This window comes from Actinotalea ferrariae CF5-4 (genome assembly GCF_000603945.1).
In the GTDB taxonomy this organism is placed as follows: Bacteria; Actinomycetota; Actinomycetes; order Actinomycetales; family Cellulomonadaceae; genus Actinotalea; species Actinotalea ferrariae.
In genome coordinates, this window is sequence record NZ_AXCW01000018.1 from 1 (window position 1) to 40,536 (window position 40,536).

The following is a 40,536-nucleotide window of genomic DNA, read 5'->3' on the forward strand; positions in this document are numbered from 1 at the left end:
ACGCCGTCGACGCGCGCGACGCCCACGCCGCGCGCCACGCCGAGGACGACCCAGGGCAGCAGGACGTGGGCCAGCACCGCTCCCCAGCGCCCGGTGCCGACGCCCAGCGTGAGGGCGGGCGCGACGGTCCAGGCGAGCGCGGCCCAGGCGCGCAGGGCGACGGACCGGGTGGCTGCGCCGGCGGCGTACCAGGCGCCGACGGCGGCGAGGACGGGGGCGAGCAGCAGCACGAGCGCGGCTGCGCTCCCCACGGAGCCCGTGAGGGCGGTGAGCGGCAGGAGGGTCACCAGCGCGGGGTCGGTCGGGGCGGCGTGACCGAGCCCGGCGGGCACCCGCCCGGCCAGGACGAGCTCCCACACCTGCACGGCCGACGCGTCGCCGGGCAGCACGGCGCCGCCGCTGAGCCGCTCCCCCGCCACGACCCGGGTGACCAGGCGGCCCACGGTCGCGATGGTGAGCGCGGCGGCGACCAGGACGACCAGGGCCAGTCCGCCGCGACGACGGCGCCGCAGGACGGCCAGCTCGCGCAGCTCGAGCTCGCTCGGGGCCTCCTGCCGGCGGCGCATCTCGGCGGCCGTCAGGCGGCGGTCACGGGCCTGCCGGGCCACGTCGCGCCAGCCGACCTGCAGCGGCCGCAGGGAGCGCCGGGGCAGGCGCGCGGTGCGCGCGGCGGCCCGGCGGGCCCGGACCACCCGGGCGGGATGGAGCAGGACGGTCCACGGCGCGAGCAGCTCGGCGCCCACGAGGTGCGGCTCCTTGACGACCAGCCGGCCGAGCGCCCGCACCAGGCTGCTGACCACCGCCAGGACCGCGACGACGGGCACCAGGGGCAGGGGGACGCCGGTGAGCTGGGCGTGCAGGTAGGCCTCGCGCCGGGCGCGGACGGACCGCCGCAGGTCCCAGCCCGGCCGGTGCAGGACCGCCCCGGAGTGGGCCTCGGAGAGGGAGGCCTGGGCGTGCCGGACGACGGCGTCCGGGACCGCGACCACGCGGTGGCCGGCCAGGCGGGCACGGCGGCACAGGTCGAGGCCGTCGCCGTAGGGGCCGAGCGCCGGGTCCGGGCCGCCCAGGCCGTCCCAGACGTCCCGGCGGACGAGGGCACCGGCGAGGCCGACGGCGAGCACGTCCTCGCGGGCGTCGTGCTGGCCCTGGTCCAGCTCGGGGCCGTCCAGGCCCGTCATGCGTCGGCCGAACCGGGACGTCCACACGCCGACCTCGAGGACGCAGGGCGACCCTGCCCAGGTCCGCTGCTTGCAGCCGGCCACCGCGACGGACGGCGCCAGCTCGACCGCGTGCAGGAGCGCCGCGAGGGCGCCGGGCTCGGGGGCGCTGTCGTCGTGCAGGAGCCACAGCCACGGCTCGCCGGTGCCGGTGCGCTCGGAGGGTGCGTCCGGGGGGTCGCCGGGCGCCGCGTCGACCACGTGCGCCCCGGCGGTCAGCGCCGCGCGGACGGCCGCGCCGAACGACCGGGCCCGCGGGACGTGCAGGTGCACGACCACCGTCGGTGGTGCTCCGGTGGTGGGGTCGAGGAGGGCCGGGGGCCGGAGGTCCCGGACGAGGCCGCGGACCACCGGCGCCGGCTCGGGGCCCGCGTCGACCACGAGCAGCCGGTCGGGGGGGCGCGTCTGGCCGAGGACGGCGGCGAGGGTCTGCTCGACGTACTCGGTGTCCCCGCGCGTGACGAGGACCGCGGTGACGTGGGGTCCGCGGGGTCGCCGAGCAGCGGGGCCGGGAGGTCGCCCTGCGTCGGTCATGTGTCCCGTCGGCCGCGCGAGGCGGTCAGACGACGCGCTTCTTCAGCTTGCGACGCTCGCGCTCGGACAGGCCGCCCCAGATCCCGAACCGCTCGTCGTTCGCGAGGGCGTACTCGAGGCACTCCGAGCGCACGTCGCACCCGGTGCAGACGCGCTTCGCCTCGCGCGTCGAGCCGCCCTTCTCGGGGAAGAACGCCTCAGGGTCGGTCTGGGCGCACAGCGCCCGCTCCTGCCACCCCATGGCGCCCTCGTCGGAGGCCGTCCCGAAGAGCGGCAGGACGGTCGCGCCGTCCTGCTCGGCCCCCGGTCGGTCGAGGAACGATGCGTCGTCGTCGAGCAAGTTCCACATGTCAGAGCCTTCCGTGCCGCCTGGTCCCCGCAGGGCGTGCGTCCTGCCGTCCGCCTGCCGCCCCGCTGTCGTCCCTACGTCGACGGCGAATCGAACCGCATGAGGAGAATTACACGCGCGTCATGCCCGCCGGTCAAGCGGAAGCTGTGCTAGATCACCCGCCCTGTTCCCCATCAGGGGGTGAAAAGGAGACCCTACGCTGGTGGACGTGACCGACCTGACCCGCGCCGCCTTCGCACCGCGCCCCCCCGCGCCGCTCCTCCCGGCCCTGCTCGGGGCGCTGACGCGCGACCCGGGACGGCCCCGGCTGACCTGGTACGGCCCCGAGGGGGAACGGGTCGAGCTGTCCGGGCACGTGCTGGACAACTGGGTGACCAAGAGCACGAACCTGCTCGTGGAGGAGTTCGAGGTCGGTCCGCGGTCCGCCGTCGTGCTGGACCTCCCGCCGCACTGGCGCGCGGTCGTGTGGGCCTTCGCGATCTGGCGCTCCGGCGCGTGCGTGATCCCCGTGACCCGGGCGGCCGACGACGCCGCGCCGGAGCGGCCCGGCGCCGGGGGCGGCCTCGCAGCGGACCGGGCCGTCGTCGTCACCGACCGCCCGCAGGAGTGGTCCGGGGCGCGGGACGTCGTCGCCGTCGCCCTCCCGGCCCTCGCGCGGCGCTACGACGGCGACCTGCCGGTCGGTGCCATGGACGCGTCGTCCGCCGTCATGACGTACGGCGACGTGCTGACGTTCCTCCAGGAGCACGACCGGGGCGCGGACGCGATCGAGGTCGAGGGCGCCGTCGTCGTCCACGACGGCCTGCGGGCGTGGGCGGCCGAGGCGGCCGGCGCGCTGGTGCCCCCGGACGCCGGCGGCGGCGAGGAGGGCCCGCGGCGCGTCCTGGTGGAGCCCGGCCCGGGCGACGGGACCGCCGTGCTGGCGGCGGCCCTCACCGTGCTCGCGGCCGACGGGTCGATCGTCCTGTGCCACCCCGACGTCGTCGTCGAGCTGGCCGCGGACCCCGCGCGCCGCGCCCGGCTGGTGGAGACCGAACGGGTCACGGGGGCACAGCCCTCCTGAGCCAGGACGCGGGGGTCAGGGCAGGTCCGTGGTCACCCTCGCCCACGCGGGTCAGGCACGGCAGGGCAGCTCGCGTGAGGGTGCCTCGACGTCAGGGCACGTCGGCCTGGACGACCGTGCCGCTCCCGCGCGCCACGAGCGCGCCGTCGCTCGCCGGCACGAACACCGACTCCCCTCGCCGCAGCGTGACCGCGCCGTCGCCCGTGGAGGAGACGCGCAGCTCGCCGTCGAGGCACAGCAGGATGCGCGGTCCGCGGCCCGGCAGGGGGTGCTCGTCGTCGTCGGCGACGGTCGTGACGGACAGCTCGAAGTCGTCCACGGGTGCGTAGAAGACCTTCGTCGACCCGTGGAACTCCTCCGGCGCGATGCGGATGGGCGGCGCGGCCACGTAGTCGACGTTGGCGAGCAGCTCGGGGATGTCGACGTGCTTGGTGGTCAGGCCGGCGCGCAGCACGTTGTCGGAGTTCGCCATGAGCTCGACGGCGACGCCGGAGAGGTAGGCGTGCACGCCGCCCGCGGGGACGAACATCGCCTCGCCCGGCTGGAGCGTGACGGGGTTGAGCAGGAGCGACGTCACGACGCCCGGGTCGCCCGGGTACTGGTCGCCGAGCAGGACGACGGTGCGGTCCGCGCGCGGCGAGGGCGAGCCGGCGGACAGCCGCGCCCGGCAGGCCTCGACCACCCCGTGCACGGCGTCCGGTCCCGGCCGGGTCGCCGGGTCCAGGAGCCGGGTGAAGGCGGCGCGGACGCCCCGGAAGGACGTGTCCGCGGCCAGGTCCGTGTGGAGCGTCCGGGCCAGGTCCGCGTCGAGGTCCACGAGCAGCTCGGCGGCGCGGCGCGGTGCCCGGAAGCCGCACATCGCCCGGAACGGGGTGAGGGCGTAGACGAGCTCCGGCTTGTGGTTGCGGTCCTTGTAGATGCGCCGCGGGTCGTCGAGCGGCACCCCGCGGGCGTCCTCGCCCTCGTAACCCTCCCGGGCGCGCTCCTGGCTCGGGTGCACCTGCAGCGACAGCGGCCGCTCGGCAGCGATCACCTTGAGCAGGTACGGCAGGGACTGCCCGAAGCGCGCGACGACGTCCTCGCCGAGCATCCCGTGCGGGTCCGCCTGCACGAGGCGGTCGAGGCGGCGTGCGGCCGCCGTGCTCACGGCGTCTCCGCACGGCACGGCGGAGGAGGGGGCCGTCGGGTGGGCCCCGAGCCAGAGCTCGGCGGCCGGCGAGCCGTCCGGCACCGTCCCGAGGAGCTCGGGGATGGCGGTGGGTGATCCCCACGCGTAGTCACGGATCGGGTTGCTGAGTCGGAACACGAGGTCCTCGGGGTACGGGGCCGGGTCGCGTCGATGCTACTGGGACGGCCCCGCCGCCGGGCGCGATGCGGCACACTGATGCACCATGCGCGGAATCATCCTGGCCGGCGGCTCCGGTACCCGACTGCACCCGATCACCCTCGGCGTGAGCAAGCAGCTCGTCCCGGTCTACGACAAGCCGATGATCTACTACCCGCTCTCGACCCTGATCCTCGCGGGCATCCGCGACGTGCTGGTCATCACCACCCCGCACGACGCCGAGCAGTTCCGTCGCCTGCTGGGCGACGGGTCGCAGTTCGGCATCTCCATCAAGTACACCGTCCAGGCCGAGCCGAACGGCCTGGCGCAGGCGTTCGTCCTCGGCGCGGACTTCATCGGCGCCGAGTCCAGCGCCCTGGTCCTCGGCGACAACATCTTCTACGGCCCCGGCCTGGGCTCGCAGCTCTCGCGGTTCTCGGACATCGACGGCGGCGCCGTGTTCGCGTACCGGGTGGCCGATCCCACGTCCTACGGCGTCGTCGAGTTCGACGAGAACGGCACGGCGCTCTCCCTGGAGGAGAAGCCGAAGGAGCCGAAGAGCAACTACGCCGTGCCGGGCCTGTACTTCTACGACAACGACGTCGTCGCGATCGCCCGGGACCTCGAGCCCTCCGCGCGCGGCGAGTACGAGATCACGGACGTCAACCGCACGTACCTGGAGCAGGGCCGGCTGCAGGTGGAGGTCCTGCCCCGTGGGACCGCCTGGCTCGACACCGGGACGTTCGACTCCCTCCTCGAGGCCGGGGACTACGTCCGGACGGTCGAGCACCGGCAGGGGCTGAAGATCGGCTCGCCGGAGGAGGTCGCCTGGCGCAAGGGCTTCCTGTCCGACGACGACCTCCGCGAGCGGGCCGAGGCCCTCGTGAAGTCGGGGTACGGCTCGTACCTCCTGGGCCTGCTGAACGACGGCCGCGCCGCCGGCTGACCGACTGCGCGTCGACCCCCAGCTGCCGCCCCTCCCGCACGGCGACGGCGGCGGCGGCGTCACGCCTCTCGCATCAGCCGAGAGAGGCATCCCACCCCTACGCCGCGCACGCCGGTCGGCCGTCGAGGGCGGTCAGGACGCCGGGTGGGCCCCCGTCAGCCCGTGGAGAACGTCCGCGGCCGCCGCGGCCCAACGATGCCGCCAGTCCGCGATCGGCTCGAGCCCGATGCGCTCCAGCGCCTCGTGCCCGAGCACGGAGTAGGCGGGACGCGGAGCCGGCCGCACGTACACGTCGCTGGTCGTCGGCGACACAAGATCCGGTGACATCCCGGCGGCCGCCACCACGGCGCGGGCGAAGGCGAACCAGGTCGTCTCCCCGGAGGCGGTGCCGTGGTAGGTCCCGCTGGGCGCGTCGTGGTCGACGAGGCCCACGACGAGCGCCGCGAGGTCACGGGTCCATGTCGGCTGACCGCGCTGGTCGTCGATCACCTGGAGAGATCCCCGCTCCGCCGCAGCGCGCGCGATGGTGCGCGGGAAGCACGCGCCGCCGGCGCCGTACAGCCAGGCCGTCCGCACCACGAGGTGGTCCGGCGTCTCCGCCCGGACCGCCCACTCCCCGGCCGCCTTCGTCCGGCCGTAGGCGGAGGACGGTGCGGCGGCAGCACCCTCGGGGTACGGGGTGCTGCCACGGCCGTCGAAGACGTAGTCCGTGGAGATGTGGACCATGCGTGCCCCACCGGCCCGCGCCGCCCGCGCCAGCAGCTGCGGCCCGACCGCGTTGACCGCGAAGGCCGCGGCCTCGTCCGACTCGGCGTCGTCCACGGCGGTCCAGGCGGCGCAGTTCACCACCACGTCATGGCCGGGGACCGCCGCACGGACGGCCGTCTCGTCGGTGATGTCCAGGTGCTCACGGTCCACGGCGGTGACACCCTCGCCGCGGTCCTGCAGGTGCCGCACCAGGTCCTGACCGAGCATCCCGCGGGCACCCGTGACCATCCAGCGCACGTGGCGCTCCCTCCGTCGCATTCGTCCGGACCCAGGCTATCGGCGCCGCGCCGGTACCCTGACCGCCGGACGCCCGTCGAAGGAGGAACCCGTGCAGATCCGTGAGCTGACCGTCCCCGGCGCCTGGGAGTTCACCCCGCGGCAGTTCGGGGACCCGCGTGGGGTCTTCCTGGAGTGGTTCAAGGACGAGACGTTCACCGAGGCGGTCGGGCACCGGCTGGACCTCCGTCAGGCGAACTGCTCGGTCTCCGCCGCCGGCGTGCTGCGCGGTATCCACTTCGCGGACGTCCCGCCGGGCCAGGCCAAGTACGTCACCTGCGCCAAGGGCGCGGTCCTCGACGTCGCCGTCGACATCCGCGTCGGCTCCCCGACCTTCGGCGCCTGGGACGCGGTCCTCCTCGACGACGTGGACCGGCGTGCGATCTACCTCTCCGAGGGTCTGGGGCACGCCTTCCTGTCGCTCGAGGACGACTCGACGGTCCTCTACCTCTGCTCGACCGGCTACTCCCCCGGTCGGGAGCACGGCATCCACCCGCTGGACCCCGAGATCGGCATCGAGTGGCCGACGGTCGCCCGCGACGGCAGCCCGCTGCAGCCGCTGCTGTCCGAGAAGGACAGCGCGGCGCCCACACTCGCTGCGGCCAGGGCGGAGGGAGTTCTCCCTTCGTGGGAGGCGGTCTCCGCGCACCTGGCTGCGTTGCGAGGCTGACAGCGGAGGGGGTGGCGTGCGGAGACCGCTCGCCACCCCCTCACGTCGACCTACAGGCGGACGGACTCACCGGACGACGCGGAGCGCAGGACCGCCTCCGCGACGCGGACCGTCGCGAGGCCCTGCTCCAACGTCACGATGTCTCCGCCACGCCCGAGGACCGCGTCGCGCATCGCCTCGTGCTCGACGAGGAGAGGCTCCCTCTTGACGAGGGCGAAGCGCGTGGACGCCCCTTCCGCGACGCCGCGGAACCCTGCCAGGGACTCCCACGTCGTCTCACCCGTGCCGTTGGCGTAGAACGTGAGGTCCGCGGTGAGCGTGTCGGCCACGAACGCGCCCTTCTCGCCGGTCACCACCGTCGTCCGCTCCTTGAACGGGGACAGCCAGTTCACGAGGTGGTTCGTGACCACACCGCCCTCCAGGAGACCGGAGGCGGCGACCAGGTCCTCGTACTCGCGGCCGCTCTTGAGCGCCACGTGCGCCGACACGGTGACGTAGGGCGCCTGCGTGACCCACGCTGTCAGGTCGATGTCGTGGGTGGCCAGGTCCTTGACCACGCCGACGTCGGCGATCCGGCCCGGGAACGGTCCCTGCCGGCGGGTCGAGACCTGGTAGATGTCCCCGAGATCCCCCTGCTCCAGTCGTCGCCGCAGGTCGCGCAGCGCCGGGTTGAACCGCTCGATGTGACCGACGGCACCGACAAGACCTCGCTCGGCGAAGGCTGCCGCGAGGCGGGACGCCTCGTCCGACGTCGAGGCGAGGGGCTTCTCCAGGAGGGCGTGGACGCCGGCCTCGGCGAGCGTCAGCCCGATGGCCTCGTGGTGCTGCGTCGGCGCCGCCACCACGACGTAGTCGGGGCGAGCGGCGAGGACGTCCTCGACCGTCCTGCCGACCTCGAGGTGCCGGGCGACGCCGTGGACGTCACCGCCCGGGTCGGCCACCGCGACCAGCTCGACACCCTCGAGCGACCCGAGCACGCGAGCATGGTGACGGCCCATCATCCCCAGGCCGATCAGCCCGGCACGCAGTGCAGCCATCACGCACCTGCCTTCGCGAGGGCGTTGACACCCTCGACGACCCGGTGGAGCTCGCGCTCGCTGAGTGCCGGGTGGACAGGCAGCGAGAGCACCTCGGCGCACGCACGCTCCGTCTCCGGGAGGCCCAGGGTCAGGCCGAAGGACGGGAGTGCGTGGTTGGGGATCGGGTAGTACACGCCGGAGCCGACGCCGTGCTCCTGAGCGAGCGCCGCGGCGAACCCGTCGCGGTCGGACGGCACGCGGACCGTGTACTGGTGCCAGACGTGCTCGGCTCCGGCCACGACGGTCGGCACGACGACGCCGTCAAGACCCGCGGACAGGAAGGCTGCGTTCGCTCTGCGCTGCTCCGTCCAGGCGTGGAGCTTGCCGAGCTGGACCCGTCCGATCGCCGCGTGGACGTCCGTCATCCGCTGGTTGAGCCCGACGACCTCGTTCTCGTACCGCCGTTCCATGCCCTGGTTGCGCAGCAGCTGGACCGACCGGACCATCTCGGGCGTCGCACAGGCGACCATGCCGCCCTCTCCCGAGGTCATGTTCTTGGTGGGGTAGAGGCTGAACATCGCGAAGGTCCCGAAGGCACCGACCGGCCGCCCCTGCCAGGTCGCACCGTGCGCCTGCGCCGCGTCCTCGAACAGCTGGATCCCGTGCCGCTGGGCGACCTCGGCCAGGCTCGTCATGTCCGCGGGGTGGCCGTACAGGTGCACCGGCATGACGGCGGCCGTGCGCTCCGTGATCGCAGCCTCCACCGCGCTCGGCTCCAGGCAGAACGTCACCGGGTCGATGTCGGCGAACACCGGGGTGGCGCCGGTGAGGGCCACCGAGTTCGCCGTCGCGGCGAACGTGAACGAGGGCACGATCACCTCGTCACCGGGGCCGATCCCCGCGGCCAGGAGACCCAGGTGCAGGCCGGCCGTGCCGGAGCTCACGGCCACGCAGGAGCGGCCACCGACGAGCTGGTCCGCGAACTCCTGCTCGAACGCCGCGACCTCGGGACCCTGAGCGATCATGCCGCTGCGGAGGACCCGGTCGACCGCCTCACGCTCCTCGTCACCGATGAGCGGCTTCGCCGCCGGGACCATCTGAGCACTCATGTCTTTCCTCTCTCGCCCGCCGCACCTCAGGCGTCGGGACCTCTCATGGATCACTCCGGGGGCGCGTGCCCCGTCACATCAGGCGCCGAGCGCCTCCAGCACGTCCACGACGGTGCGGCTGGGGTGGACGGCCTCGGCGGCGACGTCGACCCGATAGCGATCGGGCGCCTCCAGGAACCGACGCAGGACGTCGTCCCGGAAGCGAGTGAACACCATGACGGTGCCCTCGCCGTCCGGGCGCTCCGTCCTCGCCCGGTGCACCGCGCACGGGATCCCCAGGTGTGCACACTCCTCCTGCAGACCGCCGCTGTCCGTCACGACGAACTCTGCTCGCGCCAGGACCGGCAGGAAGCGCACGTAGCTCTGCTTCTCCTCCAGCCGGAAGGTCTCGGAGTCGAAGAGGGAGAGCAGCCCGAACTGCTCCAGGCGCGCACGCTCCGACGCACCGCAGAAGTAGATGATGGGCCGATCCGGCGTCGCATGAGCACGCAACGCCTCCAGGGCCCGCCGGTACAGCTCCTGGTCCCGTACGAGCTCGAACCGGTGCAGGGTGGCGACGGCGTACCTCTCCGGGAGGTGGATCTCCGTGCTCTCGCCCCGTTCGAGGGCGTAACGGACCGCGTCGAGAACCGTGTTGGCCCCCGTGCAGACGACCGCTCCCCGCCGGCGACGAAGGTTGTGCACCTGCTGCGACGTGGGCGCGAAGTGCAGGTCCGCGAGGTGGGCCACCACCCTGCGGTTGAGCTCCTCCGGGAACGGGTGCACCAGGCTGCCGCTACGCATGCCGGCCTCCACATGGCCGACGCGGGCGCCGAGCAACCGGCCCACGAGTGCGCCCAACGGGGCGGTGAAGGTGTCGCCGTGGACCAGCACGACCGGCGAGCGGCCGTCCGCGTGGAGTCGCGCGCGCAGGCGGGACCGCTCGCGCAGCACGGTCCGCGCGAGACGGGCTACCCACGCGGGGACCTCGGCCGGACGTGCGAGGTTCCGCGCCGAGCCGCGGGGCACGAGCCACACCTCCGGTGCCGGCAGGTCGAGGTCACGAAGCGTGGCTTCGAGCTCGGTCACGTGCTGCCCCGTGTACCAGATCTCGACCGCGCGACCGCGGGACCGGAGCTCGTGGTGGACGGGGGCCATCTTAATCAGTTCTGCTGTCGTGCCGACAAGGATCGCGATCAAGGGCCTCTCCAGTTCACGGGATCGACGGACTCTGACGTCGCGGCACGCGCGGCCGCTCGAAGGTGCACGATGAACAGGGCGAGGGCGATGACGGTGCCCAGGACCCCGCTGAAGACGATGAACCCCATCAGGTCGGGGAGGATCATCCTCGCCCCCGTCCACTGGACCAGCGCCGCCGTCAGGAGGACCGCGAGGCCCGTACGCGACCGGGTCGCCGTCACCCTGATGAGCAGCGCCTGGATCGCGGCCCACGGCACCCAGGCGAGGGCCAGGGGGACGAGCACCTCACCCACCGTCTCGTAGCCGCCGCCGAAGACCGAGACCACGAGGTCGCCGAGCAGGGCGACGACGGCGACCATGGCCAGCCCTCCCGCCAGAGCGATCATCACAGTCACGTTGGTCCCGGTCCGACTCATCGCCGCGTCGCCCCGGCGCGCGACGAATCGGGGCAGCAGGTAGAGCGAGAGGGTGGCCGGCACGATCAGCGTGGACTTCACCACGACGACCGCCGCGGCGTACCCGCCGGCGACGACGGGCTCGGCCCCGGCGCGAACGAGGACGACGTCCATGCTGATCAACCACGCGAACACGATGGTCAGTGCCATCACCACCGTGGTGTCGCGTCCGAACGGCCGTGCCGACGTCGTGAGGCGCTCGCGCGCTGCCTGCACCGACGACCCCACCGCACCCGCCACGGCGACGAACGCCAGCGCCGCGAGCACGACGGTGGCTCCTCCCCCGAGCAGCAGCACCACGGCCGCGAGGACGAGCTGGGCCACCTGCGCACCGCTGGACCACAGGACCACCGCCTTGGCGCGCCCACCGCCCTGGAGCAGCCCCTGCGCCCGGGAGAACAGGAAGTAGGGCGCGACCGCGAGCGCGACGAGCGCCAGCACCCACACGTCGAGCCCACCGGACGCCAGCGGCGCCGCCACCGCGAGCCCCACGGTGCAGACCGCTCCCAGCACCCACGCTTCCGTGATGGACCCGTCACGACGTCGGGGACGCGCAGACGTCGCGCTCGCGGCCCCGGCGTCGGCGACGGCGACGGCGACGGAGTTCCGGAGTGCGCTGCTACCGATGGACGCCACGTTGAGCAGTGCCAGGGCCGACGCCAGCACGGCGTACTCCGCCGGTCCGAGGCCACGGATCGCCACGAACTGGAAGGCAGCCGTCGCCGCCACACCGACGCCGCTGACCAGTCCCACCCCGAGCAGCGCGCGCCCGTGCCTGACCAGGTGCGGCGATCGGCTCAGCCGTGCCAGGAGCCCGGCCGGGGCCGTGCCCGGATCGGCCATCAGGAGTCCGCTCTCGAGCGCCGCCGACCGAACGAGGCGCGGTGGACGACAAGACCTCGTGCCAGGCCGCGCCAGAACACCGCGCCGAAAGGAACGACGTAGACGAGGTAGGAGAGGACCGCCCGCCTGGGCGTTCGGGACGCCAGCGCGATGACCGCCGGCGCGGCGACGGCAGCTCCCGCCGCGGCGCCCACGGCTGCCAGGAGCCGCCACGCCCGGCTCGCCGCAGCGCCGACAGCGACTGCGAGCGCGACCGGGGGCAGTCCCACGAGGGCGATCAGCACGACGTCCCGGAGTGGACTCGTGCCCGCATAGCTGTCCACGAACAGCGTGCCCCTGTTGCCCGCGTGCTGGAGGAACTTGCGAACCGTCGTGCGGGGGCGGTACGTCGCCGAGAAACCGGGGTCCAGACGGATGGGCACGGCAGCGGCGACGTGACGCAGGAGCTTCGTGTCGTCGGACGTGAACCGCGCGTCCGCGGCCGGCCACGAGTGCTCGTACGCCTCGATCATCAGCTGGCGACGAACGAGCAGGCACCCCGTGCCCTTCGGCACCGCGTCGAAGTTCCTCGGCGTGATGAGCATCGGCCTGGGGTCGCTCAGGTACGTCCGCCAGAACACGCCCGTCGGGACCTCCCAGAAGCGACCGACGAGAGGGGTGTCCGGGTCGGTGACGACGTGCCCGTTCCACGGGTGCTGCGCCGAGAGGGCGTCCGCCGCCTCGAGGTGTGCCACGGCGCCCGTGTGCAGCAGGAGCCGGGAGTTGAGGATGAGCACCCACTCTGCGCGCGCCTCCTGCAGCCCTGTCCAGACCGCCATGAAGACACCCTGGTTCGGCTGCGTGACGACGCGGAGGTCGTACTCGTACGACGCCGCCAGTGACCGCATCTCGGCCACGGTCGCATCGGTGGACCCGTCGTCGACGACGAGCACCTCCGCCCGCCACGACGTCCTGCGGAGGGCCACCGCGAGCGCCTCGAGCGTCGTCGGGAGCCACGGAGCCGAGTTGTACGCCGGGATCACCACCGAGACGTCGAACTGGTCCGTGCCGGAGCGAGTCATGAGCGGGTCGCCCTCCCTTCGGTCTGTCCGGGCCGCCGGTCAGGCTACCGGAGTCGCTTCCGCGTGCTCTGGGCAGAGGGACCCACCGCCTGTGGCCGTGCGTCAGCGGCGCCAGGCCGCCTCGAACGCCTGGAGGTGGAGCGCGGCCGACGCGTCCCAGGTGAAGAGCGCCGACCGCTCGAGCGCCGCCGTGCTCAGCCTCGCTCGGCGCGGCCCATCTGCCAGCAGCTCCCCCAACGCGGTAGCGATGGAGCTGTCGTCCGTGCCGCAGTACGCGACAGCATCACCTCCTACCTCCGGCAAGGAGAGCTCTCGTGTGGTGAGCACGGGAGCGCCGCAGGCCATCGCCTCGAGGACCGGTAGGCCGAAGCCCTCACCGAGGCTGGGGTAGGCGACGACCTCTGCCCCGGCCAGGAAGCCTGCGAGGTCCTCCAGAGGCAGGTATCCCGGACGGATCACCCGCAGGGGTGGTCGCACGGCCGCGACCGCGGGGGGGACGTCGAGGTCCCACCCGGCCCCGCCCGCGAGGACCAGCACAGGCGGCGCGGTGGCATCGGCCGCGATCCGGGACCAGGCCCGGATCAACGCCGGCACGTTCTTCCGCGGCTCGAGCGTGCCGAGGAAGGCGACGTACGGCTGGTCGCCGAGACCGAGCGACTCCCGGACCCGGGCGCGCTCGGCCTCGTCCACGGGGTGGAACAACGCGCGGTCGACACCGTGATGGGCGACATGGAACGCGGCCCCGTGCCCGCCGACGTGCCGGAGGACCTCGTCCCGGGTGGCCGCCGACGGCACGACGAGCGCCGCGGCGTGCCGGACCGCCCGCCTCGTCGCCTGGCGGAAGAACCGTCCCTTCACACGTGTGTGCACCTCGGGATGGCTGAAGAACGTGGCGTCGTGGAGGGTCACGACCACCGGGACCGGTGACAGGCGCGGGAACGTGTAGTGGGGGCTGTGCAGCACGTCGGCCCGGACGCGCCGCACGAGCGAGGGCAGGCCGACCTGCTCCCAGGCGAGACGGAACGCCCGGCCGGACACCCGCCCAGGTGCCTCGACCACCTCGGCACCAGGTGCGAGGCCCGCGAACAGGACTGCGTCCCGCGGCTGGGCCACGACGACGAGGTCGGCACCCGCTCGCGCGAGGGCGGGCACGAGCTCGTCGAGGTAGCGACCGACGCCGCCCCGGTCCCCTGGCACCGCAGTGGCGTCCAGCAGCACCCGGGGACCCGACGTGGCGGTCACCGTTCGTGCGCCACGGAGCGCCACCAGTCGAAGGACTCGGCGAGTGCGTCGGGCACGTCGGCGGGCGCTGGGGGCAGCGCACGCTCCGCGTCGCGGTAGGAGCGGTCGATGGTCGCGGCGTCCTCGGCCGCCGTGCCGACCCGCTCCATCCCCACGACGTTCCCGCCGCGCACCCGCGCCGGGTTGCCGTAGGCCTTGGCCCACGGCGGGACGTCCCGGGTCACCACGGCGCCCATGCCGACCATCGCCCCCGGCCCCACCAGCCTGCGTTGGTGAACGACTGCGCTCATGCCCAGGTTGGCGCGCGCTCCGATCACGACGTGCCCCCCGAGCGTCACGGACGACGCCAGGGTCGCACCGTCGTGGACCCGGCAGTCGTGAGCGACGTACACCTTGTTCATGATGAAGCAGTCGTCCCCGATGACGGTGTCGTCCTGCCAGCCCGCGTGGACGGTCGCGTACTCCCGGATGACGTTGCGGCTCCCGATACGGACACCCGGGCCGTCGGAAGGACGCGCCCACTGTGCCGTGTGCTCGACGCCCCGGACCTCCGGGGGGGTACCGAGCACGACCCCTGGCCCGATCCAGTTCTCGTCACCGAGCGTCAGCGGCCCGAAGAGGACCGCGTTCGGACCGATGACGTTTCCTCGTCCCATCCGGACGTCCTGGGCGACAACCGCGCTGGGGTGGATCTCGTTGAGCGACCCGTTCATGATCCTCTGCCCTCCGGTGCGAAGCGGCCGTGCGTGTCACACGGCATCGGGTCCTGCGAGGGTGCCGACGCGGGGCGCAGCTCGCTCACCGGCCCGGAGAGCGTTCGGCCGAGGGGTGAGCGCCGGATCCGGCACGGCCAGGGGCGTCACCGGCCGGGAGCGACCGGTCGGGTCCTGGTGGAGGTCGCAGCGTCTCCGAAGCACCGTCGCCACCGGTCGGGGCATCGCCGCCCTGCGGCGGTGCCGCCTGGGAGGCGCCCGTGACGGGGCCCGACGTACCGATGGGCGCTCGAGGGTCGGGACTCGTCAGCTCCGCCGAGAGCAGCGCGAGGGCCCCCGCGAAGGCGACCGTCCCGGCGACCCAGACGACCATCGGCGAGACCGGCAGGGCCCACCACCACTCGACGCCCGCGTCCAGGTCGATGTCGACGACGTCAAGACCGGTCACGTAGCGCCGGATGTTGTGGTGGAGCGCGACGGCGTTCACGAACGCCAGGACGACCACGATCAGCCATCGCTGCGCTCCGGAGAGGACGAGGGAGCGGCCGTCGGACCGGATCATCGCGGCCACCGCGAGCAGGACGAGGAGCGGCAGGATGTATCGAGGCTGGACGTACGACCCCACAGGATGGCCGGTCAGGAACTGCAGGTAGCCGGGGACCACGGCCAGGGCGGCCACGATCGCGCCCACGGCAAGGCCCTGACGCCAGGTCACGCGCGCCAGTCCCTGGAACACCACCGCGACCAGGACGCCCCACGACAGGGCCCACACGGCAGGAGGCATCGCGGTGTCGAGCCAGCCCAGCCCCCACCGACCCAGGGCACCGACCCAGAGGTCGGGGACGTCGAGCAGGATGTCGCCGAAGGCCCCGAGCGTGAACGGCTGCGGGCGGGGGGCCTCGAGAGCGCTCGACTGGCCGGCGGACAGGTAGGCGAAGGTGGCGACGACAGCCAGGAGGACCGGGTAGAGCGCCCGGACCAGGAAGGCGCGGTCCCACGTGAGCGTGAGCACGAGCGCGGCGCCGACCGCGACCACGGCGTAGATCGACGCGTCGGCTCGAGCCCCTGCGCCCACGAGCAGCGCGACCGCGGCCAGCGCACCCGTCGTCAGCATGCGGCGACCGCTCTCGGCGGTCATGTACCCGACCACCGACACGAGGAAGGTGACCGCCGAGATGACGGCCCAGCCGCTCGGGTTCACCGACGGGATCAGGAACATCCCGAGCGGCACGGCGGTGATCATGAAGCCCGCGAGCATGGCCCGGCGCAGGGCCGTCGGCACCGCTGCCGCCACAGCGGCTCCGAGCAGGACGAAGAGCAGCGCGGAGGCGCCGCGCATGGCCATGACGGAGGTCACGATGTCCGGTCCGGCGAGGACACCCGTCGCCGCGAAGAACACCGGCGGGTAGTCCCCCGTGAAGTTGCCCCGTCCGGTCGCGGTCAGATCGGTGCCCGCCTCCGCGCTCCGCACGGAGTCCCGCTGGCATGCGGCGCTCTCCGCTGCCTCGAAGGCGAAGCACGAGGGGGAGACGATCCCCTTCGGCACCAGCCGCTCGGCAGGGTCTGCTGCCGGCTCGCACAGGCCGTCGCGCAACCCGAGGCCGCACCACGCGCCGGCGAGGTGGTAGTCCTCGTCGGGCGACGACCCGACCGGCGACGACAGCGCCCACATCACCAGCGACACCAGGAGGAGGGCAGCGCCCACCGCTCCGGAGACCGCGCGGGGCGAGCCCACCCTGATCGCCTTCATCACGCGGCGGACCCTACCAGCGAGGCGTGCGACGACCCGGGACCCACCGTCCCCCGCCACACCCGCCGCACCCAGCCGAGGGGTGTCGCGCGTGGAGGTCGGTCACGACCCCGCGGGTACAGTTCAGGCGTGCCGGTTGACCAGTCGTCCGTGGTGATCATCATCCCCGCCTGGAACGAGCAGGAGACCCTCCCTGACGTGGTCCGTGAGGTGCGGGAGGTGCTGCCCTCCGTGGACGTGGTCGTGGTGAACGACGGGTCGACCGACGAGACCTCCCGGGTCGCCCGCGAGGCCGGCGCCCGCGTGCTCGACCTCCCCGTGAACCTGGGCGTCGGCGGGGCCATGCGAGCCGGCTACCGCTTCGCCGAGCGGCGGGGCTACCGCTACTCCGTGCAGCTCGACGCCGACGGGCAGCACGACCCGCGTGCGGTTCCGCTGCTCCTCCAGCCCCTGGAGCGCGGCGAGGCCGACGTCGTCATCGGCGCCAGGTTCGCCGGGGTCGGCACCTACACGGCCGGACTCGCCCGGCGGGCGACCATGTGGGTCCTGTCGACGATCCTGTCCCGCGTCGCGAGGACGCGGCTGACGGACACGACCTCGGGGTTCAAGGCCTGCAACCGCGCCGCGATCCTCCGGTTCGCCGCGGACTACCCCGCCGAGTACCTCGGGGACACCATCGAGTCGCTCGTCATCGCCGCGCGCACCGGGCTCACCGTGCGCCAGGTCGGCGTGCAGATGCGTCCCCGCGCCGGGGGACGACCGTCGCACGGTCCCGTCAAGGCGGCCGTGTTCCTGACCCGAGCCCTGCTGGCCGTCTTCGTCGCCCTCACGCGACCACGCTCGACCGTACGTCAGGAGGCTGCGACGTGACCGGCTACGTCTTCGCGACCGTCGCCTGCATCCTGGTGACCGCCGCTGTCCTGGGGCTGCTGCGGACGCGCCGTATCCGCGAGAAGTACGCGGGGATCTGGATCGCCCTGGCCGCGGTCAACATCCTGTTCGTCGTGTTCCCGGGGCTCGCCGTGGTGCTCGCGCGACTCGTCGGCGTCGCCACGCCCGTGAACCTGCTCTTCGCGCTGGCCTTCATCGTCCTGCTGGTCGTCTGCATCCACCTGTCCACCGAGCTGTCCCGCGTGGAGGACCAGACCCGCACGCTGACGGAGGAGATCGCGCTGGTGCGCCTCGACCTCTGGGAGCTCGAGGACCGTCTCCGACCGCAGCCGCGACCGCGGGACGGCGGCCCCGCCGACGCGTCCCTGCCCTCCCTCCCGGCCGACCGCCCCGTCCCCGCCGCGCCTCCCCGACCCGTCGGCGACGTCGGCGGCACCGTTCGCCCCCCCTCGTGAGTCGTCCGGACGACTCGCACGCGTCGCCGCGTCCGTCCCCGGCACCCGCGCCGGGGGAGCCACTGCCGGAGCCGCCTCTGACCTGCGCCGTCGTCGTCGTGAACTGGAACGGCGCGGAGGTGCTCCCCGCGTGCCTCGACTCCCTCGACCGGGTGCTTCCGGCCGAGGTGACGGTCGTGCTCGTGGACAACGGGTCGACGGACGGCTCGGTGGAGCAGGCCGAGCGGGACCACCCGGAGGTCCTCGTCGTGCGCCGGGGCGTCAACGACGGGTTCGCCGCCGGGGTGAACGCGGGCATCAGGGCCACCGACGCGGACCTGGTCCTCCTGATCAACAACGACGCCGTGGCCCAGCCGGGCTGGCACGCCGCTCTCGCCGCACCGTTCCGCGGGCCGTCGGGGCACGACGTCGGCGCCGTCACCGGCCGGGTCCTCCTGGACGGATGGTTCGTGCCGGCCACGCCACCCCGCCAGGACGCCGACCTCGTGGACGGCGCCTCGCACGCGTGGCGCCGCGCGCCGGGGGGCGAGGCCGTCCCCGGTGCGACCCGCCGGCTGAACTCGACGGGCAACGAGGTCACCCGCACGGGCAACGGCCGCGACCGCGACTGGCTGGCGCCGGGCGACGGCCCTCCGGCGCCACCAGACGTCTTCGGCCTCAACGGCGGGTGCGCTGCGCTGCGTCGCAGCGCCCTGGCCGACGCCGGGCTGCTCGAGGAGTCCCTCTTCCTCTACTACGAGGACACCGAGCTGTCCTGGCGGCTGCGGCGCAGGGGGTGGCGGGTCGTCCACGCCCACGACGCCGTCACCGTGCACCGGCACGCGGCGTCCTCCGGGGTGCGCAGCGAGGTGTTCGTCGTCCACAACGTCAGCAACAGGCTCCGCGTCGCGGTCCGCCACGCCCCGGCGACCGTCGTCGGCCGCGCCTGGCTCCGCACGACGGTGCGCCTGGCCGCCGGGCCCGGGCGGGCGTGGCAGTGGCGGGGCCTGCGGACCGCGGTGACCCGGCTCCCGGAGGACCTGCGCGCCCGACGGCAGGTGGACCGGACGGCCCGGGTCCCGCGGCAGGTGGTGGCCGACCTCCTCGTCGACGACCGGACCCGGGGCCACGGCACCGGCGCCGGCACCTGAGACAGCCCAACGGTCCGAGGAGGAGGAGCCCGCGTTGCACGACAGCACCCAACCGCTGCGCGTCGGCCTGACGGTCGAGCAGCTGTGGCAGCCGGTGCCGGGTGGTTCCGGCACCTACATCACCGAGCTCCTCGCGGCGCTCGACCGGCGTCAGGACACCCAGGTGCGCGGGCTGGCCGCTGCGCACCGGCCGCGGTCCGGACGCGGCCCGCGCGGCGTGACGGTCGACCACGCGCCACTGCCCCGACGGGTGCTCTACGACGCGTGGAACGGCCTGCGCGCACCACGGGCCGAAGCGCTGCTGAGGCGGCCCGTGGACGTCGTCCACGCCACGACATGGGCCGTGCCACCCACGACGAGACCGCTGGTCGTGACCGTCCACGACCTGGCGTTCCTGCACGACCCCGGGCACTTCACCGCCCGGGGCGCGCGCTTCTTCGTCCGCTCGCTGGAACGGGTGGTGGACGAGGCGTCCGCGGTGATCGTCCCGTCCCGGGTGGTCGCCGAGGACTGCGTCGCGCACGGCATCGAGGAGAGCCGCCTCCACGTCGTGCCGCACGGCGTGCGTGTCCCCGCGGTGACCGCCCGGCAGGTGGACGACCTCCGCCGGCGGCACGGGCTGCATCGGCCCTACGTCCTGTGGGCCGGGACACTGGAGCCCCGCAAGAACGTCGAGCGCCTCGTCGCGGCGTTCGAGCTGGTCCGGGGGGAGCGCCCCGGCATGGAGCTGGTCCTGGTCGGCCCGTCGGGATGGGGAGGCCGGACCACGTCGGATGCACCGGGCGTCCGGGCCCTCGGACGTCTGTCCTGGCACGACCTGCACACGGCGTACGCGGGTGCGGAGGCGTTCTGCTTCCCCTCGATCCGGGAGGGCTTCGGGCTGCCCGTCCTCGAGGCGATGGCGCACGGCGTGCCGGTGGTTACCTCCGCCGGGACGTCGATGGCGGAGGTCGTCGGCGACCCGGACAACGGGGTGCTCGTGGACCCCGCCGACGCGTCGTCCGTCGCCGCCGGGATCCTCGACGCCCTCGACCGGCGGAGCCCCCTGGCCGAGCGGTCGCTCCGGCGCGCGGCCGACTTCACCTGGGACCGGAGCGCGGCCGCGACGCGGGCGGTCTACGGTCTCGCCCAGGAGGCCTGACCGACGAGGCCATCGTCCGACCCGCCCCCGGCGCCGTGGGCCGAGGCGCTGCGGGCACCGGTTAGGATCGAGCGCCGTAGGGGCGCCGGGGCTGTGGTGCGGGCGCAGTACCCACCGGTGAGCCCAGGTCAGGAGGACGGTGAGATGTCAGGTGCCGCTCGCCGCGCTGCGCTCCCGGGAAGGCCTGGCACGCGGCCGGGCCCCCGGGCCGCCCGGCCGGTGGTTGCCCAGCCGCCCCGAAGGCGACGTCGCACAGGAGCAGTGACATGAGCAGCCCCACGAGCATCGTCCGCATCGAGGACGTGTCCAAGCGCTTCGTGCTCCACAAGGACAAGTCCCTCAAGGAGCGCGTGCTGAACGTCGGTCGCAGCCGGCGGCACGTGGACGACTTCTGGGCGCTCCGCGACATCAACGCGGAGATCCACGCGGGCACCACGGTGGGTCTCATCGGCGCGAACGGCTCCGGCAAGAGCACCCTGCTCAAGGTGATCGGTGCGATCATCCAGCCCACGACGGGTTCGGTCCTGCGCCGGGGGCGCCTGGCGGCATTGCTCGAGCTCGGCGCCGGCTTCCACCAGGACCTGACCGGCCGCGAGAACGTCTACCTCAACGCGGCGCTGCTCGGCATGAGCAGGGCAGAGACGGACCGCCACTTCGACGCCATCGTCGACTTCTCCGGCATCGAGGAGTTCATCGACACCCAGGTGAAGTTCTACTCCTCCGGCATGTACGTCCGCCTGGCGTTCTCGGTCGCCGTCCACGTCGACCCGGACCTCCTGCTCGTCGACGAGGTGCTGGCTGTCGGGGACGAACCCTTCCAGCGCAAGTGCATGGACAAGATCCGGTCGTTCCAGCGGGAAGGTCGGACCATCGCGCTCGTGAGCCACTCCGCCGACCAGGTGGGGGAGCTGTGCGACCGGACCCTCTTCCTGCGCGACGGCCGCGTCGTCGTCGACGGACCGCCGGAGGAGGGCATCCGTGCCCTGCGCCAGTCCTTCGAGAGCGACCGGCGCGAGCGCGAGGACGCCGAGGAGGCGGACTCCCCCACGCACCCGCGTGCCAGGATCACCCAGGTGCGGCTCAACGACGCCGCCGGCACGCCCACGTCGGTGCTGCGCGCCGGGGAGCCGCTGCGCATCGGCGTCGACGTCGACCTGCTCGAGCGGGTGCCGGGGTGGCGGCTGGGGGTCTCCATCGAGACGCCGCTCGGCCAGTACGTCTACGGGACGAGCTCGGAGCGGCAGGAGCTGGGGCTGCCGACCGGTCCGGGCGTCGCGACCGTGGAGATCTCCGTGCCGCAGGTCCGCCTGGGATCGGGGCAGTACGTGATCCGCACCCGTGCCTGGAGCCCAGACGGGGAGACGCTCGACCTCGTCCCGCAAGGCGCACTGTTCTCGGTCGAGCTCGACTCCGCCCTCAGCACCGGCGTCGTCGACATGACGGCGTCCATGCGCGTCACCGGCTGACGAGCCGGCGCGGAGGGCCGACACGTCCACCGACACGGGGTCCGCCAGGAGGGTCGCGTGCGAGGATGGTGCTAGACACCGGCACCTGACCAGGCGTCATGGTTCGGCACCGCCGAGACACCGGCGCTCGTCGCCTGGCGACGGTGACACCGCCCGACCGCGCACTGCGGACCCTCGTCGCCGGAGACACCGCATGATCGCCGCCCGCTCCCCCGTCGCCCTCCTCACGGTGCTCGTGACCGGGCTCTCCCTCGCCGCGTGCACCGCGTCGGAGCCACGGGCTGCCGCCTCGTCACCCCCCGCTGCACCCTCTCAGGAGCCGTCGGGGCCGGCGGCGGAGCCGCCCGGCGGCTCGGAGACCGCACCCGGGCCCGGCCCCGCCACGTCGCCGGCCCCCGACCCGGCGGATGCGGCCCCCCAGCCCACGCAGGACCCGCAGCCCCCGCCCACCAGCCGGGACGCTGTGGAGGTCGTGGTGACCTACGCCGGCCCCGGCACCGATCCCGATGTCACCGAGGTCGTCGCCTACCTGCCCGGCCTCATCGAGGAGGGTGGGACCTGCACCGCGACGCTGGTCCCCAGCGGAACGGCCGTCTCCGTCCCCGCGTGGCCCGACGCGACCTCGACGTCCTGCGAGCTCATGGAGCTCGACGTCCCGCCCACGGCCGGCTCGACGGTCGTGGTGACCTATGCCTCTCCCGCGAGCTCGGGGACCTCCGCGACGACCGAGGTCTCGCCATGAGACGCGGGCTCGTGGCCACGGTCACGACGATCGTCGCGCTGGTGACCGCCGTGGTGGGGCCCGCCGCCGCGGCGACCGCAGCCACGGCTCCGGCCGCGGTGGCACCGATCACCCCGGTCGCCGCGGCGATCAGCACCTCACCGGCGCCGACGTCCGCAGTGCCGGCCGGGCCGGTCGCGGCAGCCGTCGCGAGCGACTGGGCCGCCGGCAACATCATCAGCGACTCCGTCTTCTTCGACCCCGGGACCATGACGGTCGCGCAGGTGCAGGCCTTCCTCGACGACCGCGGGGCAGCGTGCCGACCCAACGCCGACGGGCTCCCCTGCCTCAAGGACATCCAGGTCCCGACGGTCGCGAAGGCCGCGGACGGCCTCTGCCGCGGCTACGCCGGTGGTACGCAGCAGACGGCGGCCCAGATCATCGTCGGCGTGGGCCTGAGCTGTGACGTCAACCCGCGCGTCCTCATCGTCCTCCTGGAGAAGGAGCAGTCCCTCGTCACCAGACGGACCCCCTCGGCCTACGCCTACGAGCGCGCGACCGGCTTCGGCTGCCCGGACACGGCCCCGTGCAACGAGGAGTACTTCGGGCTCTTCAACCAGCTCTACCTCGCGGCGAGGCAGTACCAGAACTACGCGGCCAACCCGGACCGCTACCCGCGGTACCGCCCGCAGCGCACGGTGGACGTCCTCTACCACCCGAAGCAGGACCCTCCGGGCACGTTCGTCTGCGGCTCCTCGCCCGTGTTCATCCACAACCAGGCGACGGCCGGGCTCTACACGTACACGCCGTACCAGCCGAACGCCGCGGCGCTCGCCAACCTGTACGGCACCGGCGACGCCTGCAGCTCCTACGGCAACCGGAACTTCTGGCGGCTCTTCACCGACTGGTTCGGCTCCACGCAGGCGGGCAGCTTCCTCGTCCGGACGGCGACGAGCGGCCAGGTCTACCTCGTCGTCGGATCGGTCAAGCACCCGGTCAACTCGCTCGCCGTGCTCAGCGCGTACGCCCCGCTCGGCCCGGTCGGCACGGTCTCACAGGTCTACCTGGACCGCCGCACCACGGGGCCGGCACTCGGCCGGTTCGTCCTCGCGAGCAGCGGCACCGTCCTCTTCGTCGACCAGGGTGAGAAGCACACGTTCTCCTCCTGCACGCTCGTCGCCCACTACGGCGGCAGCTGCGGCGCCCTGGTCAGCCTCAGCGACGTGCAGCTGGCCGCCATGCCGGACGACGGCGTCATGCGCCCCACCCTGCAGTCGCCCGACGGCGCGCTCTTCACCGTCCGGGACGCGGTCAAGCACGAGGCGGCGGACCAGGAGTCGCTCACGCGGGCCGGGCTCTCGACCGACGTCGTGCGGCTGTCCCGGGACGCCGTCGCGGGGCTCCCGTACGGCGACCCGATCATCCGACCGGGCCTCGTGCTGACCGACCGCACCACGGGCGCCACGTCGCTCAGCCACTCCGCCGGCCTCAACCCGGTCCCCGCGGCGCTGCTCGAGGGCACGGTCCTCGGGAAGCTGCCCGTCCGTCCGTTGGACGCCGCCGGGCTGTCCCGGCTGTCGGGCGGCGCCCCGCTGACACCCTTCGTGCGCCGATCCACGGACGACGCCACGATGCTGCTGCGCGGCAGCTCGATCACGCGTGTCGTCGACCCGGCCGCCGCCCCGCCGGCTCCGCCGGTCGTGGGGTCGGAGACCCTCGCGGGGTTCACCGAGACCGGGACACCGGCGACGCCGCTGTTCGTCGAGCCGGTGGGCTCGACGGTGCGCTACCTCGTCGAGGGCGGGGTCCGCCGACCTGTCCGCGACGACGCCGAGCTGCGCTTCCTGGCGGGCACGTCCGAGCCGGTGGTCCTTCGGGTGACCGGCCCCGTCGCCGGCCTGATGCCCGTGGGCCGGTTCGCCGCCCTGACGCAGTTCGACGACGTGTGGCTCACCCAGCCCTTCGCCGAGGACATCGTCTGGCTCGCCGCCTCGGGCGTGACGAGCGGCTACGCGGACGGCACCTTCCGACCCACCGACCCCGTGAGCCGTCAGGCGATGGCGGCGTTCCTCCACCGGATGGCCGGGAGGCCGGCGGTGGACCTCCCCGCCACGCCGACCTACGTCGACGTGCTCCCGGGCTCGCAGTTCTACGGCGAGGTCGAGTGGCTCACCGCAGCCGGGATCGCGACCGGGACGTCGGCGCCGGACGGGACGGTGCGTTTCGCGCCCACGGCCTTCGTGAGCAGGCGGGCGATGGCCGCCTTCCTGTACCGTGCCGCCGGCTCCCCGGCGTTCACGCCGCCGGCCGCGCCGACCTTCGCGGACGTGCCGGCGACGGCACCGTTCGCCCGGGAGGTCGAGTGGCTCGCGTCGGTCGGTGTCACGACGGGGCAGTCCGTGAACGGTCGGCTGATGTACAACCCGGCGGATCCCGTGAGCCGGCAGGCGATGGCAGCCTTCCTGCACAGGTTCGACGGGCTCTGACGGCGAGAGCAGCGCACGGTGCCGCGGCGACTACGATCGACCGCGGCCCTGCGCAGTCACCTGCGAGGGGTACCCATCCGAGGAGGCACCACCCATGGCCACGTCCGCAGCCGAGCAGCGCATGTCCCGCATCGCGCGCGAGCCGCTGCGCCCCTTCGGACCGCAGCGGGGCATCGCGACGGGCACGGTGGCCTCCGTCCGGGACATCTGGGGAGCCCGAGAGCTCGTCGGGCTGCTGGTGCGCCGGGAGCTGCGGGCACGGTACAAGAACAGCTCCCTGGGCTTCGTGTGGAGCCTCTTCAAGCCGATCGCGCAGCTCGCCATCTACTTCGTGGTCATCGGCCAGTTCCTGCAGCTGGCGCGCAACATCCCCGACTTCGCCATCTTCATCTTCGCGGGGCTGACCGTCTGGGGTCTGTTCAACGAGGTCGTCGCGGGCGGCACCGGCTCGATCGTCGCCAACTCGGGGCTGGTGAAGAAGGTCTACCTGCCGCGCGAGGTGTTCCCGCTCAGCACGGTCGGGGCCGGCCTGTTCAACTTCGGGATCCAGTTCGTGGTCCTCACGCTCGGCACGGTGATCGCCGGTGCCTTCCCCGCCTGGGCGAACCTGATCTACGTGCCCCTCGGGCTGGTGCTCGTCATGACCTTCAGCACCGCCCTGGCCGTCCTCCTCAGTGCGCTGAACGTGTACCTGCGGGACGTGCAGCACCTGGTCGAGATCGTGATGCTCATCCTCTTCTGGGCGTCCCCGATCATCTACTCCTACAAGTTCGTGACGGCCCACCTGGGTGGAGGCTTCCTCGAGGAGCTCTACCTCGCGAACCCGGTGACCCTCGCCGTGCTGGCGTTCCAGCGCGGCATGTGGGTCGGCGGCGCGGAGGAGCCCTTCCCGAGCGACCTGGGCACGCGCCTCGTCGTGGCGACGATGGTGTCGATGCTCCTCCTGTGGGTCGCCCAGCGCGTCTTCTCGCGCCTGGAGGGCAACTTCGCCCAGGAGCTCTGAGGGGCTCGCACGTCGGGCCGTCGGCACGCGGCCGCAGCGCCCTGACGCTCAGTGGCCGACCGGGGCCAACGGCTCGAGCGCGCCCCGCCGCACGCCGCGCCACTTCTGCAGGTGGAACAGCGGGTTGACCAAAGACCAGTAGATCTTCCGCAGCAGCCCGAAGTCGCCGTCCCGCAGGATGTGCACCTGGTCGCGGACGACCCCGCGCACGACCATCCTCGCGATGACCGACCAGGCCGGCACGGCCACGTCGATCCCCACCTCGCGCAGGCCCTTCGTCTCGTCCACCATGCGCTCGTCGTACTCCGCCAGCGTCATGTCGTTCGAGTGCACGACCGACGCGCGAGGGGCGTAGGCCTTGAGGTACCCCGCATCGACCAGGTCCCGTCCGAGGAGCTGGTCCTCGGCGTAGGAGACGTCCCGGTAGGGGACCTCACCGATGAGCACCTCGCGGCGCGCCGCCGAGTTCACGTCGGAGTAGAAGGTCACCGCGTTCCGCACGGCCTCGTCCTGGACGAAGTCGTCCACGTAGAACAACGTCGTGCCGAACCCGGGTCCGAATCCCTGGAAGACCGCCCGGATCTCGTACTTGAGCAGCGGGAAGCACCACGGCCGCGGGATCTGCGAGCCCATGACGGCCGCGACGCGAGGGTTGAGCTCGAACGGCTTCAGGATCTCGTACAGCCACCGGTCGTGGGACGGCACGGCGTCGTGCGTGAGGTAGACGACGTGGCGCCCGTGCGCGAGGTGGGCGGCGAGGTTGCGCGTGCGCCCGTGCCCGAACTCGCTGTTCGGGATCTCGTGCAGGCGGACCTCGGGGTGAGCGGCGACGATCTGCAGCGTGCGGTCCGTCGAGCCCGAGTCGATGACGAGGACCTCCATCACGCCGTCGTACCGCTGCTGTCGCAGGGAGGCCAGGATCGCCTCGAGATACCGCTCCCCGTTCCAGGTGAGGATGACCACCGTCACGTCGACGGCGGCCGGGGACGCGTCCTCGACCCCCGACGCACCGTCCGCCGGACTCAGCGCCTCAGTCACGGGCCGCTCCGATCTCCTGCCACGTGCGGGCGATGCCGTCGTGGAGCGAGGTCAGCCTTGGGGCGCCGAACTCCTCCGAGAACCGGCTCGTGTCCAGGGTCACGTGGTCCACGAAGGTCGGCGGCTGAGGCTTGTGGTGGACCGTCGACTCGATGCCGGTCACCTCGCGGATCGCGGACAGGAGCTCCGTGAGCCGGAGCCCCACCCCGCTGCCGAGGTTGTAGAGGTCCGTGGACGTCCCCTCCGTGACCGCCTGAGCGATCATCTCGGCCACGTCGGCGACGTAGACGTAGTCACGCACCATGGATCCGTCACCGAAGACGGTGAGGGGCTCGCCCGCCGCGATCTGCCGCAGGAAGATCGGGATGACACCCTGCCGCTTCCTCGGGTTCTGCCGTGGGCCGTACGGGTTAGATATGCGGAAGACCGTGGAGTCCAGGCCCTGCGTCCGCCGGAAGTACCGCAGGTAGTTCTCGATGGTGAGCTTGCCGATCGCGTACGGCGAGACGGGCAGCGTGAGGTCCGTCTCACGGAACACCGTCTGGGGCTGGTCGCCGTAGATGGCCCCGCCCGTGGACGCGAAGTAGACCTTCTGCACGCCGGCTGCGGCGCAGGCGCTGAACATGCCGATGCTGGAGAGGATGTTGGTCCGGACGTCGAGCGTCGGGTCGCCCTCCGAGGTCGCCGGGTCGGTCGTCGACAGCAGGTGCAGGACCATCTCCTGGCCCTCGACCGCGCGGCGGACGTCGTCGCCGTTGAGGAAGTCCCCGACGATCGGGCGGACTCCGCTCGCGCTCCACAGCGGCGGCTGCGGACCGAACCGGTCGAAGGCCGCCACCGTGTGCCCGCGGGCCACGAGGGCGTCGACGACATGGGACCCGATGAAGCCGTTCCCCCCGACGACGAGGACGTCAGCCACGGAGCGCCCTGGTGACGATCTCGACGAACTGGCGACCCGACGCCTCCCACGACGCGTCGGCGACGCTGGCCGAGGCGCGCGAGGCGTGCTCGGCCAGGTCCGGCCGGTCCAGGACGTCGACGAGCCGGTCCGCCATCGCCCGGGGGCTCAGCTCGCAGAACTCGATGAAGTCGTTCTCGGCGACGAGCGCGTTGTTGTCGCCGGCGTTGACGACGGGGATCACCCCGGCCGCGAGGAGCTCCAGCGGCAGCAGGGACAGGTTCGTCAACGACAGCACGAGAGCGGCGCCGCACCGGTTGTAGAGCGCGTTCAGCTCGGTGACCTTCATGGCCCCGTGGTCGACGTGACGGAACGGCAGGTCGTAGGACGAGACGTCCCAGCCGGCCAGGTGGATCGTGATGTCCGGACGGCGCTCGGCGAGGATCTGCAGCGCCATGACCCCGAGCTCGAATCCCCGTCGGGTGGTCACCGGTCGGGCGTAGAAGAAGACGTCCTTCCGGGCGGTCCGGACCTCGTGGCTGTAGTGCCGCACGTCGGCGCCGAAGCTGAACGGCTCCGCCGTCATGCCGTACTCGGAGCCGAGGCGACCGCTCAACCAGCGGCCGGCCGTGACGCCGTGGAAGCCGAAGCGGTACGTGTTCTCCGCCAGGACGTGCTCGCTGCCGACGGGGTAGAACGCCGGCTCGAAGTCCTGGACGAAGTAGAGGCGCCGCGCCCGCGACGGGTCGAGGTACGCCGGGTACGCGGTCTCCCATCCCGTCGCCACGATCGCATCCGTGCCCGGGGCGACGCCCGACCGGGGGTCGTAGGCCACGAACTCCGCACGCACGTCGGGGTACGACGGGCTCTCCGCGATCATCCGCTGGAGGTGGCCGGCGTCGATCGGGAAGTCCTGGGCGTGGTAGAGGTACACGGTCGCCTCGTGACCGGCGTCCTCGAGGAAGCGGATGAACCGGAAGATGTTCTGGTGACCACCGCTCGACTCACCGGGTGGGTGCATGATCCACGCGGTCGAGAGCCGGCCGGACGTCGGCGTGTGCGGTTCCGCCCGCCACGCCGGGGTGGTGGTCCAGTCGACCGCCACCGCGTCCTCGTACCGCACGAGCATCCGGATCTGCTGACGCTCGGCCTCACCGGGCGGTCGCAGGGCCTCCGCGACACGGCCCGTCACCTTCCAGAGCAGCACGCGGAGGCCGCGATCACGGGTCATGCGCACCACGCGTCCGACCAGGCCGGTGACGCGTCGCAGCATGGGAGCCTCCCGTCGGTCCGATGTTCCCCCGAGCGCCGGGCCGGGGCTGCCCGATCGGGCCGCCTTCACCCTACCTGGATCACGCCCTGCCGCCGGAGCCACGACCAGCACGCCGGAGCCGCCGCAGGACCGGTCCCAGCCGACGGCGCACCCGCTCGTCGATGCTCCGGTCGAGACGCGAGCGCACGGCGGCCACCTCGGCGGACAGCGCACCGATCCGCTCGTCCTTCTCGGCGAGGACGTCGCCGGCGTGCCGCAGGTCGTCCCGGGCCCGCTGCCACTGCACGTCGAAGCGGGCGCCGCCCCGGACCGCGGTCACGTCCTGCGCCATGATCGTCCGGACGTCCTCGGCAGCGTCGACCCGGCGGTCGCCCGAGCGCGTGGCCGTCGCGCTGACCTCGCTCTGGAACCGCGCCTCGTGAGCCGCGAACCGCTCGAGCAGGTCCTCGGTGAGCTCCAGGTCCAGGTGTGCCGCCAGCTCCTCCATGTGCTGGCCGATGGTCCGCGGCGGGTCGTGCACCTCGCGCCGTGAGGCGGCTGCCATCCCGACGGCGGTCCACAGCAGCCCCCGGACGAGCAGGCAGTCCCGGTCGTAGCCCTCGACCTCCCACTCCTGGTCGATCACGGCGAGCCCGCCGTCCTGCTCGACCAGGATGTTGTGGGGGACGAGGTCCACGGGCGCCCAGGGGACGTCCGGCACCAGGGCCGCCCAGGCTCGCAGCAGGCCGGGCGTGCGGACGGGCTCGTCGACGAGCACCTGCACCATCTCGGCACCGTGACGCTCGGCCTCGACCGGTGGAGCGCACTGGCGGACATGCGCTGCGCCCGTGCCCTCTGCGCCCGGATGAACCGCCGACCGGTGGAGCTCGACAGCGCCGGCGGCCTCGACGACCTCGGTGCGCGTGCAGTAGACCTGCTGCCGGTCGGTGCTGAACATGACGGCGAGCCGGTGCTGCGGCCACAGCGGCGCGCCACCCTCGCCCTTGGTCGCGATCACGACGAGCGAGTTGGAGAAGTCCTGGCCCACCTTCGCCTGGACGAGCGTCCGCCACAGCATCCGCTCGTCGGCGAGCTGCAGGCGCGGCACGACCCAGTCGGGGCTGGGGAAGCGCGGCAGCCGTTCGGCCAGGGCTGGGCTGGTCGCGAAGAGGGCGTCGCTCATGAGGACGCGCGGCATCTTGTAGTCGGGGAACGCGCCGAGGACCGATGCAGCGAACCCGGCGCTGTGCAGCAGCCGGGTCAGGACGTCCCGGCTGAAGGTGCGGGCGGGCGAGCCCAGCAGGTAGCCCTCGAGGGAGTCGAACGGCCGGTTGGTGTGGTCCTCGCCCGCTCCGGCGAGGTACTTCACCCCGAGCGCGTTCTCGATCGCGACGACGAGCGTGCCGCCCTCGACGAGGACGTCGTGGCACCGCTGGAGGAAGTCCAGGTACGGCGCCGGGTCGAGCGTCCCCTGGCCCACGTACTCCAGGACACCCACCACGACGACGACGTCGTAGACCGGCTCCCGCGGGACGTCCTCGAGGGTGCCGACGTGCACGCGGACGTCGTCGAGGTCGGCGGTGCGCAGCGCCGCGACGCGGGCCCGCGCGCGCATCGGCTCGACGGAGTCCACGGTCCCGCAGGTCTCACCCAGGTAGCGGGTGATCGGACCGCAGCCCCCGCCGATCTCGAGGACCTTCATCCCGGGACGGAGGTCGACCCCGCGCAGGAGGTTCGCGCGCACGGGGGTGAGGGAGTAGGTGGTGGCCCAGTCCGTCGCCGCCGCGGCGAGCTCGTCCGACGTCGACGAGCGGTCCTGCGCACCACCGACGATCCGGGCGAGGGTGTCCTCGGCGCCGTCGGCGTACTGCAGGCCGGGGTCCGACAGGACGGTGAGGCCGTCGTCGCCCCGCTCACCGAGGGCACGCAGGGGGGTGGCGCTGAGCACGATGAAGATCCTCCTTGAAGTCGGACCAACTTACCGTCCCCGGGTGCCTGCGCCGGACGGCCGGCGCCCCGTCCCCGCTAGGATCGAAAGGTTGCCAGGCTCCCCCACCGGAGGTCATCCGTGCGTCTGCTCGTCACCGGCGGTGCCGGTTTCATCGGCTCGAACTTCGTCCACCAGAGCGTGCGGGAGCGCCCGGACCTCCGCGTGACCGTCCTCGACGCCCTCACGTACGCCGGCGACGAGTCGTCCCTGGCCCCGGTGGGAGACGCGGTGACCCTCGTCCACGGCGATGTCGCCGACGCCCCTCTGGTGGACCGTCTGGTCGCCGAGGCGGACGTCGTCGTGCACTTCGCGGCCGAGTCGCACAACGACAACTCGCTGTCCGACCCGTGGCCGTTCGTGCAGACGAACGTCGTCGGGACCTACACGCTCCTCGAGGCGGTGCGCCGCCACGGGACGCGGTACCACCACATCTCGACCGACGAGGTCTACGGCGACCTGGAGCTCGACGACCCCGCCAAGTTCACGCCGGAGACGCCGTACAACCCGTCCAGCCCCTACTCGTCGACCAAGGCGGCGAGCGACCTGCTGGTCCGCGCCTGGGTGCGCTCGTTCGGCGTCCAGGCCACCATCTCCAACTGCTCGAACAACTACGGGCCGTTCCAGCACGTGGAGAAGTTCATCCCGCGCCAGATCACGAACGTGCTCGACGGTGTGCGCCCGAAGCTCTACGGCACCGGGGAGAACGTCCGGGACTGGATCCACGTCGAGGACCACAACACCGCCGTCTGGGCGATCATCGAGCGGGGACACATCGGGGACACCTACCTCATCGGCGCCGACGGCGAGGTGGACAACAAGACCGTCGTCGAGCTCATCCTGGAGCTCATGGGTGAGTCACCCGACGCGTACGACCACGTCAACGACCGGCCGGGCCACGACATGCGGTACGCCATCGACGCCACGAAGCTCCGCGAGGAGCTCGGCTGGACCCCGCGGTACGGCAGCTTCCGGGACGGCCTCGCAGCCACGGTCGACTGGTACCGGGCCAACGAGGGGTGGTGGCGGCCGCAGAAGGACGCCACCGAGGCGAAGTACGCCCAGCTCGGCCGCTGAGGGACCGGCCCCGCCGGCGGAGCGTCGGCTCCCCGGCTCAGGCGCCTGAGGTCGGCGCCCGCGCTCGTCAGGGCTGCGGCCGTGCGCCGGTGAGGACCGCCTCGAGGAGGTCGGGCCGTACCGCCCGCCCGCGGAGGGCGCGCAGGTGATGCAGGAGCCACGAGTCGCGACGCACCCGCCCCTCGGCTGCCGCACGCAGGAGCGCCGGAAGGCGCGGGATGCGGTCCTGGTACGCGGCGTGCAACGTGCCCTGCTGGAGGCGCTCGTAGTCGGCCCGCCAGTGCCACCCGATGCTCTCGTCGAGCTCGGTGTTGGCCGCGTACGCGGAGCCGCCGTTGTCGATCTTGCGACGGAACTGCTCCCAGGACCTCAGGGGCACGTGGTAGATGTCCAGGGGGGTCTCGGGCCAGGGGGACAGCGTCAGCCCCTGCACCGCGTGGTTCCCCTGCTCGACGACGATGTCGGCTGCCGCCCGGTGGACGACCTTCGCAGCGAGCGGCGTACCACGCTCCGACAGGGTCTCGAGGTCGCGCCACCGGAGGCGGCTCGGCCACGGCCCGCGTGCGCCCCGCCGTCCCACGAGGTCCTCGCGACGGGCGGTCACCGAGCCGAACTGGGCCGGGACGTCCGACAGCACCGCGTGGACGGTCCTCGACCGGTCGACCGGCACCCAGAACTCGTCCGCGTCGAGGTGGAGGACCCAGTCGGCGCGGTGCTCCACGGCGGCCCGGTGGGCCATCCGGGTCACCCACTGCGCCTGGCGGTAGGTGTGGTCCGGCTCGTGGAGGAGGTCCACGACACCTCTGCGGGCGTAGGCCTCGAGCACCTCGGTGGTGCCGTCGACGGACCCGTTGTCGGTCACGACGACGAGCTCGGCGCCCTGGTCGAGGTGGTGCTCCACCGTGGCGGCGACCACGTCCGCCTCGTCGCGGACGAGGAGGGTCGCGACGAGCCTCACGCCCTCGCCACCCGCAACCGGTGGGCCAAGGCCAGCGCCTCCTCACCGGACTCCGCACGGTGCACGCCGGGCAGTCCCCCGGTCCACGCGTCGAGCGTGCCCGACACCTTGCCGTAGGAGTTGTCCAGGACCACGTGCGGGATGCCGAGCAGCGCGCAGAGGACGTGACCGTGCAGCTTGTCCGTGACCACGACCTCCGCCGAGGAGAGGAGGTCGATCCCCCGGCGCACCCACCGCCAGGCCAGGGGTGTGTAGGTCCGCTCGGCGGCCGCGTGCCGCAGGCCCATCCCGCGGACGCCCGGGGACCAGCTGTCGCGCACCGCCCGGTTGACGCGCAGGGCCAGCCGCCCGACCAGGTCCCAGCCCGCCTCGTCGTCCGGCACCCCGTGGAGCCACTCCACGCGGCGCACGTCCGGGTCGTCCGGCTCGCCGTGGTCGACGTGCTCCGGGTCCCCGGGCAGCCGCGTGAGCCAGAGGACGGGCCACACCGGGGCGCGCGTCCGGGAACGGGCCCCGAGCGCGAGGGCGTGGTCGGGCGAGAGCGTCGGCTCCAGGCCCAGCCGCTCCCGGGCGATCCGCAGGGCGTTCCGCTCGCGCACCATCATGCGGAAGTCCGGGTGGGAGGCCAGCAGCTCGGCCATCCGCGCCTCGTTGGCCGGGTCGGCGAAGTGGATGCTCTGCGGCAGCTGGACGACCGGGTTGTCGCGGAGCGTCCTGAGCACCTCGATCCGGGTCTGCTGCTGCCCGAGGTAGAGGTCCCCGAAGTTGCCCCCGCCGTTGAGGAGGACGGGGGCCGAGCCGACGGCGGAGCGCAGCGAGCCGGCGTCGAAGTCCCAGTGCGCGCTCGAGTACCCGACGCGGACCCCGAGATCCCGCAGGAGGATGCGCGTCCCGAGCCAGATGGCCGGGTCCCCGGGGTTGCCGTGGTTGGGGAAGTTGACGAGCGCCACCGTGCGCGCTCCATCGAGGACCTCCGCGAGCCGCTCGCGGGCCTCGCTGCGCAGGGTGGAGAGCGTCACCGGACCGGCGCCCGCGCCCCCTGGGTTCGTCGAAGGGAGACCGGCCGCGTTGTGCACAGGCCGCACCCTACTTGGCCCACCGGTGCCAGGCGTGGCGGCGTCCTCCTCCACGGATCCCGTGGCAGCGTTTGCCTTCAGGCCCGGACGCGCGCTGCCGATGAGGGGGTCGGCCCACTGTGCTGGTCGAAGGGACGGTGGGGCCGTCACGGACGGCGCTCGGCGCACGCCGAGGCCGGCCCGGCCGTGACGTGCGTCACGCCGGAGGACGAAGGGTGATCCCGATGAGCATCAGACGGCCCGCGAGCGCAGCCCTGGCCGGCGTCGGCATGGCCGCGTCGCTGACCCTCGTCGTCGGCATCGGTGTGCTCCCCGCCGAGGCGTCGGCCTTCAGCACGACCGCGGACCCCGGCTCCCCTGCGCCGACCGCCGCCGCCTCGACCGGCCAGGCCGAGGACGGTCTGGAGACCGTCCCCCTCATCGTCGAGGGGGCGGCAGCGACGGCAGTGCCTGCAGCCGAGGACCTGGTCCTGCCCGACGACGAGACCCCTCTCGCCGCGCAGAGGGCACCCGGGGACGAGGCGCTGCTGCAGCGCACCGTCCCCACCGCAGGTGCCGTCGTCGTCGGCCTCGCGTGGCGACCTGCCGGCCTGGGGTCGCCCCGGGCGGAGATCCGGTTCCGGACCGCCACAGGGTGGGACGAGTGGGCCGACGTGGAGATGACCCGTGGCGAGGGGGAGGACGAGGCGCGCTCCGGTGCCGGCGCCCTGGCCCCCGTCATGAGCGAGGGCATGGTCGCGTCGGGAGCGGACGCGATCGAGGTGCGCATCAGCGGCCTGGACTCGGCACCCGTCACGGACGCGCACCTCGTCCTCGTGGACGGGGGGCAGGAAGCCACGTGGCCTGGTCCCGGGTGGTCGGCGGCCAGCAGCACGGGGACGACCGCGACCGCCGTCGGTGGGGTGCTCACCGCCACGGGTGCCCCGGCGGTCATCAGCCGCCTCCGCTGGGGAGCCTCCGACGTGCCGCCGCGGCCCGAGTGCGCGACGCCGGACTACGGGACGCAGCTCGACCGCTTCGTCGTGCACCACACCGCCGGGACGAACGCCTACTCGGCCGCGGACTCCCCCGCGATCCTCCGCGGCATCCAGCGCTACCACGTGGACGCACGGGGATGGTGCGACATCGGCTACAACGTGCTGGTCGACAAGTTCGGCCAGGTCTTCGAGGGACGCCGGGGCGGCCTGGAGGAGCTGGTCGTCGGCGTGCACGCCTCCGGCCACAACACCAACACCGTCGGCGTCTCGGTGCTGGGCGACTACACCAAGGTCGCACCGACGACCGCGGCGATCGACGCCCTCGTCCGGGTCATCGCCTGGAAGTCCTACCTCCACGGGATCGACCCTGCCGGCAGCGCGGTCAAGAACGGCGTGCTCATGCCCCGGGTCATCGGACACCGTGACGTCGCGCAGACCTCCTGCCCGGGCGCCATCCAGAACCACCTTCGCGACATCGCGAGCCGCGCACGGTCGCAGATGCTGACCTACCAGCCCGAGTTCACGCGGATCGTCGCGAACGACGGCGTGCAGCGCGTGGCACCCGCGGTCGTCGAGGTGGACATCCCGGTGCCGGCCGGCTGGACGGCGACGCTCCTCGACAGCAGCGGCACCGCGGTCGCCCGTCGTTCCGGCACGGTGACCCGGAGGGCGACGGTCACCACGGAGTTCGCGACCTCCCACGAGGCCGTGCTCGCTGCGGGCTCCTACAGCGTGCGGTTCGACGGCGTCTCGACGAACGGCAAGGTCTTCAGCTCGACGACCCCCGTTCGCCTGCGCTACCCCGACGGCTTCGTGGCTCAGACCCCACGGGTCGTTCTCGACGTGCAGAGCGGCAGCGCCGGCCTCGGGACGCTGCTGACGACGCAGGCGCTCGGGACGCCGACGACGGCGGCGGCCGTCCTGCTGCGGGTCTGCGCGTCCGGGCCGACGACCGCCCGGATCTCTCCCTCCGACCTCAGTCCTGCGATGGCCTTCGAGCTGCACGTCGGGTCCGGAAGCACGGGATGCGCTCTCGGCTTCGTGGGCACGGGACTGGACCGGCAGGTCCGGGTCGAGCGCCCCGCCGGCGCCTCCGGCTTCCGGGTGGAGTCCCTGGGGCACCTCCCGGCAGCAGGCGCGACCACCCCCTACTGGGACGTCGCCGCGTCGCCGTTCCGTACCGACATCGGCTGGGTCGCCGGTCAGCGCATCGCCACGGGGAACGTCGACGGCTCGTTCCGACCTGTCGCGCCCGTGAGCAGGCAGGCCATAGCGGCGTTCCTCTACCGGGCTGCCGGTTCACCCGCCTTCTCGGCGCCCGCGAGCCCCACGTTCGTCGACGTGAGCCAGACCCACCCCTTCTTCCGCGAGATCGAGTGGCTCGCAGCCGCGGGCATCGCGGACGGCACCGACCTGGGGGGCGGCCGGCAGGAGTTCCGACCCGCTGCGGCCGTGTCCCGGCAAGCCATGGCAGCCTTCCTCTACCGCGCGTACGACGGCTCGCCGACGGAGGAGCCGAGCGGGTTCAGCGACGTGACGGGGACGCCGTTCGAGGCGGAGATCCGGTGGCTCGCGGCGACCCGGATCACGACGGGCAACCCGGACGGGACGTTCCGCCCGACCGCACCCGTCTCCCGGCACGCGATGGCCGCCTTCCTGCGGCGCGCGAACGAGGTCTGACACTCGCGAGATCGACACGCGTGGGCCGAGCAGGAGGCCCTTCACGCTCGGACCCGTGATCCGCGGCAGTCCCTCTGCACCACCTGTCAGGGCACCGGAGCAGCTCCTCGAGCGCGCTGCCGGGGTGATGGCGGCGTCCACGCCACCCACCGCTCCTGCGGAGGCGTCAAGATCTCCCGCCTCCCCTGCGGCCCGACGCCTCATGCGTCCACCCGGATCGTCCGATGAGAGGGATGACTCCGGTCCCACCACCGAGGAGCAGCAGTGTCCCGAACGCACGGACCCAGCCCCGCCCGAAGGACGCGACTGCTGTCAGCGACGACCGGCCTGGTCGTCCTCGGTGGCGCCATCTGGACGAACCCGGCACTGGCGCAGCAGCTGGACGTCGTGACGGTTGAGGGGGCCGTGGAGATCGTCGTCGTCGACGAGCCTCCGGGGACCGGTGTGGCGGATCCCGACGACCCCGCGGGACTCACCACGACAGCCATGGTCGACGTGGATGGCGCCCTGCTCGACCTGCCGGACACCATGGAAGCGGATCTGCGCTCGGGCGACCGCGTGGAACTGACGTTGCGGGGACCTCAGGCACGCGGTGACGAGGCGGTCCTCGATGCCGGCCGACGCGACGGGACCACGTCGATCGTGTCCGTCGACGTCTCGACGACGACGCTGGGGACCGAGCCGGGGGCGTCGCCCGTCGGATCGGCAGCCGGTGCGACGGCGCTGACCGTCGAGCCCGGTGCTCCCGGTGCCGCTCCTGCCGCCGTCCCTCTGGCACAGGTCACCGCAGCGGGTGGTCGTCTCGTCGTCCTGCCGGTGTACTGGACCGCTTCCGCACCGTCGGAGCCCACGCAGCAAGGACTCGGTTCCGTCGCGCAGAAGGCAGCCGACTACTGGCGCGCCCAGTCGGCCGGGCAGATCGACATGGTGGTGCAGACCCAGCCGTGGAAGAAGATCGCGGCCCCCTCCTCCTGCGCGAGTGTCGGCGCGATCTACAACGCAGCCCTGCTGGAGCATGGGTTCGTACCGGCGCCGGGCGATCACGTCGCGATCCACTTCCCGCAGGACCGCTCGTGCGGTTGGGCGGGCCAAGCCACCCTCGGAGGTGGACGCATCTGGATCAACGGCATCAACGCGGTCGACGTCCTCGCACACGAGATCGGGCACAACTTCCTTCTCGGCCATGCCGACGTCATGCGGTGCACGGAGAGCGGGCAGCCGAGCGTCCTGACGACCACCTGCCTCCTGCACGAGTACCACGACAGCGCGGACGTCATGGGCTACGCGATGCTGCGTGACCCGGGGACGTTGAATGTCGGGTTCGCCCACGCCCTCGGGCTGGTCGAGCCCGTACGACCCGCTCCGGGCGCCGTCCTGGAGGTCGACGTGGCGCCCGTGCAGGCGGGCAGCGGGACTCGCGGCGTCGAGGTCCCCGGCGCCGATGGTCGACGCTGGTACCTGGAGTACCGCCCTCGCGTGGCTCCGGACACGCGAACACCTGAGTCGTGGGCAGGGGTGCAGCTCCGCGAGATCGCCGTCGATGACAGGTACGGGGCATCTGCTCCGGTCGTCCGGAGCGCTCTCGTCCTGGGCAGGCCGCTGGAGGACGGTGCCGGCCTCAGGATCGGTCAGCCGCTGACGATCCCTCGCTCCGGCTGGACGGTCACGGTGCTGTCGGTCTCCTCGGCGACCGCCCGCGTGAGGCTCGAACCGTCCCCGCCGCCCGGGCCCGTCACGATCCCGGTGGTGTCGTTCGTCGACGTCCCTCCCGGGTCACAGTTCCACCGGGAGATCACGTGGCTCGCGTCCTCGGGCATCACGACGGGGTATGCCGACGGAGGGTTCCGGCCCAGTGCACCGGTGTCGCGCGGCGCGATGGCGGCGTTCCTCTATCGCCGGAGCGGTGAGGTGTACACGCCGTGGGCCGTCCAGCAGTTCACCGACGTCACCGTTCAGCACCCGTTCTTCCGCGAGATCTCGTGGCTCCGGGCCCACCGCATCACCAACGGGAACTCCGACGGCTCGTTCGGAGTCGCGGAGCCCGTCTCCCGCGGGGCCATGGCGGCCTTCCTCTTCCGGACGCTGGGCGACGCGACCTACCGGCCCGGCGCACAGAAGTTCTCCGACGTGCCGGTGAGCCATCCGTTCTACCGGGAGATCTCGTGGCTGGAGGCGAGCGGCATCACGACGGGCTACACGGACGGCACGTTCCGACCGGGCGCTCCGGTGGCTCGTCAGGCGATGGCCGCGTTCTTCTATCGCATGTCCTCGATGCCGCAGTAGCCGGCCGGCCTGTGCCGACGCCAGGGCTTCCGGCCCACCTCCATCACTTCTCCACGAGGTCGCCGCACGTCGGGCGCCGTGCGGTGACGTCGTCCTCGTATGCTGCTTCCCTGTGAGTCCTCGTCATGCGGCGCCGCGACGCCTGCGCAGCGCCCGGCACGCGCGGCGGGTGCGCAGCCACCCGCTGGCCCGGGGCACTGCCCTGGTCGTCGCCGCCGCCGTGTCCTTCGGCGCGACCGGCGCGGCGACCGCGTACGTCCGGATCGAGGGCAACATCGCGACGGCGGACGTGACGGACCTGCTCGGCGAGCGCCCCGTCCAGCTGACCCCTGTCGACCCGGACGACCCCAACGCGGGCCAGGCGCTCAACATCCTGATCATGGGATCGGACGTCCGGGACGGCGAGAACGCCGCGATCGGCGGCGCGGTCGAGGGCATGCGGTCGGACACCACGATCCTGCTCCACGTGTCCGCGGACCGGCAGCGGGTGGAGATGGTCTCGATCCCCCGCGACTCGCACGTGGAGATCCCCGCCTGCAACCGGTCCGACGGGACCACCTCGGACGCCCGTGACTCACGCTTCAACGAGGCCTTCTCCATCGGCTCCGCCAGCGGCGAGGTGTCCGACGCCGCCGCCTGCACGATCCGGACGGTCGAGTCCCTGACGGGGGTCTTCGTGCACGGCTGGATCGTGGTCGACTTCGCCGGCTTCATCAACATGGTGGACGCGCTCGGCGGGATCCCGATGTGCATCGAGCAGCCCATGCGGTCCGAGAAGGCGGCGCTGGACCTGGCAGCCGGCAACCAGACCCTCGACGGGCGGACGGCGCTGGCGTACGCCCGGGCGCGGACGGGCGAAGGGCTCGGCGACGGGTCGGACATCGGCCGCCTGGGTCGGCAGCAGAAGCTGCTGGCGGCGACGGCGTCGGAGGTGCTCTCCAAGAACATCCTCACCGACTCCGCCGGCCTGTACCGCTTCCTCACCGCCGCCACGCAGTCGATCACCACGGACCCGGCGCTCGGCAACATCCCCAACCTGGCGGGGCTGGCGTTCAGCCTCCGCAACGTCCCGCCCGGGAACATCACCTTCCTGACCGTGCCCATCGCCGCCTTCCCGCAGGACCCGAACCAGGTCGTCTGGACGGACGAGGCCGAGGTCGTGTTCGAGGCGATCGCGCAGGACCGCTCCATCCGCGAGGCCCTCGCGCCGGAGCCGGTCGAGGAGCCCCCCGCCGAGACCCCGGCTCCCACGGACCCGTCGGCACCCGCGACGCCGGCCCCGACCACGGCACCCGATCCCACCGAGGCGCCCACGCCCGGCGTGGACCCGTTCAGCCCTGCTGACATCGACCCGACGGTCTGCGGCTGACGTGGGCGCCGGACACGACTCCGACGGCACGCCGCCGCCCCGTCGCAGCACGCGGCCGCCCGAGGACACCCCCGCACGCGCCGCCGGCCGCCCCGGCGCCACACCGCCGTCGTACGCGCCCCGGGCG

General features: G+C 73.0%; 33 protein-coding genes. 15 read left to right on the forward strand and 18 right to left on the reverse strand.

From position 1 onward, the window contains the following. On the reverse strand, positions 1 to 1,754 hold a 1,754-nt coding region (locus tag N866_RS02870; protein WP_034222352.1), incomplete at its 3' end, for a glycosyltransferase. 25 nt (positions 1,755 to 1,779) lie between these two features. Next, positions 1,780 to 2,103 carry a WhiB family transcriptional regulator gene (locus N866_RS02875; protein WP_034222354.1) on the reverse strand — a complete coding sequence of 108 codons (324 nt, stop codon included), beginning with the start codon at positions 2,101 to 2,103 and terminating at the stop codon, positions 1,780 to 1,782. 208 nt (positions 2,104 to 2,311) lie between these two features. Between N866_RS02875 and N866_RS02880 the strand changes: the two genes are divergently transcribed. After that, on the forward strand, positions 2,312 to 3,166 hold the full coding sequence (locus N866_RS02880; RefSeq protein WP_155855172.1) for a TIGR03089 family protein: 855 nt from the start codon (positions 2,312 to 2,314) through the stop codon (positions 3,164 to 3,166). A gap of 91 nt (positions 3,167 to 3,257) precedes the next feature. On the opposite strand, the gene manA is transcribed toward N866_RS02880, so the two are convergent. Then, positions 3,258 to 4,472, reverse strand: a complete 1,215-nt coding sequence (manA, locus tag N866_RS02885) for a mannose-6-phosphate isomerase, class I (protein WP_034222357.1) — start codon at positions 4,470 to 4,472, stop codon at positions 3,258 to 3,260. An 85-nt stretch (positions 4,473 to 4,557) separates the two neighbouring features. Here manA and rfbA point away from each other — a divergent pair, with 85 nt between their 5' ends. Further along, positions 4,558 to 5,436, forward strand: a complete 879-nt coding sequence (gene rfbA, locus N866_RS02890) for a glucose-1-phosphate thymidylyltransferase RfbA (RefSeq protein ID WP_034222359.1) — start codon at positions 4,558 to 4,560, stop codon at positions 5,434 to 5,436. 132 nt (positions 5,437 to 5,568) lie between these two features. Here rfbA and rfbD read toward each other — a convergent pair whose 3' ends face one another. Then, positions 5,569 to 6,432: a dTDP-4-dehydrorhamnose reductase gene (gene rfbD, locus N866_RS02895; RefSeq protein WP_245612345.1), complete on the reverse strand. Its 864-nt coding sequence runs from the start codon at positions 6,430 to 6,432 to the stop codon at positions 5,569 to 5,571. Positions 6,433 to 6,532: 100 nt separating this feature from the next. Here rfbD and N866_RS02900 point away from each other — a divergent pair, with 100 nt between their 5' ends. Further along, on the forward strand, positions 6,533 to 7,150 hold the full coding sequence (locus N866_RS02900) for a dTDP-4-dehydrorhamnose 3,5-epimerase family protein (protein WP_034222363.1): 618 nt from the start codon (positions 6,533 to 6,535) through the stop codon (positions 7,148 to 7,150). A gap of 50 nt (positions 7,151 to 7,200) precedes the next feature. Here the strand turns inward: N866_RS02900 and N866_RS02905 are convergent, their stop codons facing one another. From N866_RS02905 to N866_RS02940, 8 genes are all read right to left on the reverse strand, one after another. After that, positions 7,201 to 8,187 carry a Gfo/Idh/MocA family protein gene (locus tag N866_RS02905; protein WP_034222365.1) on the reverse strand — a complete coding sequence of 329 codons (987 nt, stop codon included), beginning with the start codon at positions 8,185 to 8,187 and terminating at the stop codon, positions 7,201 to 7,203. Beyond that, the gene (locus N866_RS02910; RefSeq protein WP_034222368.1) at positions 8,187 to 9,278 is read right to left on the reverse strand and encodes a DegT/DnrJ/EryC1/StrS family aminotransferase; all 1,092 of its coding nucleotides are present in this window, start codon (positions 9,276 to 9,278) and stop codon (positions 8,187 to 8,189) included. The genes N866_RS02905 and N866_RS02910 overlap by 1 nt, the downstream gene beginning before the upstream one ends. Positions 9,279 to 9,356: 78 nt before the next feature. Continuing rightward, complete coding sequence (locus tag N866_RS02915) at positions 9,357 to 10,457, reverse strand: UDP-N-acetylglucosamine 2-epimerase (RefSeq protein WP_034222371.1); 1,101 nt, start codon at positions 10,455 to 10,457, stop codon at positions 9,357 to 9,359. Then, the gene (locus N866_RS02920; RefSeq protein WP_052022305.1) at positions 10,454 to 11,755 is read right to left on the reverse strand and encodes a polysaccharide biosynthesis protein; all 1,302 of its coding nucleotides are present in this window, start codon (positions 11,753 to 11,755) and stop codon (positions 10,454 to 10,456) included. The genes N866_RS02915 and N866_RS02920 overlap by 4 nt, the downstream gene beginning before the upstream one ends. Beyond that, positions 11,755 to 12,816: a glycosyltransferase family 2 protein gene (locus N866_RS02925; protein ID WP_034222374.1), complete on the reverse strand. Its 1,062-nt coding sequence runs from the start codon at positions 12,814 to 12,816 to the stop codon at positions 11,755 to 11,757. The genes N866_RS02920 and N866_RS02925 overlap by 1 nt, the downstream gene beginning before the upstream one ends. A gap of 102 nt (positions 12,817 to 12,918) precedes the next feature. Further along, positions 12,919 to 14,058 carry a glycosyltransferase family 4 protein gene (locus tag N866_RS02930; RefSeq protein WP_034222376.1) on the reverse strand — a complete coding sequence of 380 codons (1,140 nt, stop codon included), beginning with the start codon at positions 14,056 to 14,058 and terminating at the stop codon, positions 12,919 to 12,921. Further along, on the reverse strand, positions 14,055 to 14,771 hold the full coding sequence (locus N866_RS22555; protein WP_034222379.1) for an LbetaH domain-containing protein: 717 nt from the start codon (positions 14,769 to 14,771) through the stop codon (positions 14,055 to 14,057). Before N866_RS22555 ends, N866_RS02930 begins: the two co-directional genes overlap by 4 nt. 85 nt (positions 14,772 to 14,856) lie before the next feature. Next, positions 14,857 to 16,521 (reverse strand): DUF2142 domain-containing protein, encoded by a 1,665-nt coding sequence (locus tag N866_RS02940; RefSeq protein WP_081802266.1) that lies wholly within the window; start codon positions 16,519 to 16,521, stop codon positions 14,857 to 14,859. 129 nt (positions 16,522 to 16,650) lie between these two features. On the opposite strand from N866_RS02940, the gene N866_RS02945 reads away from it, so the two are divergent. From N866_RS02945 to N866_RS02980, 8 genes are all read left to right on the forward strand, one after another. After that, a complete protein-coding gene (locus N866_RS02945) occupies positions 16,651 to 17,391 on the forward strand; it encodes a glycosyltransferase family 2 protein (RefSeq protein WP_034222382.1) in 741 nt (246 codons plus the stop codon). Beyond that, positions 17,388 to 17,867: a DUF2304 domain-containing protein gene (locus N866_RS02950; protein ID WP_081802267.1), complete on the forward strand. Its 480-nt coding sequence runs from the start codon at positions 17,388 to 17,390 to the stop codon at positions 17,865 to 17,867. The genes N866_RS02945 and N866_RS02950 overlap by 4 nt, the downstream gene beginning before the upstream one ends. Beyond that, positions 17,864 to 18,997: a glycosyltransferase family 2 protein gene (locus tag N866_RS02955; protein ID WP_052022308.1), complete on the forward strand. Its 1,134-nt coding sequence runs from the start codon at positions 17,864 to 17,866 to the stop codon at positions 18,995 to 18,997. Before N866_RS02950 ends, N866_RS02955 begins: the two co-directional genes overlap by 4 nt. 34 nt (positions 18,998 to 19,031) lie before the next feature. Continuing rightward, the gene (locus N866_RS02960) at positions 19,032 to 20,138 is read left to right on the forward strand and encodes a glycosyltransferase family 4 protein (RefSeq protein WP_216699364.1); all 1,107 of its coding nucleotides are present in this window, start codon (positions 19,032 to 19,034) and stop codon (positions 20,136 to 20,138) included. Between the two features lie 266 nt (positions 20,139 to 20,404). Next, on the forward strand, positions 20,405 to 21,604 hold the full coding sequence (locus N866_RS02965; protein WP_034222385.1) for an ABC transporter ATP-binding protein: 1,200 nt from the start codon (positions 20,405 to 20,407) through the stop codon (positions 21,602 to 21,604). A gap of 193 nt (positions 21,605 to 21,797) precedes the next feature. Then, a complete protein-coding gene (locus N866_RS02970) occupies positions 21,798 to 22,346 on the forward strand; it encodes a hypothetical protein (protein ID WP_034222388.1) in 549 nt (182 codons plus the stop codon). Continuing rightward, positions 22,343 to 24,811 carry an S-layer homology domain-containing protein gene (locus tag N866_RS19680; RefSeq protein WP_155855174.1) on the forward strand — a complete coding sequence of 823 codons (2,469 nt, stop codon included), beginning with the start codon at positions 22,343 to 22,345 and terminating at the stop codon, positions 24,809 to 24,811. Before N866_RS02970 ends, N866_RS19680 begins: the two co-directional genes overlap by 4 nt. Before the next feature lie 94 nt (positions 24,812 to 24,905). Continuing rightward, on the forward strand, positions 24,906 to 25,814 hold the full coding sequence (locus N866_RS02980) for an ABC transporter permease (RefSeq protein WP_034222390.1): 909 nt from the start codon (positions 24,906 to 24,908) through the stop codon (positions 25,812 to 25,814). A gap of 48 nt (positions 25,815 to 25,862) precedes the next feature. Here N866_RS02980 and N866_RS02985 read toward each other — a convergent pair whose 3' ends face one another. The 4 genes from N866_RS02985 to N866_RS03000 all read right to left on the reverse strand — a co-directional run bounded on the left by N866_RS02985 (position 25,863) and on the right by N866_RS03000 (position 30,950). Beyond that, positions 25,863 to 26,852: a glycosyltransferase family A protein gene (locus tag N866_RS02985; protein WP_245612343.1), complete on the reverse strand. Its 990-nt coding sequence runs from the start codon at positions 26,850 to 26,852 to the stop codon at positions 25,863 to 25,865. After that, a complete protein-coding gene (locus N866_RS02990; protein ID WP_034222393.1) occupies positions 26,845 to 27,771 on the reverse strand; it encodes an NAD-dependent epimerase/dehydratase family protein in 927 nt (308 codons plus the stop codon). The genes N866_RS02985 and N866_RS02990 overlap by 8 nt, the downstream gene beginning before the upstream one ends. After that, positions 27,764 to 29,023, reverse strand: coding sequence for a rhamnosyltransferase WsaF family glycosyltransferase (locus N866_RS02995; RefSeq protein WP_052022310.1), 1,260 nt, complete (start codon positions 29,021 to 29,023; stop codon positions 27,764 to 27,766). The genes N866_RS02990 and N866_RS02995 overlap by 8 nt, the downstream gene beginning before the upstream one ends. 79 nt (positions 29,024 to 29,102) lie before the next feature. Further along, entirely contained in the window at positions 29,103 to 30,950 is a 1,848-nt protein-coding gene (locus N866_RS03000) for a methyltransferase (protein WP_034222396.1), read from the reverse strand. Positions 30,951 to 31,070: 120 nt separating this feature from the next. On the opposite strand from N866_RS03000, the gene rfbB reads away from it, so the two are divergent. Next, positions 31,071 to 32,066, forward strand: coding sequence for a dTDP-glucose 4,6-dehydratase (rfbB, locus tag N866_RS03005; protein ID WP_034222399.1), 996 nt, complete (start codon positions 31,071 to 31,073; stop codon positions 32,064 to 32,066). Positions 32,067 to 32,133: 67 nt separating this feature from the next. On the opposite strand, the gene N866_RS03010 is transcribed toward rfbB, so the two are convergent. Together N866_RS03010 and N866_RS22045 are read right to left on the reverse strand one after the other, a co-directional pair. Then, entirely contained in the window at positions 32,134 to 33,024 is an 891-nt protein-coding gene (locus tag N866_RS03010) for a glycosyltransferase family 2 protein (RefSeq protein ID WP_052022311.1), read from the reverse strand. Further along, positions 33,021 to 34,043, reverse strand: coding sequence for a polysaccharide pyruvyl transferase family protein (locus N866_RS22045; RefSeq protein ID WP_052022312.1), 1,023 nt, complete (start codon positions 34,041 to 34,043; stop codon positions 33,021 to 33,023). The genes N866_RS03010 and N866_RS22045 overlap by 4 nt, the downstream gene beginning before the upstream one ends. A gap of 281 nt (positions 34,044 to 34,324) precedes the next feature. Here N866_RS22045 and N866_RS19685 point away from each other — a divergent pair, with 281 nt between their 5' ends. The 3 genes from N866_RS19685 to N866_RS03030 all read left to right on the forward strand — a co-directional run bounded on the left by N866_RS19685 (position 34,325) and on the right by N866_RS03030 (position 40,409). Next, complete coding sequence (locus N866_RS19685) at positions 34,325 to 36,757, forward strand: S-layer homology domain-containing protein (RefSeq protein WP_155855175.1); 2,433 nt, start codon at positions 34,325 to 34,327, stop codon at positions 36,755 to 36,757. 264 nt (positions 36,758 to 37,021) lie between these two features. Continuing rightward, positions 37,022 to 39,040, forward strand: a complete 2,019-nt coding sequence (locus N866_RS19690; RefSeq protein WP_052022314.1) for an S-layer homology domain-containing protein — start codon at positions 37,022 to 37,024, stop codon at positions 39,038 to 39,040. A 112-nt stretch (positions 39,041 to 39,152) separates the two neighbouring features. After that, positions 39,153 to 40,409, forward strand: coding sequence for an LCP family protein (locus tag N866_RS03030; RefSeq protein WP_245612344.1), 1,257 nt, complete (start codon positions 39,153 to 39,155; stop codon positions 40,407 to 40,409). The last annotated feature ends 127 nt before the right edge of the window (positions 40,410 to 40,536 follow it).

What these genes read in the sequence shown, in the direction of transcription:
- N866_RS02925 (WP_034222374.1), bottom strand. Translation starts at nt 12,816, where the DNA reads ATGACTCGCTCCGGCACGGACCAGTTCGACGTCTCGGTGGTGATCCCG.
- rfbD (WP_245612345.1), bottom strand. Translation starts at nt 6,432, where the DNA reads ATGGTCACGGGTGCCCGCGGGATGCTCGGTCAGGACCTGGTGCGGCAC.
- N866_RS02965 (WP_034222385.1), top strand. Translation starts at nt 20,405, where the DNA reads ATGAGCAGCCCCACGAGCATCGTCCGCATCGAGGACGTGTCCAAGCGC.
- N866_RS02920 (WP_052022305.1), bottom strand. Translation starts at nt 11,755, where the DNA reads ATGGCCGATCCGGGCACGGCCCCGGCCGGGCTCCTGGCACGGCTGAGC.
- N866_RS22555 (WP_034222379.1), bottom strand. Translation starts at nt 14,771, where the DNA reads ATGAACGGGTCGCTCAACGAGATCCACCCCAGCGCGGTTGTCGCCCAG.
- N866_RS02940 (WP_081802266.1), bottom strand. Translation starts at nt 16,521, where the DNA reads ATGAAGGCGATCAGGGTGGGCTCGCCCCGCGCGGTCTCCGGAGCGGTG.
- N866_RS02910 (WP_034222368.1), bottom strand. Translation starts at nt 9,278, where the DNA reads ATGAGTGCTCAGATGGTCCCGGCGGCGAAGCCGCTCATCGGTGACGAG.
- N866_RS19685 (WP_155855175.1), top strand. Translation starts at nt 34,325, where the DNA reads ATGAGCATCAGACGGCCCGCGAGCGCAGCCCTGGCCGGCGTCGGCATG.
- N866_RS19680 (WP_155855174.1), top strand. Translation starts at nt 22,343, where the DNA reads ATGAGACGCGGGCTCGTGGCCACGGTCACGACGATCGTCGCGCTGGTG.
- N866_RS02980 (WP_034222390.1), top strand. Translation starts at nt 24,906, where the DNA reads ATGGCCACGTCCGCAGCCGAGCAGCGCATGTCCCGCATCGCGCGCGAG.
- N866_RS02875 (WP_034222354.1), bottom strand. Translation starts at nt 2,103, where the DNA reads ATGTGGAACTTGCTCGACGACGACGCATCGTTCCTCGACCGACCGGGG.
- N866_RS02970 (WP_034222388.1), top strand. Translation starts at nt 21,798, where the DNA reads ATGATCGCCGCCCGCTCCCCCGTCGCCCTCCTCACGGTGCTCGTGACC.
- N866_RS02905 (WP_034222365.1), bottom strand. Translation starts at nt 8,187, where the DNA reads ATGGCTGCACTGCGTGCCGGGCTGATCGGCCTGGGGATGATGGGCCGT.
- rfbA (WP_034222359.1), top strand. Translation starts at nt 4,558, where the DNA reads ATGCGCGGAATCATCCTGGCCGGCGGCTCCGGTACCCGACTGCACCCG.
- N866_RS02995 (WP_052022310.1), bottom strand. Translation starts at nt 29,023, where the DNA reads ATGCTGCGACGCGTCACCGGCCTGGTCGGACGCGTGGTGCGCATGACC.